This is a genomic window from Nonomuraea sp. NPDC050733, from assembly GCF_040654215.1.
Taxonomy (GTDB): Bacteria; Actinomycetota; Actinomycetes; order Streptosporangiales; family Streptosporangiaceae; genus Nonomuraea.
Window position 1 is genome coordinate 114,615 of record NZ_JBFAHO010000015.1, and the last position, 51,250, is coordinate 165,864.

The following is a 51,250-nucleotide window of genomic DNA, read 5'->3' on the forward strand; positions in this document are numbered from 1 at the left end:
CGGAGGCCAAGCTGTTCGCCTGGTCGGTGCGGGACAGGAAACTGCTGTGGGAGCTGGTCCCGGCTCCCGGGAAGCCCGCCGTCCCCGCGCTCGCCTTCGACGACCACGGCCGGCTGTGGGGGATCGCGGGCGGCGAGGTGTTCGCCGTGAACGTGGCGGCCCGCAAGGTGACCTCGCGGGTCACGCTGTCGGACAGCGTGTCGGCCTCCGGCCAGCTGGTCTTCAACGCCCGGGACCGCCGCCTGTACGGCGCGCACGCCGGCGCCGAGGTGTTCACGCTCGATCCGCGGACCGGCAGGCGGTCGGTGCTGAGGCAGGGACCTGTGCACCACCTCGCGGTGCACAGGTCCGGAGCCGTCTACTTCGCCGAGGGGCCGGAGTTGTTCAGGTATCAGCCGCAGAGGCGGTAGGTGGAGAAGTTCTCGAAGCGTGACAGGTACATGTGCTCGTCAGGCCCCTTGAGCAGGATCGAGATCGGCCGGGCGATGAGCGTGAGCGCCATCGTCGCCCGGTCGATCCGGTACGCCTTGCCCTGCACCTTGCCGTACAGCCGGCCGTCGCGGCCCGGCTCGATGTTGGTGTCGAGCCAGACCTGGGTGGCGGTGGACCACGGGTAGGTCTGGTGTTTCACGGTCCGCAGTGCCCGCCCGGTGGCGGGGTCGAGCTCGAACAGCGCGTCGGGGCTGAGTCCCCACAACCTGCCGTCGCCGTCGAAGGTGATCGAGCCGAGCGCCAGGTCGCCGGGCACAGGGGTGGTCGTCCACCTGAGCGTGTCGGTGGCGATGTCGTAGGCGAAGGCGTGCGCCGCGTCGCCCTGCGGGACCCCGGTGGCGCCGAACGCGGACGTGGTGCCGTAGAGGACGCCGTCGCGGTAGGCGAGGGCGATGATGCTCTGGCCGGGGATGAGATCGCGCCTGATCACGGTCCGGCCGGTGGCCGGGTCTAGCAGGCCCAGCGCGCCGCCGACCGAGCCGGCCTTGGGCACGGTGCCGAACGCCAGCCAGTCGCCCGCCGACACCAGGGCGAACGGCCGGTCCTGCTCCTGGCCGGCGAGCTCGAGCAGCTTCCTCGGCTCGGCGCCGTCGAACTCGTAGATGCGGGCGCCGGGGTAGACGCCCAGGTAGAGCTTGCCCTTGTGGGTGACGATGGCCTCGCTCTGGCCCACGTTCGGCCAGAACTGCGACGCGCCGGTGGCGGGGTCGTACGCGGCGAGGCCGCCGGTGAAGAAGCCGCCCGCGTAGATACGTCCGTCGGGGCCGACGCCCATGGACCTGATGGAGACGGGCTGCCCGGTCAGGGTGGAGTCGAACAGCCTGCCGCGGCGACGGTGGCGGTCGTAGTGCCAGACGCGGCCGGTGGAGGAGGTGCCGACGAGCGTGCCGCCGTTCCAGCCGAGGATCCTGGCCGCGCCGCCGCCGAGGTCGGTGAAGCCCAGCTTGGTGGTCTTCCTGGTCCTGAGGTCGTACGTGACGAGCTCGTCCCCCTGGACCAGGTACACCTGGTGGCCGTGCCGGCCGCCGCCCACGGTGAGACTGTCGATGTCGTCCACGACGTCGCGCCAGGCGCCGGCGGCCAGGTCGTAGACGCCCATCGGGTTGGTGCCGGTGGTGGTGCCGAAGCGGACCAGGAGGTGGCGGCCGACGACGTCGAGGTCGTAGGCGTAGCCGCTGCCCGTGATCGGCGGGTCGATCACCTTGACGAGGGTTCCGTCGGGCCGCAGCACGGCGACCTTCATGCTCTGCGCGCCGACACCGGCGTAGATGGTGCCGTCCTCGGCGATGGCGAGGTCGCGGATGTACTGCTCACCGGGGACGGGGCTGCCGAGGTCGTCGATACGGCCGGTCGCCGTGTCGTGGCGGAACAGCCGGCCGTTGGGCGAGGTGCCGCCGTAGACGGCGGTCCCGTCCGGGCTGGCGGCGACCGTCCAGACGAACGTCTCGCCCGGCACGGCGATGCCCAGCTCGCGCACCTCGTCGGTGGCGGGGTCGTAGCGGAACAGCCTGCCCATGGCCCCTGCGGTGGCGTTGTAGCTGCCCACGTAGACGGAGTGGTCGGGGGCGACGGTGACGGCCCAGGAGCCGAGCGCGAGGGGAAGGGGCCGCTCGGCGACGAGGCTCGCGTCGGCGGCGTTCCTGACGCCCAGGATCGCGGGACCGGAGGCGCTGGAGGTGACGGAGTAGAGACGGTCGCCGTCGAGTGCGGTGCCCGCCGTGGTGGCACCGGTGAGCGGCAGGGAGCCGAGGCTCTGGAAACCGCAGCCGGTCGGCGGCGTGGCGGTTTCGGCCTGGGCCGGAGCAGTGAGGGACAAGGCGGTCAAGAGGAGTACGACGAGTAAGCGCATGGGCCTACCTCCGCTAGAACGGGATTACGGGCTTGACCGTAATCCTGAGCACTGCCCATGACAAGACCGCCGCGGCGCCGATCCCGGCACGCGGTACGGGGGGAGGGGCTACCGGGGTGGAGACCGGAACAGGCGCGCGGCCTCCTCCGGGGTGTCGCGGACCGTCAGGGGCGCGGGGCTGAGCGCGTCCAGCCGCCGCCGGAAGTCCGGCCTGATGCCGGTGAGCACCAGGGTCCCGGCCTTGGCGCCGTCCACCTGCTGCTGCGCGGTGATCAGGGCGGCGACCCCCATCGCGTCCCAGAACGTCACCGCGCTCAGGTCCATCACCAGCCGCGGCTCGGGCTCACCGGAGACGACGTCGCGGACCACGGCGGCGAGCTCCAGCGCCGCCTGGTCGCCCAGCGACCCGGACAGCTCCAGCAGGACGTGCGACCCCTGATCGAGGCGGCTGAGGCCGAACGGCGTGTCGTGCCCGTCCGGGGGAAGGGCGAAGTCGGCGACCGCGACGGTGCCCTCCGGGCCGGAGCCGATCATGAACCGGTCGGGCAGGAAACGGGCGATCCACAGCCCGTGCCCGTGCTGGACCGGCCAGCGGGCGGCGTCGGGCACAGGGGTCCGCGCCTCACCCGCGGCTTCTTCCAGCTGTCCGGCGTCCGGCAAGGCCTCGGTGTCCGCGTCCGGCCGGGGGATACGGGGCTTCAGGGACGGTCCCGCGTCGCTGACCTCGCACCGCAGTGCGCCGGCCATCCGCCAGATCCGCACCCGGCCCGTGCCCGCGCCGTGGACCACCGCGTTGGTGGCCAGCTCGTGCACGGTGATCACCAGGTCCATGGCCCGCCCGTCGGGCAGGCCGGCGTGCGAGGCGTGCGCCTCCAGCGTGGCGCGCAGCGCGTACAGCAGGTCGGCGTCGAACGACTGGTCGAGGATGAGGTCCGGATCGCCTTTCGCGGCCGGGGGCAGGTTCACGGACTCGTCATCGACCATGACCGGTCACCAGATTGATCCCCGGAATGCCGCCGGCTCCCAGCAGCACGAACCTCGACGCGGTCGCACGGCTGCACCGCAGATCCACCTTCCGATCGGGGGCCACGCTCCTGGCCGCCTCCATGATCATGCGGGCGCTGGAGAGGTCGATGAACGCGAGCTCGGCCATGTTGACGGTGATGTCACCTTCGCCCCTGATCGCCTCGGTCAGCGCCATCCTCAGCGCGTCCTCCGCGGTCCGGTCCATCTGCCCGGCCAGCCGGATGCCGGGTGGCGCGTACTGGCGGCATATTCGTAGCAACGGGTCGTTGTGGTACGTGGCGGCGGCCACCGAGTGCGTGTGGAACGGCGACACCGACGCCAGCGTGACCGGGTCGAAGCGGTCGCGGTCGTACTGGCACAGCACCGAGACGCTGGTGCCGGACAGGGCGGTGGCGATCTCCTCCTCGAACGCCGGCAACTGCTCGATCCCGCTGACCGGCTGGAGCGCCCACCCCATGTCGAGCGCCACCCGCAGCCCGGAGTAGCCCTCGTCCGCGGTCTGCTCGATCTGGTCGCGCAACCAGCCCATGGCGTGCTCCACGGCGAACGCCTGGCCCGACAGCAGGCCCTCCTTGCAGGCCAGGACCTCCATCCGGCCGTTGGCGGTGGCGGACTGCACGGAGATCCCGCGGTGGCCGAGCTCGGCCAGCGCCTCCTGCGGCTCCACGCACAGCCACACCACCCGCAACCCGCCCTTCAGCCCGTCCCGCACGAACGCCGCGGTCAGGTCGTGGAGCTCCTCCGGCTCGCCGAAGGTGAGGCAGGCGTGATCGTTGACCGTGAGGTCCGTGATCTGCACTTCCGCGTCCGTCACCGGGCCACCCATCCCCTCGCGGCCGCCGCCGCCCACATCGCCAGACCACCCAGGGTAGTGACCGGCCGCAACCGGTACGCTCCTCGGGACTCATTCGTCACCACCGTCCCGGAGCGCGCGGCGCCCGTCCCCTCACAGCCGCCCTCGCCTTCCGCCCGTTCCGAGGCGTCCCGCCGGAGCCTCACGGCCACCCTGGCCGCTACACGTGTGCCCTCAACGAGGGGACGCACACGTACATCCTTGGCTCTTCCGCCGGATAACCGCTGGCCCAGCGCACGCGTCGTCCGCCACCATCACCGTGTGACCCAACGGATCCAGCGCCTCAACCCTGCTTCCCTGCACCCCACTCCCGGCTACAGCCACGTGACGCTCGCCGCGCCCGGCCGCACGGCCCACCTTGCCGGGCAGTGTCCTCTCGACCGGACGGGCGCCGTCGTGGGTGAGGGGGACGTCCTCGCCCAGACCGACCAGGTGATCGCCAACGCTCTGACCGCCCTGGACGCCGCGGGCGCGCGGCCGGAGGACGTGGTCCGGTCGGTGATCTACGTGGTGAGCGAGGAGAGGGACGCGCTGGCCGCCGTGTGGCGGCGGCTGAACGCCTCGGCCCTGGCTCCGGCGTTCACGACCGCCTCCACGCTCCTGGGAGTGGCGCGGCTCGGGTTCACGGGCCAGTTGGTCGAGCTGGACCTCACGGCCGCGCTCCCACCCGAGCCTGAGCCCGCGCCTGGGCCCGCGCATGAATCCGAGGCCGGTCGGCTGCCGGTGCTGGTCGCGGAGGCTCAGGCGCGGGCCGGGGCCGCCGGGTTCCCGTACGCGTGCGAGCACGCCGTCGGCCGGCTGCTGGCCGTGCTCGCAGCGCGGGTGCCCGAGCACGGGCGCGTCCTGGAGATCGGCACGGGGCTCGGGGTGGGGACCGCGTGGCTCCTGTCCGGGCTCGCCCCGAGGACGGACGTCACGCTCGTCACGGTCGAGCGCGACGCCGAGCGGATCGGCCTGGCCGCCGCCGGGGCGGGCTGGCCCGCGTTCGTCCGCCCGACGAGCGGTGACGTCCTGGAGCTCCTGGACGGGCTCGGCACGTTCGACCTGATCTTCGCCGACGCCGAGGGCGGCAAGCACGAGGGCCTCGACCGGGTGATCGCCGCCCTCGGCCCACGCGGGACGCTCGTGGTGGACGACATGACGCCGCAGCCGCACTGGCCCGCCGATCTCGCGGCCCGGCAGCACGACGTACGGCGCGCCGTCCTCGGCCATCCGGACCTGGTGGCGGTGGAGCTGTCCCACGGGTCCGGCGTCATCCTCGCCACGAGACGCGCCGCCTGACCATCCGGCCGGGTCACCACAGGTCGATGGAGCGCGTGAAGATGCCCGCCACGTCCTCCTCCGTCACCGGCGCGGGAGCGGTCGCGAGCAGGCGCTGCTGCCTCATCGTCCCCTCGACCAGGGCATCGATGTCGTCCGTGCCGTACCCGACGGCGCCGATCCCGTTGGGGACGCCGACGTCGCGCATGAGATCGACCAGGACGCCCGGCAGGAACTCGGCCGGCTCGGCCGGCTCCTCCCTGTCCGGGGCGAGCAGCCGGGCGGCGCGCAGGTGGCGTTCCGGCGCCGCCGGGAAGGTGAACCTGAACGCCTCCGGCGCCGTGAGCGCGACCGACATCCCGTGCGGGACCATCGGCTCGTCGCCGGGGTAGTCCTTCGGGTGGAAGTCGCGGACCCGCCCGGCGATGGGGTAGGCGTTGGCGTGCGGAAGGTGCACGCCGGCGTTGCCGAAGCCCATCCCGGCGAACGTCGCGGCCAGGGCCATCTCGCCACGGGCCGCCGTGTCGTCGCCGTGGCGCACGGCGCGCCGGAACGATCTCGCCAGCAGCCGCATGGCCTGCTCGGCCCACATGTCGGAGATCGGGTTCGCGCCGCAGTAGGGCACCCGCTGCTCGGGTCGTTTGCGCTCGCTGCCGGTGTACCAGCGGGCGGTGTAGCTCTCGACCGCGTGGCAGAGGATGTCCATGCCGGCCGAGGCGGTCACCCCCGCCGGCTGGGTCAGCGTGAGGTCGGGATCGACGACGGCGAGCGCGGGGCGCAGCGCGGCATGGCTGATACCGGTCTTGACCTTGAGCGACAGCACGTCAAGCACGCAGATGGTGGTGCTCTCCGCGCCGGTGCCGGTGGTCGTGGGTACGGCGACGAGCGGCTTGAGCGGGTGGTCCGGCGCCCGGCCGTGCCCGACCGGGGCGTTGACGTAGTCCATCAGCTCGCCGGGGTTGGTGAGCATCAGGTCGACCGCCTTCGCGGTGTCGATGCTCGACCCGCCGCCGACGGCGACGAACGCGTCCCAGGGCCCCGTGGCGCGGGCGTGCTCGACGGCGGCGGCGAGGCTGGCGTCGGTCGGTTCGACGTGGACCTGGTCGTAGACCCGGGCGTCGATGCCGTGGCGGCGGATCTGCTCGGCGATCCGTTGCGGGGCGCCGGTGGCGGCGACGCCCTGATCGGTGACGATCAGGACGCGGCGGACGTCGCCGTACTGACCGAGGTCGAAGCCGATCTCGGCGGAGGCGCCGTTGCCGAACTTCAGCCGGGGCGCGCCGTAGGTGAAGACGGTCTCGGGGGTGACCGGAGGCGTGGTCGTCATGCGGGTTCCCTACCCCGTGGCGGCCGTCCCCCGCGACCTGCGCAATCAGCCCGGAACGCCAAGAAGCCCCAGACTCCCGGCGGCTGCCGTGAGCTGGGGCGGATGGTGGACGATACTGGGATTGAACCAGTGACCTCTTCCGTGTCAGGGAAGCGCTCTCCCGCTGAGCTAATCGTCCGTGTTGAGTTGTCACTCAGAGCGGAAGACGGGATTCGAACCCGCGACCCTCACCTTGGCAAGGTGATGCTCTACCACTGAGCCACTTCCGCATGGCGCCGAACTTTACTTTAGCGGATCCCGTGAGGGATCGCCGCCTGACCGAGGTGGAGACGGGATTTGAACCCGTGTAGACGGCTTTGCAGGCCGCTGCCTCGCCTCTCGGCCACTCCACCAGGAGTTCGTACTCCGAGCGGAAGACGGGATTCGAACCCGCGACCCTCACCTTGGCAAGGTGATGCTCTACCACTGAGCCACTTCCGCGTGTCTCCGGCGAAGTGCCGGCCACGGGAAAACCATATCGCCTTCGGAGAGTGCCTGCGCGCGTCCGGCGGGCTCCGGGACGAAATCGGCGGGACGAAATCGGCCGCCGATCCGGAGAGCCGCTACCGGATCACGCGTACGTCCCGCGCCCGGACGAACGCCACCCGGTGGCCGAGCTGGATCTGGTAGAAGCGCCGGGTGCCCGTGACCGTGACGTGCGCGGCCGGGTCGAAGGAGCCCGCCTTGTGGTACGAGCCCGCCACGATCTGCCCCAGCGTGTACGTCTGGCCGGACCGGATCACGTACGCCAGCGGCGTGCGCTCCTGGTAGGCGACGCCCGTGCCCTCGTAGGCCGGGTGTCCGGGGTACGCGCGGCCGTACACCCTGACCGTGTCCTTCAGCGGCGTGACCAGCGCGCCCGCGGCGGGGACGGCGGTCGGAGCGGTGGCCGGGTTGTGGAACCACGCCTTCTGGCCGAGGTACCAGATCGCCGTCCAGTCGCCCTGCCGGCCGGCCACGGCGAACCGCTGGCCGGTGGAGGCGCGGGCGCTGTGGTCGTACACGCTGTACGTGCTCGGCTTGCCCACCCGCTTGCCGATGTCGTCGACCAGGGGCGCGTCCTCGCTCGGCTCGGTGCGCAGCCACACCGACGAGGCGCCGTGCGGCTCGCAGGGCCTGGCCGGCCTGGCCTCGGCGCAGCCGGTGAAGAGCGGCTGGTTCGTCGCGTAGTCGGGCAGGATGATCACCGATCTGGCGCGGGCGCCCGCCGCGGGCATGACCGCGGGGGCGGCCGTGACCACACCCTCGGCGGCCGCCGGGACCGGGGGACCGGCCACCGCCAGGGCCGGGGGGCGGACCGGCGCGCCGGTGATCGGACTGCCCGCCAGCTCCAGGTAGTGGGCCCAGTCCCAGTAGGGGCCCGGGTCGTCGTGCATGCCCGGATGGCTCTCGGCCGTGGTGCCCGGGACGTTGTCGTGGCCGAGGATGTGCGCCCGGTCGAGGGGCAGGTCGTACAGGTCCGCCAGGTAGCGCAGCAACTGGGCCGAGGACCGGTACATCGCCTCGGTGTACCAGGTCGCCCCCCTGGCCAGGTAGCCCTCGTGCTCGATGCCGATCGAGCGGGCGTTGAAGTCGTAGTTGCCGGCGTGCCAGGCGATGTCCCGGGTCCGCACGTGCTGGGCCACGTGCCCGTCGCCGGAGCGGATCGTGTAGTGCCAGCTCACGTAGTCGGGGTCGGAGACCATCGCCGGGATGTCGCGGTACTTCGTCTCGGTGTCGTGGATGACGATGTGGTCGATCTGCCGCGTCGCCGTGGCGGGCATCAGGTCGTGGTTGCCGTAGCCGCCGGCCGTGCGCTTGTACGCGGCGGGCATCCACTCGCAGTCGAGCGTCCGGGGGCACTCGGCCGCCGGCGCCGGGCGCACGGCCGGCCCGGCGGGAGGGCGCAGGCCCGGCACGGGCGCCAGGTGGACCAGGGAGCCGTCGTCGGTCCTGCGGGTCACGCCCTGGCGGATCACCTCGAACACCTGGTCCGCGAAGTCGGGTGATCCGGATGACGGGAGGGAGGAGAGGCTCCCGGCGTAGCGGGCGACGGCGTCGTACCAGTCGGCGGGGTCGGAGCCGGTGCGCGTCTGGAGGGAGTTCTTGAGCGAGGCCAGGACGGCGGCGCCGCCCCTGATGTTGGCGGCCGGGTCGGAGCGCAGCCGCGCGGCCGGCAGCCCGGTGAGCCGCGCGGCCCGCTCCAGCGTCGCCCCGCCGGCGGCCCCGGGCTCGGAAGCGGCACCGGCACCGGCCTCGGGCTCGGGCTCGGGAGCGGCACCGGGGTCACCCTGCGCCGCGGGCTCGGCGGCCGCCGTGTCCACCAGGTGCATCGGCCCGTACCCGCCCGCCGTGCTCGGCCTGCCGCCGTTCGTGTCCCACCGCGACTCCAGGTACGAGACCCCGAGCAGCAGGCTCACCGGCACCCCGAACTCCCCGGCCGCCCGCGCGAAGTCCGCCTGGCGGCCCGGCGCGGGGCCGGGCAGGGTGAGGAGCCCGGCGGCGAGACCGGTGACCAGCCCGGCGGCGGCCCAGTGCGGCATGACAACCTCCACGGATCGGTACGACTACACTACGCACAGTAATCACCGCATCGGAAAGTCTGCTGCCGCCGCGAGAGCGTGTTGAATCGGCTATCCCTGCCCGATTCCGGGCAGGATGTTGGCGTGTCGCGTTCTCTGTGCGTAGTGTCCTCGTCTGTGTCCACGACGCTGCACCCCTACGAGGAGCTGATCGCCCACCTCATCCGGACCAGCGGGCTCGGCCCCGGTGAGGCCGCGCGGGTGGTCGCCGACGTGCTGTCGTACTTCTCCGAGCCGGTGGAGGCGTTCGTGCGGCGGCGCCACGCCGAGCTGAAGGCCCGAGGCCTCACCAACGACGAGATCTTCCCCAGAGTGGCCGCCGAGCTTCGCGGTCGCCGCGTCGCGGCGCCCGAGCTGTCCCTGCGGCAGTTGCGCCGCATCGTCTACGGCTGAATCGGGACAGGGCGTCCCCAGAACCACCTGAGAAACAACTGCATCGCCGTCTTCGGGAGAAGACGGATGACACGGATAGGAGATGTCGGATGTGCGGAATCGTCGCGTATGTCGGCCCCAAGGACGCCGCCCCCATCCTGCTGGAGGGCCTGCAACGGCTGGAGTACCGCGGGTACGACTCGGCCGGTGTCGTGGTCTCCAACAAGGGCCTCAAGGTCCGCAAGGTCAAGGGCAGGGTCGCCGACCTGGCCAAAGTCGTGCCGGCCAGGTTCAAGGGCGGGCTCGGCATCGGCCACACCCGGTGGGCCACCCACGGCGTTCCCAGTGACGTCAACGCGCATCCGCACCTGTCGTCCGACGAGCGCGTCGCCGTCGTGCACAACGGCATCATCGAGAACGCCGACGAGTTGCGCGCCAAGCTGGTGGCCGACGGCGCGGAGTTCCTCTCCGAGACCGACACCGAGGTGCTGGCCCACCTGATCGCCCGCACCGTGAAGGAGACCGACTCGCTGGAGGAGGCCGTACGCAAGGCGCTGAAGAGCGTCGTCGGGACGTACGGCATCGCGGTCATGGACGCCGAGCGGCCGGGAGAGGTGGTCGTGGCCCGCAACGGCAGCCCGATCGTGCTCGGCATCGGCGAGAAGGAGATGTTCGCCGCCTCCGACGTGGCCGCGCTGGTCCGCTACACCCGTCAGGTCGTCCACCTGGAGGACGGCGAGCTGGCCGTGCTCAAGGCCGACGGCTTCCACACCTTCGCCAGCGACGCCCGCGAGACGGCCAAGGAGCCGCTGACCGTCGACTGGGACGCCGGCCACTACGACACCGGCGGCTACGAGCACTACCTGCTCAAGGAGATCTCCGAGCAGCCCGAGACCGTGGCCCGCACCATGAGCGGCCGGCTCGACGAGCGCTTCCACATCGCCCACCTGGGCGGCCTCAACATGGACGCCCGCGAGACCCGCTCCTTCCGCCGCGTCAAGATCATCGGATGCGGCTCCGCGTACTACTCCGGCCAGATCGGCGCCCAGCTCATCGAGGAGCTGGCCCGCATCCCGGCCGACGCCGAGCCGGCCAGCGAGTTCCGCTACCGCAACCCGGTCGTCGACCCCGACACCCTCTACGTCGCGATCAGCCAGTCGGGCGAGACGTACGACACGCTGGCCGCCGTGCAGGAGCTCAAGCGCAAGGGCGGCCGGGTCATCGGCATCGTCAACGCGGTCGGCAGCGCCATCGCCCGCGAGGTCGACGGCGGCGTCTACCTGCACGCCGGGCCTGAGGTGTCGGTCGCCTCGACGAAGGCGTTCACCTCGACCGCGCTGGCGTTCGCGCTGCTCGCCCTGCACTTCGGGCGCGTCCACGACCTGTCGCCCGCCGACGGCCGCCGCGTCGTCGAGGGCCTGCGCCGCCTGCCGGCCCAGATCCAGGAGATCCTCTCCCAGGGCGACAAGATCGCCGAGCTGGCGCGGAAGTACGCCCCGTACCCGAGCATGATGTTCGTCGGGCGCGTGCGCGGCTACCCGGTCGCCCGCGAGGGCGCCCAGAAGCTCAAGGAGATCTCCTACGTCCACGCCGAGGCGTACCCGGCCAGCGAGCTCAAGCACGGTCCGCTCGCGCTGATCGGCCCGGAGATGCCGACGGTGGCGATCGTGCCCGACGACGAGCTGCTGGACAAGAACCTCACCACGCTCGGCGAGATCCGCGCCCGCGGCGGCCAGGTGCTCATGGTGGGTCACCGCGAGCCCGACGCCAAGCTGGCCGACGACGTGATCGTGGTGCCGAAGAACGAGATCGAGCTCGACCCCATCCTGCTGACGATCCCGCTCCAGCTCCTCGCCTACCACGCCGCCGTGGCTCTGGACCGCGATGTGGACAAGCCTCGCAATCTCGCGAAGAGTGTCACAGTCGAATAAATTCGCGCGGCACTATGGCTACAATCGCACAAAGGTCGTGTTAACAGCGCATTCTCGACCTAAGATCCGAATGTGGCCGAGTTCGATCCTCACACGCCGAACGTCGCCCGCATGTACGACTACCTGCTCGGCGGCCACGACAACTACGCCGTCGACCGCGAGGCGACCGAGCGGCTGGTAGCGCTGGTCCCGCAGGCCGTGCCGCTGGCGCGGGCCAACCGCGGCTTCCTGCGGCGGGCCGTGCGCCACCTCGCGGGCGCCGGTGTGCGCCAGTTCCTCGACCTCGGCAGCGGGCTGCCCACCCAGGGCAGCGTCCACGAGATCGTGCCGGACGCCCGCGTGGTGTACGTCGACCATGACCCGGTCGTGGCCGCGCACGCCAGGGCCCTGCTGGGCGAGGACGACGGAGGCGGGGCGGCCCCGGACCGCCGGGCCGCCTTCCTCCAGGCGGACCTGCTCGACACGGACGAGGTGCTGGAGCGCGCCTCGGAGCTTCTGGACCTCGGCCGGCCGGTGGGGATCCTGCTGGTCGGCATCCTGCACTTCATCCCCGACGCGGACGGGCCGTACGAGATGGTGACACGGCTGCGCGAGGTGGTCGCGCCGGGCAGTCACCTGGTGATCACCCATGCCGCCGCCCCCGGCCGGCCGGCGGGCGGCGGAGGCGTCACCCCGATCTCCCAGGGGCGCGGCGCCGACCGGCCGCCGGCCGCCATCCGGCGCTTCTTCGGCGACTTCGCCCTGGTCGAGCCCGGCCTGGTGAACGCCGCGGACTGGCGCCCTGACCGGCCCCGCCTGGCCGGAGAGCCGGGTGGCGGTTCGTACCTCATGGCGGGTGTGGGGTGGAAGCATCCCATAGCCCCTGATGTGTGACGGCTTGTAGTGCTTCGTTAACCTGGTGTAGCGAGATGCTGGCTCGCGGACCGGGGAGGCATGCCATGCGCCGACGGCAGGTGCTCGCGCTCGGGCTCGGCCTGGCGCTCTCGGGGCTGGCCGGCGCCGCCGGGTGCGGCGCCGAGCGGGCACCCGGCCGGGGCGTGCGCGGCCGGTTCGCCATCGTGCCCGGCGGCGAGCGGTGGACGCGCGTGGCCCAGGCCCTGGGCACCGCCGCCTGGGACGCCGGGTTCGCCGTGTCACGCGAGGGCGAGGCCACGCGCATCACCGTCACCGGCCTGACGGCCCTGGCCGCCGCCGCGCTCAACGACGGGCCGACCCTCCTCGACACCGCCACCCCGCTGGCCCGGCTCGCCGGGGAGGTCGAGGTCGTGGTCGTGCCGGCCGCCTCGAAGTTCCGCGACTTCGACGACTTCGGCGCCCACCTGCTGGCCCGGCCGGGTGAGACCATGCTCGCCGGCGGGCCGCGGGGCGAGCCCGACCACCTGCTGTTCGGCCTGGTCGCGCGGGGCCTCGGCGCCGACACGCGGCAGGTCGTCTACACCGGTTACCCGAGCAGCGAGGACGTGGCCGAGGCCCTGCTCGGCGGCAAGGCGGCGGCCGCCGCCGGCACCCTGGCCGACTGGCGGCACGACCTCCGCACCGGCCGCGTCAAGGCGCTGGCGGTCTCGTGCGCGCACCGCGTCGACGGGATCGACGCCCCGAGCCTGCTGGAGAGCGGCGTGCGCGTCGACTTCGCCGCCTGGTGCGCGGCCGTCGGACCGCACGGCATGTCCGGCGACACGCGCGACGCGGCACTGGAGATGTGCGAGGCCGTCTCCCGCTCGGCCCCGTGGCGCGAGGTCTGCCGCAGACGCGGCTGGAGCGCCCTGCCCCTCCTCGGCGACGACTTCGCGCTCTGGCTGGGCACGGAGATCGGCCGCACCCGCGGAGTGCTCCGCGATCTCGGGCTCGTCAACACGAACGGCACAACATGCGGCGCTAGTTGCGCCAACGGCCACTAGATGTAGGATCCTGCTCGTCGCTGGTTCGCCCCTCGGGGCGGAGCAAAAGGGAACCCGGTGCGATTCCGGGGCTGCCCCGCAGCGGTGAGCGGGAACGACCGCCGTCACAGAGCACTGGAGCGATCCGGGAAGCGACGGCCAGTAGGACCGAGTGGGTGACCGTGCGCGTAGCAACGCGTGAACGGTCACGCGCGCCTGCCCGCGAGCCCGAAGACCTGCCAGCGAGTGCCGGGGGACCACCGGCTGGACCTGTCCAGGGCCTCGAGGGAGGGCCCGGGGGCCGTCGCGGCCGGGGACACCCCGCGCCGCCGTGCTCTCGTGCGCCCTCGCCGGGGCGAGCTCGCGAGGAGAGAGCACGTGACGACCATCGTTGAGGGTGACCGGCGGCTGGCCATCGAGGAGGCGGCCGCGCGGGTGATCGCCGACCCGGCCAACTCCCGGGTCGCCGCCCGGCTGCTGGCCGAGGAGATCGCCGCCGAGGCCGCGGCCTGCGGCGTGCGGTCGTTCTCCGACTCCGTCGCCGCCACCCACGCGGCCGGGCTGGTGCAGGACGAGCTGGCGGCGTTCGTCGCGGCCCACGCCGCCGAGCTGGACGCGCTGGTGCCGGCCGACGCCGACGACCGCTTCGAGTACTTCGGCCTGCGCACGGTCTACGACCGCTACCTGCTGCGCCACCCGGAGACCCGCGCCGTGCTGGAGCGCCCGCAGCACTTCCTGCTGCGCGTGGCCTGCGGTCTGTCCTCCACCGTGGCCGAGGCGGCCGAGCTGTACGCCCTCATGAGCACCCTGTCGTACCTGCCGAGCTCGCCGACGCTGTTCAACTCGGGCGCGCGCCGGCCGCAGCTCTCGTCGTGCTTCCTGCTCGACTCGCCGCGCGACGAGCTGGAGGCCATCTACGACAGGTACGGGCAGGTCGCCCGGCTGTCGAAGTACGCCGGGGGCATCGGCATCGCCTGGACCCGGGTCCGCTCCCGCGGCTCGCTCATCCGGGGCACCAACGGGCACTCCAACGGCATCGTCCCCTGGCTGCGCACGCTGGACTCGTCCGTCGCCGCGGTCAACCAGGGCGGCCGGCGCAAGGGCGCCGCCTGCGTCTACCTGGAGACCTGGCACGCCGACGTCGAGGAGTTCCTGGAGCTGCGCGACAACACCGGCGAGGACGCCCGCCGCACGCACAACCTCAACCTCGCCAACTGGGTGCCGGACGAGTTCATGCGCCGGGTCGAGGCCGACGAGCCGTGGTCGCTGTTCGACCCGAAGGACGTGCCGGACCTGACCGACCTGTACGGCGAGGCGTTCGACCGGGCCTACCGCGCCTACGAGGAGCAGGGCCTGCACGTCAGGCGAGTCCCGGCCCGCACCCTGTACGGGCGGATGATGCGCACGCTCGCGCAGACCGGCAACGGCTGGATGACCTTCAAGGACGCGGCCAACCGCACCTCCAACCAGACCGCCCGGCCGGAGAACGTCATCCACCTGTCCAACCTGTGCACCGAGATCCTGGAGGTCACCAGCGACGCCGAGACCGCCGTCTGCAACCTCGGGTCGGTCAACCTGGCCGCGCACCTGCGCGACGGCGGGAGGGACGGCGCGGCGGTGGACTGGGAGCGGCTGCGCGCCACCGTGCGGACCGCCGTGCGCTTCCTCGACCGCACCATCGACCTCGGCTTCTATCCGACGCCCGAGGCGGAGGCGGCCAACCGGCGCTGGCGGCCCATCGGGCTCGGCGTGATGGGGCTGGCCGACGTGTTCTTCACGCTGCGCCTGCCGTTCGACTCGCCCGAGGCGCTGGAGCTGTCCACCCGGATCGCCGAGGAGATCGCGCTGGCCGCCTACGACACCTCCGCCGACCTCGCCGCCGAGCGCGGCCGGCACCCCTCGTACGGCGACACCCGCGCGGCCGGGGGAGTGCTGCACCCCGACCACTACGCCGGCGCCGCCGCCTCGCCGCGCTGGGACGCGCTCCGCGAGAAGATCGCCCGGACGGGGCTGCGCAACTCCCTGATGATCGCCATCGCGCCGACGGCGACGATCGCGTCGATCGCCGGCTGCTACGAGTGCATCGAGCCGCAGGTGTCGAACGTCTTCAAGCGCGAGACGCTGTCCGGCGAGTTCCTCCAGGTCAACCGCTACCTGGTGGCCGACCTCCAGGCGCGCGGACTGTGGACGCAGGCGATGCGCGACGCCATCAAGCGGGCCGACGGCTCGGTCCAGGACGTCCCCGGCGTCCCGGACGACCTCCGGAGCCTCTACCGGACCGCCTGGGAGCTGCCGCAGAAGGCCCTCATCGACCTGGCCGCGGCCCGCCAGCCGTACATCGACCAGTCGCAGTCGCTCAACCTCTTCATGGCCAGCCCGACCATCGGCAAGCTCTCGTCGATGTACGCCTACGCCTGGAAGAAGGGCCTGAAGACCACGTACTACCTGCGCTCGCGGCCCGCCACCCGGATCGCGCAGACCACGGTGTCGGCCGTGCCCGTGCCCGGCCTTCCCACCCCATCGGAGGACACGAGCGCGGCGATCGCCTGCTCGCTGGAGAACCCCGACGTCTGCGAAGCCTGCCAGTAGGCCCCGCGCCCCACACCTCTCACACGGAGACACCACATGCTGCTTGACCCGGGAATGGACCTGACGCTGCGCCCCATGCGCTACCCCGACTTCTACGAGCGCTACCGGGCCGCCATCCGCAACACCTGGACCGTCGAGGAGGTCGACCTGCACAACGACCTCGCCGACCTGGCGAGGATGACGCCCCAGGAGCGCCACCTGATCAACCGGCTGGTCGCCTTCTTCGCCACCGGCGACTCGATCGTCGCCAACAACCTCGTGCTCAACCTCTACCAGCACGTCAACGCCCCCGAGGCGCGCCTGTACCTGAGCAGGCAGCTGTTCGAGGAGGCCGTGCACGTGCAGTTCTACCTGACGCTGCTCGACACCTACCTGCCCGACCTCGACGAGCGGGTCAAGGCGTTCGCGGCGATCGAGCACATCCCGTCGATCCGCGACAAGGCGGAGTTCTGCTTCCGGTGGATCGACTCGATCAACGGACTCCAGCGGCTGGAGACGGCCGCCGAGCGCCGGCAGTTCCTGCTCAACCTCATCTGCTTCGCCGCCTGCATCGAGGGGCTGTTCTTCTACGGCGCGTTCGCGTACGTGTACTGGTTCCGGTCCCGGGGGCTGCTCGGTGGCCTGGCCACGGGGACGAACTGGGTGTTCCGCGACGAGTCCATGCACATGGAGTTCGCGTTCAGCGTCGTCGACACCGTCCGGGCCGAGGAGCCCGAGCTGTTCGACGACGAGCTGGGCAAGCAGGTCACCGCGATGCTGGAGGAGGCGGTGGCCGCCGAGCTGGCCTTCGCCCGTGACCTGTGCGGCGACGGCATGCCGGGGATGACCGCGGACCAGATGCGCGAGTACCTTGAATACGTCGCGGACCAGCGACTGGCCCGCCTGGGCCTGCCCACGAGGTACGGCACCGCCAACCCGTTCGCGTTCATGGAGCTCCAGGACGTGCAGGAGCTGGCGAACTTCTTCGAACGCCGAGTCTCTGCTTATCAGGTGGCAGTTGAGGGCAATGTGAGTTTCGACGAGACCTTTTAAGACATTGGGGGCATGACACGTGCAGTCGCCGGCCGAGTGGCCCATCCTGGTCGTCTCCGTCGTGGGTGCGATCCTCCTGGTGGAGGTCACCCGCCGGCTCCTGAAACGGGCCGGACGCAAGTGGGCGCTCGCCGGGCACCTGGTGGAGCACTGCACCTGGGCGGGGTTCACGGTGGCCGCGGTGGTGGCGTGCAACCTCGTGTTCGGGCCGGGCATGTTCGGCGACAGCCCGCGCGAGCAGCAACTGGCCGCGACCGTGGAGCGGGGCCTGGGGCTGGTCACGATCGGGTCCGTCACCTGGCTGATCGTCCAGGCCAGCTACGCGCTGACGGACGTGGTGCTCGAACGGCTGGTGCGGGTCGAGGGCGAGCGCAACCGGCGGGCCCGGCGGATCATGACGCAGATCGCGCTGGTCCGCCGGATCGCCGCCGTGACCATCATCGTGGTCGCCGTCGGCGCGATGCTGTTCTCGTTCCCGCAGGTGCGGGCGCTGGGCGCCGGGCTGCTCGCCTCCGCGGGCATCGCCGGCGCCGTGGTCGGCATCGCCGCCCAGCCCACGATCGGCAACGCGCTGGCCGGTCTCCAGCTCGCCTTCAGCGACGCGCTGCGCCTCGACGACGTCGTGGTGGTGGGCGACGAGTGGGGCCGCATCGAGGAGCTGACGCTGACGTACGTGGTGGTCCGGCTCTGGGACGAGCGGCGGCTGGTGCTGCCCGTCTCGTACTTCACGCAGAACATGTTCGAGAACTGGACCCGGCACGGCAGCCGGGTCGTCGCCGTGGTGTTCCTGCGGGTGGACTGGTCGGTCCCGGTCCAGAAGCTGCGCGACGAGCTGTACGCGTTCATCCAGGGCAACCCGCTGTGGGACCAGAAGGACTGGACGCTCCAGGTCACCGACGTCCTGCCGAACGGCCTGGTCGAGCTGCGCGCCCTGATGAGCGCCGCCGACTCGCCCTCCGCCTGGGACCTCAAGTGCGACGTCCGCGAGCACATGGTCACCTACATCAGGGAGAACTTCCCGGAGGCGCTGCCGCGTTTCCGCGTCGAGACGCCCGAGACCCGCGCCGGCGTGCCGTGGACCGCCGAGCTCTCCGACTCCGGCGCCCCCGCCCCCAAGCCGGGCACCCAGCAGCGCTGACCTCAGCGGCACGCGGCCCGCGCCCGCCGCCACGGCTGACGCGGCCGGTTAATGGGTGGCACCCCCGGCGATCATCTGGCTACCGTGGACGACATCCGGATGCTCCACGGGCCACGGTCTGACCGGCGGGAATGGCGCCCCCCGGCCGGACGGCGGCCCCAGCCTCGGGCATGGCCCCACGCCAGCCCGGCCCGAGGCCACACTTCCTTCGCGATCCTGGCGCGGGTCAGCGCTCCACGATCTCGTTCTTGCCGATGACCACGACGCCGCCGCGGGTCAGCGCGAAGCGGGTGCGGTCGTAGTCCAGGTCGAAGCCGATGCGCGCCCCGTCGGGGATCACCACGTTCTTGTCGATGATCGCCCGCCGGACGATGGCGCCCCTGCCCACCTTGACGTTCTCCATGAGGACGGAGTCCTCCACCAGCGAGTGGGAGTGGAGCACGACCTTGGGCGACAGGATCGACCGGATGGCGGTGCCGCCCGAGACGATCACGCCCGGGGACACCAGCGAGTCGATCGCCCGGCCCACCCGGTCGCCGTCGTTGTGGACGAACTTCGCCGGCGGCAGCGGGTCGTGGCCGGTGTGGATCGGCCACTTGTCGTTGTACAGGTTGAAGATCGGGTGCGCCGAGATGAGGTCCATGTGGGCCTCGTAGTAGGCGTCGAGCGTTCCCACGTCGCGCCAGTAGCCCCTGTCGCGCTCGGTGGAGCCCGGCACCACGTTGTTGGCGAAGTCGTAGACGTCGGCCCCGCCCGACTTGACCATCATCGGGATGATGTTGCCGCCGAGGTCGTGCTTGCTCATCGGGTCGAGCGCGTCCTCGCGCAGCGCGTCGATCATGGCCTGGGTGCGGAAGACGTAGTTGCCCATCGAGGCGAACACCTCGTCGGGCGAGTCGGCGAGCCCCACCGCGTCCTTCGGCTTCTCCCGGAACGCCACGATGCGCCGGCCCTGCGGGTCGGTCTCGATGACGCCGAACTGGTCGGCCAGGGAGATCGGCTGCCTGATGGCCGCCACCGTGACGTCCGCGCCGGAGTCCTCGTGCTGCTCGACCATCTGCCGGGGATCCATCCGGTAGATGTGGTCGGCGCCGAACACGATGACGTGGTCGGGCATCTCGTCGTAGATGAGGTTCAGGTTCTGGAACAGCGCGTCGGCCGAGCCCGAGAACCAGCGCGGGCCGAGCCGCTGCTGCGCCGGCACCGGCGTGACGTAGTTGCCGAGCATGGCCGACAGCCGCCAGGTGCGCGACACGTGGCGGTCGAGACTGTGGTTCTTGTACTGGGTCAGTACGACGATCTTCAGGTAATCGCCGTTGGCCAGGTTCGACAGGACGAAGTCGATCAGACGGTACATTCCGCCGAACGGTACGGCCGGTTTCGCCCGATCCGCCGTCAGAGGCATGAGCCTCTTCCCCTCGCCACCTGCCAGCACGACCGCAAGCACCCTCCGGGACCTCATGACCAGGACGCTACCCCCTATGAGCCGATCTATCGACGTGACCTCGTCCTGGAGTGTTACTTTTCTCCAGATTTTGGTGATTTCTCCTTGCTGAGCTGCCCGAACGATCGCCGGGGTCGTCCTCCGGCAGGGCGGGAAGCGGCGAGTCGCGCACCGGTGTGTCCCGGATGGGCGGGATGCTCGTAAGGTCGTTCCATGCGCGTTGATCTGCTCAGCCGGGAGTATCCGCCAGAGGTGTACGGCGGTGCCGGAGTTCACATGGAGTACCTGGCGAGCCGGTTGCGCCGCCTGGCCGACGTCCGGGTGCGGTGCTTCGGCGCGCGGCGCGACGAACCGGGGGTCTCCGCCTACCGGGTGCCCGAAGGGCTGGGGTCGGCCAACGCGGCGCTCCAGGTGCTGGGCGTCGACCTGGAGATGGCCGCCGCCTGCGAGGGCGCCGACGTGGTCCACTCCCACACCTGGTACGCAAATTTCGCCGGACATGTCGCCAAGCTCCTGTACGGCGTGCCGCACGTCGTCACCACGCACAGCCTCGAACCGCTGCGCCCGTGGAAGGCCGAGCAGCTCGGCGGCGGCTACACGATCTCCTCGTGGGCCGAGCGCACCGCCCTGGCCGCCGCCGACGCGGTGGTCGCCGTCTCGGACGGCATGCGGCGCGACGTGCTGGCCGCCTACCCCGAGATCCCGCCGGAGCGGGTCAGCGTGATCCACAACGGCATCGACACGGCCGAGTACGCCCCCGATCGGGACGACGCGGTGCTGAAGAAGCACGGCGTCGACCCCGCCAAGCCGTACGTCGTCTTCGTCGGCCGCATCACCCGGCAGAAGGGCCTGGTCCACCTCCTGCACGCGGCGCGGTCCCTCGACCCCGGCGCGCAGCTCGTGCTCTGCGCCGGCGCGCCCGACACGCCGGAGATCGCCGCCGAGGTCACCGGCCTGGTCCGCGACCTCGAACGCGAGCGCGAGGGCGTGGTGTGGATCTCCGAGATGCTGCCCAAGCCCGAGGTGATCCAGCTCCTGACGCACGCCACGGTGTTCGTGTGCCCGTCGGTGTACGAGCCCATGGGCATCGTCAACCTGGAGGCCATGGCCTGCGAGACGGCCGTCGTCGCCACGGCGACGGGCGGCATCCCCGAGGTGGTCGCCGACGGCGAGACCGGGCTGCTCGTGCCGATCGACCAGGGCGCCGACGGGGTGCCGCGCGACCCGGAGCGCTTCGCCGCCGACTTCGCCGAGCGGGTCAACTCCCTGCTGGGCGACCCCGAGCGGGCGCGCCGGATGGGCGAGGCCGGGCGGGCGCGGGCGGTCGAGCACTTCTCGTGGGAGCGCATCGCCGAGCGCACCCTGGAGCTGTACGCGTCGGTCGCCGGTGGCGCTCCGAGGTGACGCTCCTGACGTGACGGCGCCCGGATCCCCGTGGGAAGCCGGGCGCCGGCGTCCGTCAGGTCTGGGAGATGTGGTGGAGGATCACGTCGTGGACGTGGTGCGCCTTGTTCTCGCCGCGGAAGTCGACCTCGTACGTGTGCGTCCCGACGTGGATGGCGATCGCCCCGGACGAGAAGAACCCGCCCGCGAACGACTTGTTGCTCACCACGCTCACCGCGGAGATCTTGCCGTAGGGGATGCTCGTGAGCGCCACCCGCTTGCCCACGAACGACTTGTCCTGCACGATCACCCGGCGGTCGGTGAGGCCGAGGAAGCCGGTGCCCGCCCCGATCGCGTCGTAGACGGCGACGATCCGCTCGCCGGGCAGGAGACCGCTTTCGATCTGCCTGAGCTGTTCTTTCCGATCATAGGGAATGTCAGCCATGCCCGGCCAACGAACGGGGACCGCCTCCTCGTTCCGGCCTCACGGAGGTCTTACCGGGCCGGGCGCCCGGCTCGAAGGCCCTGATGCGCGGGTCGGGGTCGTCGAGGAAGACGGGTCAGCGGAGCGGCTCCAGGACCACGACCGGGATCGGGCGGTCGGTCTTCGTCTGGTACTCGTCGTAGTCCGGCCAGGTCCGGGTCATGATGGCCCACAGCTCGGGCTTCTCCTCGTCGATGGCGGTGTGCGCCCGGGCCCTGAACTTGTCGCCCATGACCTGCACCTCCACCTCCGGGGTGGCGTCGAGGTTCTTGTACCAGTCGGGGTGGTCGGGGTCGCCGCCCTTGGAGGCCACCACGACGTAGGCGTCTCCGTGCTTCTGGTAGATGAGCGGCGTCGTGTAGGGGCGGCCGGTGCGGCGGCCCTTCGTGGTCAGGAGGAGGACGGTCGTGTTGTTCCAGTCGTGGCCTTCCGCGCCGTCGGTCTCCTGATAGCGCTGAACGTGTTCCTTACCGAAAAGCATGAATCCGGACTACCCGGGACACGCCTGGTGTCACCGTCGGCCGCCAGGTCTGTACGAGGACTTGACCGGCGGTCGCCCCCTCACGAGCCCGTCGTCCAGGCCCGCCTCACAGGCCTGTCACAGGTAGGAGCGGGTGGCCGTGACCAGCTCGGGGACGGCGTCGCGGGTGTCGACGTAGAGGGCGGTGTCGGGGGTGCGCTCGCGCACGTCGCGGTCGCGGATGGCGAACACGGCCGGAGGGACGCCCGCGTCGCCGTAGCGCCCGGTGACCGCCGCGGAGATCGCCCGGCGCACGTCGGCGACCACGCCGCGGGTCGTGTGACCGGGGCCGGAGGCGGCGAGGTAGCCCAGCAGGGCGGCGAAGCGCTGCTCGGCCCCGGCGGCGGCCTCCTGCCGGGCGGGGACGGGGCTGTCGAGCCAGAACACCTTGCCGGCGAGGAACGCCTCGTAGCTCACGCCGTCATGGTCGAGCGTGCGCGCCGTCTCGGCGAGCAGCGTGCCGAACTCGGCCAGGTCGGCGCTCGGCGGCAGGTCCGTCGTGACGAACAGGGGCACGATCAGCGAGTCGAGCATGTCTGTGATCCCTCCGTGAGGAGGCTCATCGTAGGGGGAGCCACCGACAATCCCCGGCGGCGACGCACCTTCACGTCAAGCCGCGCCGGGTCAGGGCCGCGTCAGAGCCGGGTCAGCGGTCGGTCCACTCGTCCTCCAGGGCGGAATGGACGATGGAGTCGCGCCAGCCGTCAGGCGTCGGCAGGTGGTGGCGGATGCGGCCCTCCTCGACCATGCCGGCCGTCAGCATCGCGAGCTGCGCGGGCAGGTTGTCGGGGGAGCGGGCGCCCCAGACGCGGTGCAGGCCGAGCTGCTTGAAGCCGAACGACAGCAGCAGCCGGATCAGGTCGGTGCCCATGCCCCGGCCCCACTGGTCGGGCCGCAGCCCGAGGCCGATCTCGGCGCTGTGCGGGAGGTCGGTCTCGACGTGCAGCCGGGCGACGCCGATCACCTCGTGGTGGTCGGCGTCCTCGACCGCGAACACGTACAGGCGGCGCGGCTCGGCCTCCGCCGCCTCCAGCGCTTCGTCGACGAGTGCCCTCACCTGCTCGAAGGTGAGGGCCCCGAACGGCATGAAGCGCGTGGCGGAGGGGTCGCCGTAGATGGCGTGCAGTGCCGCCACGTCGGCCTCCGTGACGTCACGCAGGCAAAGACGCGCACCATTGCACTGCACGTGGCGCATGGAGAGAAGTTAACGCGAGTTTTGTGATCTCCACAAGCCCTTGTCAAGTGGCGAGTTGACTCCCGTAAGCCCGCGCGACAAGCTCGGCGATGGCGCTGTGCGCGCCGAGCGGCTCGGCGTGGCCGGCCTCGATCTCGGCGGCGGCCCGCTCCACCGTTCCCGGGGCCACCTCGTGGCCGATCAGGCACGGGGCGAGGGCCAGGCGCCCGGCCCCGGCGGCGCGCAGCCGCTGGGCGGCCATGGTCACGCCGGGCTCGCTGTCGAGCGACGCCGCCACGACCGGCAGCGTGAGCCGGGAGGCGAGCAGCACGGCCGTGGCCTGGACGGCCTGCACGGCCCGCGCGCCGCCGGCGGTCCCGAGGATGACCGCGTCGACGGGGCTGGAGACGTTGAGCAGGCGCACCCGGTCGGCCCGGGCCAGGCCGCGCTCGGCCAGCCTGATGTGCAGCGCCTCGGCCAGCAGCGGGTGGGGGCCGAGCGCCTCGGTCACGACCGCGCCGGAGTCTCCGGCGGCCACGGCCTTGCCGATGTCGGCGAGGACGGCCGGGTCGTCCCAGGTCAGCAGCGGCACCACCACGGCGTCGCGGCCGGAGGGCAGGGAGTCTGCCAGGTCGGCGACCGTCGCCAGGCGCACCTCGATCTGCGGGTTGTCCACCCGCACGACCGCGGCGATCTCCGAGGCCACGCCGGAGGCGTCGCCCGGCGCGGCGAGCACGAGCACGGGGGCGTCCGATGGCAGGGACGTGGGCACGGGACGGCGGTGTCGACCGCCGCCGGGCCGGGGGGAACGTTCACGTACAGGCAGGCTCACAGGCGCGCAGTTTATGCCCAAAGGATGCCCGGTGTTTTGGGAATCGGCAGCGATTCTGTCACAACGTCCCGGTTCGTTCCCATGTCCGGTGTGGGCGGCTTTTCCGCCCGTCCCGGCCGTCGCGGCCCCCGTGGTCGCGGCGGCCGGGACGGGACGAGGGGAGCGGGCTCAGCGGGCCGGCACGACGACCGACTGCGGGTTGCCCGGGGCGTACACGGTGATGCCCTGCGGGAGGGACTTGAGCTTCTCGATCTCGGCGCACGCCGGGCAGGCGTCGTAGCCCTGCTGGCGGGCCCGGTTGGCCGCGGCCTCGGCCTTGGCCTGCTCCACCTTGGCCTGGGCCTCGGAGACGGCGGCGTCGGCCGCCAGCGACCGGTCGACGGCCTGCTGCACCTCCGGCGGGAGCGTCACCCTGGCCAGCGTGAAGCGCAGCCCGGTCAGGAAGTCGCCTCCCAGGGTGCCGGGCAGGTCGCGGGCCAGCGAGGCGTTGACCGCGTTCTGCACCTGGACCAGGGTGGTGTTGCTGCTTCGCGGCTTGAGCGCGGTGGTCTCCAGCAGCGAGCACGACGGCACCAGCTCGCCGCACCGCATGGCGCCGACCTCGGAGCGCAGCGCGTTGTCGATGACGGGCCGCACCGCCTGGCCGAAGAAGGCGCTCCAGCCCTCGTCGCCGTCCCAGGGGTAGAGCGACGCGCCGTCCTGCGCGCGGAAGGTGCGGGTGCCGTACCTGTCGTCGAAGGTCTTGAGCGTCCGATGGTCGAGGTTCAGCGTGAAGTACAGGGTGCCCTCGATGCCGAGGTTCACGCCGTCGCTGCTGGGCACCTTCACGACGTCCACGCCGAGGGTGGTGGCCCGCTTGGGGTCGGCGGTGATCGTGTAGAAGCGCTGCTGGGCGGGGTAGCCGTGGACGGACGACCACCAGCCGGCCCAGGTGAGGCCGGAGGCGGGGTCGATGACCTGGCGCACCTTGTTGTCGTCGAACGGGCCGCCGTCGCGGACCACGGCGACCTCGCCGCCGTCGGTCCGCTCCAGCCCGCCGACGAGGCCGATGAGCGTGGGGATCGCGATGATCGTGGCGATGACGAGCAGGACGGTTCTCACCGGGGACCTCCCGCGCGGGCGGCGGTGGCAGCCGCCGCCCGCGCTTTCGCGGCGGTTGGGGGAGTACGGGGCCTGTCAGAGGGGCGTCAGGATCGCTGGGCGAGGCCCTCGGGGCGGTGCAGGTCGAGGTCGCGGGTCTCCGGCGCGATGGCCAGGCCCACGGCCGTGACGGCCAGCGCGACGAGCACGTACACCGACACGGCGAGCGTCGTGCCGTACACGTCGAGCAGCTTGAGCGCGACGATCGGCGCGATCGCGCCGCCCACGATCCCGGCCACCTGGTAGCCCATGGAGGCGCCGCTGTAGCGCAGCCGGGTGCTGAACAGCTCCGCGATGAACGCCGCCTGCGGCCCGTACATGGCGGCGTGGGTGATCAGCGCGACGACCGCGGCGAGCGCGATGAGCGGGAACGAGCGGGTGTCGAGCAGCGGGAAGAAGACGAACACCCAGACCGCCGCGCCGATGACGCCCGCCAGGTAGACGGGACGCCGGCCGAGGCGGTCGGACAGGGCGCCGAAGAACGGGATCATCCCCAGTTGCAGGGCGGAGGCGATGAGGACGGCGTTCAGCCCGACCGAGCGCGGCAGGCCGAGCTGCCCGGTCACGTAGACGAGGATGTAGACGGTGAAGGTGTAGAAGGCCACGTCCACGCCGATGCGGGCGGTGAAGGCCGACAGCAGCGCCCGCGGATGCGTGCGCAGCACCTCGACGAGCGGCATCCGAGCCGTCTGACCCTGCTGCTCCAGCTCGGCGAACAGCGGCGACTCCGTCACCTTCAGCCGCACCCAGAGCCCGACGGCCACGAGCACGCCCGACAGCAGGAACGGGACGCGCCAGCCCCACGACAGGAACGCCGCGTCCGACATCGTGGCCGACAGCAGCGTCAGCAGCGCCGTGGCCAGCACGAACCCGGCGGGCACGCCCACCTGGGGCCAGCTCGCGTTGAAGCCGCGGCGACGGTCGTCGGCGTGCTCAAGCGACATGATGACCGCGCCGCCCCACTCGCCGCCCAGCCCGAACCCCTGGACGAACCGCAGAATGGCGAGCAGGATCGGGGCGGCGACGCCCACGGTGTCGTACCCGGGGAGCACACCGATGAGGAACGTCGAGACGCCCATCAGGAGCAGGGTGACGACGAGGACCGTCTTGCGCCCGGCCCGGTCGCCGAAGTGGCCGAACACGATGCCGCCGAGCGGCCTGGCGATGAACGCGACGGCGTTGGTGGTCAGGGCGAGCAGGGTGGCGTTGAGGGGATCGAAGTTCGGGAAGAACAGCTTGCCGAAGACCAGCGTCGCCGCGGTCGTGTAGAGGAAGAAGTCGTACCACTCCAGTGATGTGCCGACCAGGCTGGCGACGATCACCCGCCGGGCCTGTGAGGTGGAGCCTGCCATCGCTTCGCTCCCCACGGATTTGAAGGGCTTTGTATCAACGTAAGGATCGTTGAACAATTCGACAAGGGGTTTGTTCGATGATTAATTGTCGCTGTGGACAACGGGGTTGCTGATCTCGAACGGGACCGTTCGCGCCTCGGGCGCAGCAGCACGGCCGAGCGCGTGGCCGACATCCTGCGCGACCGCATCAGCGAGGGCTTCTTCGAGCCCGGTCAGCGCCTGTCGGAGGAGTCGATCTCCGAGGCGCTCGGCGTCTCGCGCAACACGCTGCGGGAGGCGTTCCGGCTGCTCAGCCACGAGCGGCTGCTGTACCACCGGCTCAACCGGGGGGTGTTCGTCCGGATCCTGTCGGCCGAGGACGTCGCCGACCTCTACCGCGTGCGCCGCGTCATCGAGGGGGCGGCGGTCCGGCGCACCCCCACCCCGAAGGCGCTGCGGCTGATCAAGGAGGCCGTCGCCGACGCCGAGCGGGCCGCCGCGAGCGATGACTGGCGCGCCGTCGGCACCGCCAACATCCGCTTCCACCAGGCGCTCGTCACGCTCAACCAGAGCCCGCGGCTCGACGAGGCCATGGGCCAGCTCCTGGCCGAGCTGCGGCTCGTCTTCCACGTCATGAAGAACCCGCGCGCCTTCCACGAGCCGTTCGTCGAGCGCAACCGCCGGCTGCTGGAGCTGCTGGAGGCCGGCCGGCCGGACGAGGCGGCGGCCTTCCTCGACGCCTATCTCGACCACGCCGAGCGGCTCCTCGTCGACGCCTACGAGCCGGCCTACGAGCTCAACTCGTCCACGCCCACGCCCACCGGCCCGGTCCACGGGCGCAACCGTTAGCGTGCCGTCATGGACAGGATCTTCACACCCGGCGAGGCACGCGAACTGCTCCCGGCGATCATCGAGGAGGCCGGCGCGCTCGTCGCCGCCCGCGCCGACATGACCGAGCTCGCCCATGACCGGCGCACCTCCGGGTCGTCGGCCCTCGGCGGGATTCCCGAGCTCAAGGCGCTGGAGGCGCGCATCGAGGAGATCCTGAGCGGCTGGGCCGGCCAGGGCCTGGAGATCAAGGGCATCGCGCCGGTGCTGCTCGACTTCCCGGCCGTGCTCGACGGCGTGTCGGTACGGCTGTGCTGGATCGAGGGGGAGACGGCGCTCGGCTGGTACCACCGCACGGACCTCGGCTTCGCCGGGCGGCGGCCGCTGGCGTAGCGGCGTCCGCGGTCGTGGCCGAGCTGTGACCAACCCCAGTCCCCGTGCCGGTATCTAACCCGGTGAACGGAAGGAACACCGACATGGGGCACATTTCAGCATCCGCCGCATTACTGGCCGCGGCGGTCATCGGAGGGGCGGCACTGGCGCCGCTCCCAGCGCAAGCCGCCACCGTGACCTCTGCCTCTCCGGCGGCGCGGGCGGCGTGGATCCCGTCCTGCGAGAACCCGAAGAGCGGCGACACCCGCGCCTGCGGCCACTGGCGGCTGCTCATGGGCGACGGCCGCACGCTCACCGTCCGCGACGCCGCCACCCACCGGACCACCGCCAACGGCCGGACGCTCTCCGACGAGGGCCGCTTCGCGGTCAGCGGGGACGGCCGCGTCATCGCCTACGAGCGCGCCCGCGACCACCGCCTCGTCGTACGGCGGGCGAGCGGCGGCCCTGTCACGGAGCTGCCCCGCTCGCTCGTCCCCCAGGGGACCGGCACCGACGACGTGTGGCTCGCCCTCTCACCGGCCGGCGACCGGCTCCTGGTGAGCCACACCGACGACCCGGCCCGCCGGCCCGGCAAGATCGTCACGGTCGCCACCGGGAAGGTCGCCGAGCTGCCCGCCTCCGACGACCTCCTCGGCTTCAGCGGCGACGGCGACGAGGTGCTGGCCCGCCGCGACGCCGGCGACAACACCACCACGCTCGTCGCCCACCGGCTCGACGGCACCTCCGTCAAGCGGACGCCGCCGCAGGTGGTGGCCAACGCCAGTGTCCTCGCCCTGGCCGCCGACGGCAGGACCGTCGCGGTGCTGATCGACGGCGACGAGGCCCGGAAGCGGCCGCCGCGGCTGCGGATCTACGACCTGGAGAGCGGCGAGCTGCACGAGACGGTGAAGCTGGCGCTCAAGCCGTCCGCCTCGCCGTACCTGGCCCGATGGACGGCCGACGGGCGGCTCGTCCTGACGGTTACGGCCGGCGACGACGGCAGGCCGGCGGTGGTACGGGTGCTCACCGCCGACCCCGAGACGGGCACGGTCCGGCAGAACGACACGTACACCATCGGCAAGAGCCGATACGCCTACTACGCGGCGGGAGAGTGACGGAGATGAGCGACAGGAACGCCACGGGGCGCACGACGCCCGAGGGCGGCAGGGGAACGCGCGCCACGGCGGGGGCCGCGGCGCTCGCCCTGGGACTGGCCGCTGTCCTGGCCGCGCCCGCTCAGGCCGCGCCCGCTCAGGCCGCGCCCGCTACCGCGCAGGCCGGGCTCGCGGCCGCATGGGAGTCGCGGCAGGAGCCCCCGCACGCCCACCTGGCCCACGGGGAGGACAGCGTCCGGTACGTCTCGATCAAGGGCTGCCGGAAGAAGGACGACGGCCCGCGGCCGTGCGGCGGGTGGCGCGTCGTGATGCACAGCGGCGCGCGGGGTGCGCTGCCCGACGCCCAGACGATCGCGCGTGACGCCAAGGGCAGGCCGGTGGAGGGCGTCGCCGCGCCGGTCGCCGTCAGCGGCAACGGCCGGCGGATCGCGTACTACACCAAGAGCGGCCGCCTCGCCGTGCGGACCCTCGGGGGTGGCGTCAGGCTGCTGGCGGAGAACGCGCTGCCGAAGGTCGGCCAGGCGGAGACGGCGCTCCAGCTCTCGGACGACGGCTCCAGGCTCGCCGTGTCCATCACCACCGACAAGCCGCGGGACACCCGGATCTTCGACACCGAGACCGGTGATCGGATCGGCACGATCCCGGCGGCGGACGAGCTGAAGGGCTTCAGCGCCGACGGCGGCGAGGTGCTCGCCGGGACGGAGGACGACGAGGGGACGCAGGTCCTGGTCGCCTACAGCGACGCGGGGCAGGAGCTGGCCCGCGTCACGCCGCCGCAGCTCGTCGCGTCGAACGGCCCGCAGGCGCTGTCCGGCGACGGGCGCACGGTGGCGGCCGTCGTGCGCGGCTCCAAGCAGCTGCTGGCGCTGTACGACATGGTGAACGACCAGGTGACGGCACGGCTGAAGGTGAAGCTGCCCGCCGGAGATCCCGAGATGGTCGACTGGACGGGGCCGTCGCAGGTCACGGTGCACCTGATGCGGTACCACGACACCAAGCCGACGTCGGTGACGATCGCGCAGATCGACTCCGGCACGGGCAAGGTGACGATCAGGGACACGTACACGATGCTGAAGGACACGTTCGTCTTCGCCGCCTGCGGCGGGTGACGAAGGAGGGCGGCGCGGTGGGGGCTGGGGCGTACGCTGCGGGCGTGAAGGTTCACTCCACCAAGGCGATGGCGGCGCGGGCGGTCGACCTGTGCGCGGTCCTGCTGTACGCGGGCCCGCCCGGGGGGCCGTCCGCAGGGCCCTCCGTCGGGCCGTCCGTCAGGGCGGGTGCCGGGCCGTCCGTCGAGTCGGTGGCGGCGGTCCTGCGGGCCCACGGCGAGACGGTCGTCCCCGTCCACGGCGCCCGTCCCGGACCGGCGGGCGAAGACCTGCGCGCGGGCGGTGACGGGCCGGCGGGCGGTGAGCTGCCGGTGGGCGGGGACGTGCCCGCCCAGCCGGCGAGCCCGGGGGCGGCGATGAGCCCGTACCTCGGCGAGGACGACGTCGCCGCGATGCGGGAGGCGGCCGAGCGGCTGGTGGAGGTGCTCGCCGCGCCCGGCCCGGACGAGGCCGCCGGGCTGCTCAACCGGCTGCTGGCCGGCACCGCCCGGCCGCCCCGGCTCACCAGCCACGGCGGCACGAGCCCGTGGCACGTCCACGTGGACAGCCGCGACGACGCGCCGTGGGCGGAGTGGTTCCTGGCGTCGTCGGCGATGGCTCTGGCGGTCCTGCTGGCCGAGCACCAGAGGGTGCCCGGCGGGCTGTGCGCCTCACCCGGCTGCCGCCGGCCGTACCTGGACCTGGGGGGCGGCAGTCCTCGCCGCTACTGCAGCGCCCGCTGCGCCACCCGCGAACGCGTCGCCGCCCACCGCTCCCGCGCCTGACCATCCCGGTCCGCTGTTCCGGTCGGGCGGTGACGGGCCGGGGGCCGCCTGTCACGGTCGAGGGCCGGAGAGGCGGGACGCGCGTGACAGCAGCGCGTACCCGCCCACGGCCGCCACCTGGAGCCCCGCCCCTACCAGCAGGGCCGTGCCCACGTCGTGCCCCACCAGCGGGCCCGCCACCGTGGACCCCGCCGCGAAAGATGTGATCTTGAGGCTGGCGCCCGTGGTGAAGATCTGGCCCCGCTGCTCCGCCGGCGCCTCGCGGTGCCGTACCGACAGCAAGGCCGTGAGCTGCGGCCCCTCCGCCACGCCCGCGAGCGCCGCGGCGAGCACCGCCACCCCGAACGCCCCCGTGAACGGCCCGGGCCGCGCCGCCGCCAGGTGCGGCGCGACGGCGGCGAGCGCGAGCGCCGCGCCGAGGAGCAGTGTCGCGCAGACCAGGATCATGTCGGGGGAGGGCGACGTGCTCCGCCGCCGGGCCAGCACGGCGTTGGTGGCCAGCGCGCCCCCGGCGGTCACGGCCAGCAGCAGCGCCCCGTACGCCGCCCCGCCCGCCAGCGCGCCCCCGAGCAGCGGCGCCCCGACCACGAACATCGGCACGCCGGCGTAGGAGACCATCGAGGTCACGGTCGCCCGGCGGAGAGGCGCGTTCCGGCCGATCGCCGTGAAACCGGCGGCCAGCTCCCGCCAGATGCCCTTCCCGTCCCCACGCCCCACGGAGTCCGCACCGGCCGCCAGGTCCCCACCGCGGTCCGAACGGCCGGGCAGCCGGTACGCGATCGGGGCCGCCGCCATCATGAGCGTCAGGGACACCACCACCGCGCTCTGCCCGCCCCACGCCGCCGCGATCCCCGCCACCGCCGCCGGGCCGGCCAGCCCCGCGGCGTTGTAGCTGATCGCGTCGAGCGCGCTGGCCCGCTCCAGGCGTCCCGCCGGGACCAGGAGGGGGAGCTGGGCGGTCCAGCCGCCGGTCAGGGCGGGCCCGAGCACGCCCGCGAGCACGGCCACCGCGATCAGCGCGGCGTCGGGCACACGGCCCAGGCCGAGCAGCACGGCCAGCAGGCCCCCGGTGTAGCCGAGCAGGCAGCCGGCGAGCATCCTGCCCGGGCGTAAGGCTCGGTCGAGCAGCACCCCGAGCAGCGGTCCGCCGATCGCGGCCGACGCGGTGAGCCCGGCCAGCAGCCACGACGCGACCACCGGCGACCCGGTCAGGGCGAGCCCGGCGACGAGCAGGGCGGGACCGGACATCTCGTCTCCGGTTCGGGCCGTAATCGCGCCGAACATGTAACGGGCTATCACCAAAGAGACGTTACAGGGTGGGCCTGCGATGCCGGGAAGGGGGGCGGTCAGCCGTCCGTGTCGTGGACCCAGCGTTCGGTGAAGAGGCGGGGAGTGGGCGCGTGGCCGGGGAGCGGCCGGGTGTGGGTGGCGCGCAGGCCGTCGACGGCGATGGCGACGAGGCGCGCCCGCGCGTTCACGGCCGCTTCGACCAGGTCGTCGCGGCCCCGCACGCGGAGCTGGTCGAGTACGGGGGAGCGGCCGAGCTGCTCGATCAGCAGGGAGACGTCCACGGCGGTGACGTCCGGTCTGAGGACTCCGGCCTCGTGGGCGCGGGCCACGAGCGCGGTCATGAGCTCGTCGGAGCGGCCCACCTTGGCCTGCATCTCCTCCGTCACCTCGATGGTGCCGGCGATCGGCCCGAGCGATCCCTGGCCGAACTCGGCGCAGGCGGTGACGAACCCCGCCAGCCCCTCCCACGGGTCCGGCGCGTCGAGGCCGCGCTCGCCGGCCTCGATCGTGCTGTCGAGGGACAGCGCGGCCAGCCGCTGGAACAGCTCCTCCTTCGTCCGGTAGCGGCGGTAGAGGCTCCCGATGCCGACGCCCGCACGCGCGGCGATCGCCGCCACCGAGGCGTGCGCGCCGTCGGCCGCCAGCACCTCCCGGGCGGCCCGGAGCAGCGCCCGGTCGTTGCGTTCAGCCTCGGCCTGGCGGGGGGCGCGGCGCGTGGGTCCCGTCATGGGCCCCGATCATACGCGCTTGCGGAGCATACCGCTCCGTTATACAGCAAACGGAGCGTTATGCTCCGGCTTGGGAGATATCTGTGCGTGCTGTCGTGATGGATCGGTTCGGCGGGCCGGAGGTGCTCCGCGTCCAGGAGGTGCCGGATCCCGTGCCGGGGCCCGGGCAGGTGCTCGTGGCCGTCGAGTACGCCGGTGTCACGTTCGTCGAGACGCAGGTGCGCGCCGGTGGCGGCCCGGCGGCGGGTGCGCTGCCGTCCCTTCCGGTGGATGCCCGGTTGGAGGCACGGTGGATGTCCGGTGGATGTCCGGTGGGTCTGCGCGGGCTGCGTGCCGTGCGGACCCACCGGACCCGGGGTGAGTCGAATGGGTGTTTGAAGATGGGCATACACTCGGCGGTATGAGGGGTGTTTTCCAGGCGTCCCTGCTGGGGCTGGACGAGGACGTCGCCGTCGGCCCGCTCGGCTCCACGGTGCGCCGGACGCGGCTCGACCACGGCGCGTGGATCGATGTGCGGCCGGGCTGGCTGTCGGGCGCGGACACGCTGTTCGAGCGGCTGGCGGAGCGCGTGCCGTGGCGGGGAGAGCGGCGGCGGATGTACGACAAGGTGGTCGACGTCCCGCGGCTGCTGAAGTTCTACGACGAGGGCGAGCGGCTGCCCGACCCGGTGCTCGACGACGCGCTGCGGGAGCTCAACGCCCACTACGGGGAGGAGCTCGGCGAGCCGTTCCGCACGGCGGGGCTCTGCTACTACCGTGACGGCCGCGACAGCGTGGCCTGGCACGGCGACACCATCGGCCGGGGCGGCACCGAGGACACCATGGTCGCCATCATCTCGGTCGGCACGCCACGGCCCCTGCTGCTGCGCCCGCGCGGCGGCGGGCAGTCCATCCGCCACGACCTGGGCCACGGCGACCTCATCGTGATGGGCGGAAGCTGCCAGCGCACCTGGGAGCACGCCGTGCCGAAGACCACCCGGCCCACGGGACCGCGCATCAGCGTCCAGTTCAGGCCGCGCGGGGTCCGCTGACCGGGCGTCTGCGGCGTTCGTCGGCTCAGATGGAGACCTTGGCGGTGGTCACCCTGCTGACGAGCCCCGACCCGGCGAACGTCAGGGTGCAGGACACCTTCGTCGCGTCGTCCGAGCGGACCGGGATCGACGCGTCGAACCACGGCGACACCTTGGCGAATCGGCACCGGGGCGCCCCCGTTCAACCGCCCGCCGGGTGCGGGACCTGCCGGCTCAGCCGGTACGCGCGGGGCGGCAGACCGTACTCCTGCCGGAACGCCCGGCTGAAGTGGAACGGGCTGACGAAGCCGGAGGCCGCCGCGACCTGGCCGACGTCCATGTCGGTGGCCTCCAGCAGCCGGGCCGCGTGCCGTACCCGGGCCTGCCGGACGGCCCGCATCGGCGGCGTGCCCGTCTCGGAGGTGAAGAGGTGGGCGAAGCGCGAGGGCGACAGTGCGACGGCGCGGGCCAGCGAGGCGACCGAGTGCGGGGCGCCCGGCTCGGCGGCGATCAGTGCGAGCGCGCGGCCCACCCTGGGGTCGCCGCCCCTCCCGTCGCCGCTCTCCTCGCCGGGGTGGCGGGTGGAGGCGGTGGCCAGGACCAGCACCTCCTCGACCGCGCCGAGCACCAGCTCCCGCGCCGCCGCCGACCCCGCCACAGCCGCCTCTGCCCCGGCCGTCCCCGCCCCAGCCGTCCCCGCCACAGCCACCCCGGCCACCGCGACCCCGGCCGCCGTATCGAGGGGCTCCAGCGCCGTGGAAGCGGTCGCCGAGGCGGTACCGGCCGGGGGGAGCCAGCGGGAGTCTCGCAGCGCCCGCCGGAACGCCTGGTCGAGCCGCTCGTGCAGCGCCCCGGGCACCCCCGCCACCAGATGGCACCCCGCCGCCCGCGCGTACGGCCCCAGCCACCCCCGCCACGACGGGCGCGGCTGGAAGTGCGCCCACCAGAACCGCCACCGCTCCGCCCCCGGCGCCACCCGGTAGTGCTGCGCCGCGCCCGCCGCCAGCACCACCAGATCGCCCGGCCCGGCCGTGAACGACGCGCCGCCCTGCTCCACCAGCCCCGCCCCCGCCTGCGTCCACATCACCAGCCAGCTCGGCGACCCGGCCGGCCGGCGAGTCGCGTACCCGGGCGCCCGGTCGAAGTGGCCCACGATGACCATCTCCGCGGCAGGAACGGACATGTCGTCAGCGGTCACGGGCATACCTTTCGAGGAGCCGGCTTCCTAGCGTGAGAAGCATGACGCTCACCGCCTTCCACGACCAGGGGTACGCCGTCGTGCCCGGACTCCTCACCCCCGCCGAGGCCGCCGAGCTGCGCGACACGTTCATGGAGCTGCACGCCGGTGGCCCCATACCGGGACATTTCCAGCCACAGCCGCAGGAGCCCGGCCGACCGTACGACATCCTGCGCGACTACCCGCGCGTCATGCACCCCCACCAGGTGAACGGCCTGGCCCTGCGCCGGCTCCTCGACCCGCGGATCGCGGCGATCCTGCGCGAGCTGCTGGGGGAGGAGCCGATAGCAGCCCAGAGCATGTTCTACTTCAAGCCGCCCGGGGCGCGCGGGCAGGCGCTGCACCAGGACAACTTCTACCTCCAGGTGGAGCCCGGCACCTGCGTGGCCGCCTGGATCGCCCTCGACCGCATCGACCGGGCGAACGGCGGCCTGGAGGTGGTGCCCGGCACGCACAGGATGGACCTGTTCTGCCCCGAGGAGGCCGATCTGGACGTGTCCTTCACCCGGGAGTACGTCCCGCCGCCGCCCGGCCTGGAACCCGTGCCGGTCGACATGGAGGCCGGGGACGTGCTCTTCTTCAACGGCAGCCTGGTCCACGGGTCCGGGCCGAACACCACGGCCGACCGGTTCAGGCGCAGCCTCATCTGCCACTACGCCGGCCGCTCCGCCGAGCGGATCTCCGTCCACTACCCGACGCTGACCATGTCCGGCGAGCCCGTCACGCTGGAGCCGGCGGCCGGCGGCGGCCCCTGCGGCACGGACGTCACCGGCCCCCACTGACCGTCGGCGGAGATCGGCAGCGTCGTCAGCCGCCGGAGATGTCCGACTCGGCGTCGTCGGGCACGACGCAGTCCCACGGGTCGTCCAGCCAGCCGTCCGGCAGCTGCACCTTGGTCCGCTCGCCCGACTTGCCGCGCGGGGTGTCGGTGTTGGGCGGCCACGGCTGATCCTGCTCCAGCCTGGCCAGCCCGTCCCTGAGCTGGTCGAGCGACTCGGCCGTGGCCAGCTCCCGCCGCAGCTCGGCGCCGACCGTGAAGCCCTTGAGGTACCAGCCGACGTGCTTGCGGAAGTCGGCCACGGCGTACCGCTCGAGGTCGAAGCACTCCACCAGGCCCTCGGCGTGGCGGGCCATCATGGCCGCCACCTCGCCGAGGTTCGGCCGCACTCGCGCCGGATCGCCGTCGAACGCGTTCGCCAGGTCCCGGAACAGCCAAGGCCGCCCCAGGCAGCCGCGCCCCACGACCACGCCGTCACATCCCGTCTCGGCCACCATGCGCAGCGCGTCGTCGGCGCACCAGATGTCGCCGTTGCCCAGCACCGGGATCTCGGGGACCGCCTCCTTCAGCCGGGCGATCGCCTCCCAGTCGGCCACGCCGCCGTAGTGCTGCCTGGCCGTGCGCGCGTGCAGAGCGATCGCCGCGACCCCCTCCTCGACCGCGATGCGGCCGGCGTCGAGGTACGTCAGGTGGTCGTCGTCGATGCCCTTGCGCATCTTCATCGTCACGGGCAGGGACCCCGCGTTCGCGACGGCCGCGCGCAGGATGCGCCGCAGCAGGTTGCGCTTGTACGGCAGGGCCGACCCGCCGCCGCGCCGGGTCACCTTGGGCACGGGGCAGCCGAAGTTCAGGTCGACGTGGTCGGCCAGGTCCTCCTCTGCGATCATCTTGACCGCCCGGCCCACCGTCTCGGGGTCGACGCCGTACAGCTGGATGCTGCGCGGAGACTCCGACTCCGCGAACCTGATCATCCGGAGTGTCTTGGGGTTGCGCTCGACGAGCGCCCGCGTGGTGATCATCTCGCACACGAACAGCCCGGCGCCCTGCTCGCGGCAGAGCACCCGGAACGGCGCGTTCGTGATGCCCGCCATCGGCGCCAGCACGACGGGCGGCCACACTCCTATCGCCCCAATCTTCACCTGGACATTTGTAGCGCAGGTCGGACCATGACCGGTATTCGCCGATAGGCTGGGAACCGGCATCTTCGCAGGGGAGGGGACGAATGCTCCTTCGCGTCCGCATCGCGCTTCCTGACCGTCCGGGGGCGCTCGCCGAGGTCACCCGGGTGCTCGGCGCGGCCGGGGCCGACATCACCCAGGTCACCGTCCTCGACAGGGGCGCGGGCCAGGCCGTCGACGACATCACCGTGTTCTGCCCCGAGGACACGCCGAAGGACGCCCTGCGCAAGAGCCTGGAGAGCATCGACGGCGTGACGGTCGAGGGCCTGTGGACCACCCGCGAGGCGCCCGGCACCTACCCCGAGCTGGAGATCCTCAAGTACATCACCACGGCCGGCGACCGGGCCCTGACCACCCTCGTCGACTCGCTGCCCGTGCTGTTCAGCGCCGACTGGGCGGCCACGGCCGCCGAGCACGGCGTCCTGTACGCGAGCTGGCGGGCGCCGCAGAAGGTGCCGCTGCCGGAGATCGTGCCGCCCCGGCCGGCGGCCGCCACGCTGGAGGGCGGCCTGCACGTCATCCACGCCCCGCTGCCGCCGCTCGCGCTCACCCTCCTGCTCGCCCGCTCCGACGGGCCGGCGTTCCACCGCATCGAGGTCCACCGGCTCACCCGCATCCTGGAGATCTTCCTCAGCCTCCCCGCCACGGAGCGCAGCGTGGCGCGGCAGCTCCGCAAGTAGCCGCCCCGCCGCTCGCCGGAGCGCGTGGAGTGAGCATCCACTCGAAAAACCCGCTAGAGTAGTCGGGCAACGCGGAAGTGGCTCAGTGGTAGAGCATCACCTTGCCAAGGTGAGGGTCGCGGGTTCGAATCCCGTCTTCCGCTCGGAGTTCGCCTCGGTGGAGTGGCCGAGAGGCGAGGCAGCGGCCTGCAAAGCCGTCCACACGGGTTCAAATCCCGTCTCCACCTCCAAGGACGATTAGCTCAGCGGGAGAGCGCTTCCCTGACACGGAAGAGGTCACTGGTTCAATCCCAGTATCGTCCACCACGCTGACCAGCATGACGAAGCCCCAGCTCACGGCACCCGCCGAGACTGGGGCTTTCTGTCGTCCCGATGCCGGCGGGATAGCGGCCCGAGCGCCCGGCCAGATGGCCTCAAGGGGCTTCGCCTCGATGGATATCGAAATACATATCGATCGGCCGGACATATCGCTATTGGACATCACGGTGCGGCCTCTGGTCTGCTCTTCCCCGCACGAACAACGGCACGAAGAGCGGAACGAGAACGGGGAGAGTTCGCATGCGGCATGTCCACCACACCACCAGGAGATTCCGGACGAAGCTGGGGGCGTCCGTACTGGCGATCTCCACGGCGTTCGCCGGAGCCGCCTGGAGCGCGGCGCCGGCGACGGCCGACGTCCGGGTGGCGTTCACCGGGACCACCGCGCAGGCCGGCGTCACGGGGGTGCGGGACGGCTTCCGTAAGGAACTGCGCGCGCTGGAGACCTCCTACCAGGGGCGCATCGGCGCGTTCGCGATCGACACGGGCACCGGCAAGACTCTCGCCTACCGGGCGCACGAGCGATTCCCCAGCCGGTCCACCTTCAAGGCGTTCGTGTGCGGCGCGATCCTGAACAAGGCGCGCACCGCCGACCCGGGCCTGCTGGACCGGACCCTCCACTGGACGCGGGACGACGTGGTCGTCGACTCCCCGATCACCGGTCTGGAGAAGAACGTCAAGAACGGCATGACGGTGGAGCGGCTGTGCCACGCGGCCATCACCGAGAGCGACAACACGGCCGGGAACCTGCTGCTCAAGCAGATCGGCGGCCCCTCGGGTCTGACGCGGTACTACCGGTCCCTGGGCGACCCGATCGGGCGGCTGGACCGCTGGGAGCCGGAGCTCAACAACTGGAAGCCGGGCGAGAAGCGGGACACCATCCTGCCCGCCCTGATGGCGCGCAACCTCCAGAAGATCACCCTGGGCGGCGCCCTGGCCCCCCAGGACAAGGAACGGCTGAACGGCTGGCTGCGCGCCAGCGTCACCGGACCGGAGCGCATCCGCGCCGGGCTGCCCAAGGACTGGACCGTCGGCGACAAGACCGGAGGCGGCGCCGGAGCGTACGCGCCCGGCAGCGACATCGCCGTCGTCTGGCCGACCTCGGGCGCGCCGCTGATCATCGCCGTCTACACCAACCGCACCGACCCGGCCGCCGTGATGGACAACAGCGTGATCGCCAAGACCGCGACCGTGCTGGCGCGCGCGCTGGGCAGGATGCCGTGACCGCGGACAGGCTCTCCGGGTCCGGGGGTCAGCAGGCCCGGGCGTCGTCGTCGAAGCTGGCGTAGTAGGAGGCGGCCATGTCCTCGCCGCCATGGCCCTGGGCGTCGGCCCGGCGGAAGCGTTCGGCGCCCGCCGCGGCCACGTCCAGCCGGACCCCGGCCCGCTCGCCCGCCTGGACGATCAGGCCGGCGTCCTTCACCGCCGTGGCGACCGCGAAGCTGGGCGAGCTCAGGTCGCCGCCCAGGATGAGCGCGGCCTTGGCCCGCAGATAGCCCATGTCCAGCGGGCCGCCCTCGACCGCGTCCAGCAGGCCCCGCGGGTTCACGCCGAGGCCCTTGGCCAGGGCCAGCGCCTCGGCCGTGCCGTGCGTGACAGTGAGCACCCAGCTGTTGATCACCAGCTTGAGGCGGGTGGCGCTCGCCTCCGCGCCATCCTCGCCGGTCCAGATCGTACGGCTGCCGACGGCGTCGAAGACGGGCGCCACCGCGTCACGCGACTCGGTGGGACCCGCCGCCAGGACCACGAGTTGTCCCGCCTCGGCGGGCTGCCTGGTGCCGAGCAAGGGGGCGTCGTAGAAGACCAGCCCGTGCTCGCGGGCGAAGGCGGCCAGCTCGCCGAGCGCCTCGATCCCCGCGGTCGTCGACTGCGCCCAGGCCGCCCCGGGACGCAGGGACGGGGCGGCCTGGCGCATCGTGTCCAGCGTGGCCGCGCCGTCGTACAGCACGGTCACGACGACGTCGGCGCCCTCCACCGCCTCGGCCGGCGTGCCCGCGACGTACGCCCCGCCGGCGGCAAGGGGCTCGGCCTTGGCTCGCGTCCGGTTCCACACGCGGACGCGGTGACCCGCCCGGGCGAGGTTGCGGGCCATGGCGGCTCCCATGATCCCGGTGCCGAGAACGCTCACGGTGATGGCGTCGGCCATGACGGGGACCTCCTGCTGCCGGTGTGGGGGTCATTCGACCGTATCCGATGGCGCGGACGATCACCGCGAGGGGCCGCCACCGGCCTGCCCTTGGTGCCGGTGTCGCGTTGTTCCCGCGATGCGACGGTGATCTCCGGCTGTCATCGTCTCACCCCATGATCCGTACGTTCCTGGCGGCCGTCTGCCTGGTCGCCACGCTCGCCGCCTGCTCCGGCGTCCCCGGCGCGGGCGAGTCCGTCCCCACTCCCGGGGCCGGCCCCGTCTCGTCCTCCTCGCCGGGCGTTCCGGGGGCGGAGCTGTGGCGCGCCACCGACATGCGGCCCGGCGACTGCCTGGAGCCGATGCCGGTGGACACCATGGTCACGGTCGTCCCCTGCGGCGTCCCGCACTCCGCGGAGTTCGTCGCGACGTACGTGCTGACCGCCGGGGAGTGGCCGGGGGAGGACATGGCCCGGCAGATGGAGAACGGGTGCGCGCCGCGCATGCGGCGGGTGTTGGCCGAGCACAAGGAGATGGGCCTGGCCGGGCTCGCCCCGGCCGAGCTCGACTGGCCCCGGGACAGGACCGTCTACTGCCTGGCCGCGCCCACGGACGGGGGCAGGACCGTGGGCCGCCTGGCCAACTGAAAGCGGGGGTCCGGTCCGTCGTTTCGGGGCGCGGGGCAGGGGCACCGGGGGAGCGGCCGAGGAGGTACGGCAGGTGTGCCCCCGGTGCCTGGCCGCCTCAGACCGTGTGGAGCCCGGCCGGGCGGGACCTGCCGGACTTCCGCGAGCGGCTGGCGGCGCACCTGCCCAGGCTGGACGCTATCGGCGTGGAGTACCGGCGCGAGGGCGGACCCCTGCCCTGGCAGACCCTGCCCGGGGTGCCCGGCCGGTCGGAGGACGACGCCGCCTGGAAGGCGGAGATCGACGCCTGGACCCGCAACATCCGCGAGTCCTAGCCGTACTGGCTCGCGGGCGCGTCCGCCAGGGCGCGGAGCCCCCGGATGTACACGTCCAGGTGGCGGCGGGCGAGCTCGTGCTCCGCTTCCGGGGTGAGCGTTCCCGGCAGGGGCCGGGCGATCCGGGCCAGCATCGTGACCACGTCCATGAAGGTGACGTCCCCGGGCAGCGAGCCGGCCGCCCGGGCGGCATCGACCAGCTCCCGTACGAGACGGGCGGACTCCTCGCGCGCCGGTGACAGCACGGGGTCGCCGCGCAGGTCCACCACGTCCTGCAGCGCGGGGAGCACCGCCGAGACCCGCAGGTCGAGGGCCTCGCGGAGGTAGTGGGCCAGCGCCTCGAACGGGTCGCGCTCCTGCTCGGCCGCGGTGCGGGCCGCGGTCGCGGTCGCGGTCAGCGCGTCCAGGGCGACCGCGCGCAGCAGCGCGTCACGGTCGGGGAAGCGGCGGTACAGCGTCGCGCTGCCCACTCCCGCGCGGCGGGCGATCTCGTCGAGCGGCGCGTCGGGGCCCTGCTCGGCGACCATGTCGCGGGCGGCGGTCATGATCCGCCGCAGATTGCGCCGCGCGTCGGCCCGCATCCCGTCCATGCCCGAGAGCATAGCCGTAAATGGGGGAGAATTCCCCACTTGTACTGGGCGCCATCTTGTGCGACGGTAAATGGGGAAATTTCCCCCGTTTCTCTCTCTCATGAACGGACGGATGCGCCGATGACCGAGCAGCAGATCCGCCACCTCGTCGACCGCTGGGCCGAGGCCGAGCTCCACGGCGACAGCGCGGCCCTTGAGCGGCTCCTGGGCCCCGACTTCGCCGGCATCGGCCCGGTCGGGTTCACGCTCACGAGGCAGCAATGGACAGGCCGCCACCGGGGCGGCGGCCTGACGAACCATCACCTCGCCGTCCTGGAGCCGCAGGTGCGCCTCTACGGCGACACCGCGATCGTGGTCGGCGTCCAGGAGCAGCGCACCACCGCCAGGGGCCGCGACAGCAGCGGCTCGTTCCGGCTCACGCTGGTCGCCGTGAACCGGCAGGACGGCTGGGAGATCGTCCACCTCCAGCTCAGCGGCCCGCTCCAGGCGCCGGACCAGCCGCCGCCCTTCGCCCGCGACCCCCGCCGGCCGGGGGAGCGGCGGACGATCTCACGGGACGACCTGCGGGCCGCGATCGGCGCCGGAGCCGTCACCGTGGTCGACGCGCTCCCGGAGCCCGCCTACCTGCGCCGGCACCTGCCCGGAGCCCTGAACCTCACCGCGGAGACCGTCGAGCGGGAGGCGGCCAAGGTGCTGCCGGACCGCACCGCCGCGATCGTCGTCTACTCGACCGACACCGCCTGCACGCGAGGTCCCGGCCTCGTGGGCGACCTGGAGAAGCTCGGGTACGGCGACGTGCGCCTCTACGCGGAGGGCATCGAGGACTGGGCCGGTGCGGGCCTGCCGATCGAGCCGTAACCGCCGTCCTAGACCTCCACGGGGCCGCCGCTGCGCCAGTAGACGTTGCCCTCCCGCGACAGCAGGGCCTCGTCCACCAGGTAGCGGCGCAGCGCCGCGTAGTCGTCGTGGAAGGCGCGCAGCGTCACGTTCACGTCCTTCTCCTCGTAACGCACGCCCGGCTCGAACAGCCGCGCGATGTAGCGCAGCACCACCAGCCGCTTCTCCCGCTTCATCGGCATCGTGCGCAGCCGGCCGTCCACCAGGAACGTGCGCAGCAGGCGCTCCTCCTCGCTGAGCGCGGCGGCCGGCTCCGCGAGCTCCCGCAGCAGCTCGCGGAACCGCTCGGGGACCGCCCGCCACGTCCCGTCCTCGCCGAGCGCGGCCAGGCCGCCGCCGGCCAGCCGGTCGAGCGCCTTCGGCGGCTGCTCGCCGCCCACACCGAGCACCAGCGAGGCGAACGCGCGCAGCGTGTCCTCCTGCGACAGCAGGCCCAGAACTCTTCTGATGTCCTCGTCACTCATCCGTACTATTTTGAACCATGCTGATCAGTCTCGTGTTAGCCGCCGCCGTGTCCGTCCCGAACGGGTTCCTGCTGTACGACAAGGCCGCCTCGGTCAAGGACGACGACCCGGAGACGAGCTGGAGCGTGAGCGGCAGGAGGACCGCCCCGCTGGTGGTGGCCCCGTGCGAACGCCCCAAGCTGGGCCAGGCCGGGCGGGTGGCCGCCAGGACCGTGGTCTACACGGCCGTCCCCGACTACTCCAAGTCCGAGCAGGTCGTCCTCTACGCCTCCGAGACCGCGGCCCGCAAGGCCATGAAGGACCTGCGCGCCGCCGCCGCGGGCTGCCGCACCGCCGGCTACCGGTACGCCGTCGCGCCGCTGGCACTCGGCGACGAGGCCGCGACCGTCTCCGGCCAGAGCTACCAGGGCGGCAAGCCGGCCATCGGCGGCGAGCGCGCCGTGGTGGCCCGCCGCGCCAACGCCCTCCTGCTCTACACGCGGGCGGGGGAGTGGGGCAAGCCCGCCAAGGCGGACTACCGGGAGCAGACCAGGGACGCCCAGCGGATGCTCATCAAGATCTGCCGCATCGCGAGGTGCGAAATGTCCCGATCTTGAGACATTGCCATGACCCCATCAAGAACCTTTCCCCGCGAAGATTGGGGAACAGGCGTGTGCCGGAACGCCGTTGCCAGTCCGTTCCGGCACACGACTCTCTCCCCCGTCGTCCTGCCACGACGGGGGACGTCGAGCCCGGCGTCGGCCCGGGGGCCGCCGGGCTCCAAGCGCTTCCAGCACGGGATCAGAGCCGGTTGAGGCCGATGACGTGCAGTACCGCCCGGCCCTCCTCGTCGGAGGCCGCCAGGTCGACCTGGGCGTCGATGCCCCAGTCGCCGTCGCCCGCCGGGTCCTTGACCGTCTGGCGGACCTTCCACAGCCCGCTCTCCTCCTCGATGCGCAGCAGCGCCGGCCCGCGCGCGTCGGCGTCGGTGAGGATCTCCTCGTGCTCGTCGTAGTAGGCGTCCAGCGCCGCGCCCCAGTCGACGTCCGGAGCCAGCTCCTCCAGCTCCGCGTCCTTCTCCAGCGCGCACAGCTCCACCAGCCGGAACATCGCGTTGCGCACCAGCACCCGGAACGCCCGCGTGTTGGCCGTGACCGGCCGGACCCTGGTCTCCAGCTGCTGGTGCGCCTCCAGCGCCTCGGCGGGGTTGGCCAGCTTCTCCCACTCGTCGATCAGTGACGAGTCGACCTGCCTGACCAGCTCGCCCAGCCACTCGATGAGGTCCACCAGGTCCTCGGTCTTCAGATGCTCGGGAACGGTGCGCGACAGCGTCCGGTAGGCGTCGGCCAGGTAGCGCAGCACCGTGCCCTCCGAGCGGGCCAGCTCGTAGAACTGGATGTACTCGCCGAACGTCATCGCCCGCTCGTACATGTCGCGCACCACCGACTTGGGGCTGACCGTGTAGTCGCCCACCCACGGGTGGCCCCGCCGGTACGTCTCGTACGCCCCGAGCAGCAGGTCCTCCAGCGGCATCGGGTACATGACCTCGGCCAGCGCCTCCATGCGCTCCTCGTACTCCATGCCGTCGGCCTTCATCTGCGCGACCGCCTCGCCCCTGGCCTTCTTGAGCTGGGCGGACAGGATCTGGCGCGGATCGTCCAGGATGGACTCGACGATGGAGACCATGTCGAGGGCGTAGCCCGGCGACTCCTGGTCGAGCAGGTCGAAGGCGGCCAGCGCGAAGGTGGACAGCGCCTGGTTGAGCGCGAAGTCCTCCTGCAGGTCGATCGTCAGCCGGGCCCGGCGGCCCTGGTCGTCGGGCTCACCGAGCTGCTCGACGATGCCGCCCGCGAGCAGCGACCGGTAGATGGCGATGGTCTGGCTGATGTGCCGCCGCTGCCACTTGCGGTCCTCGTGATTGTCGGTCAGCAGGTGCTTCATCGCCTGGAAGCAGTCGCCGGGCCGGTTGATGACGGCCAGCAGCATCGCGTTGCTCACCTTGAAGCGTGAGGCCAGCGGCTCCGGCTCGGCCGTCTGCAGCTTCTCGAACGTCTCCTCGCTCCAGCCGACGAACCCCTCCGGCGGCTTCTTGCGGGCGTAGCCGCGCCGCCGCTTCGGGTCGTCGCCGATCTTGGCCAGGGCCTTGGCGTTCTCGATGTCGTGCTCGGGCGCCTGGCAGGCCACGTAGCCGATGGTGTCGAACCCGGCCCGGCCGGCCCGGCCGGCGATCTGGTGGAACTCGCGGGCCCGCAGGCGACGCACCTTGTTGCCGTCGTACTTGGACAGCGCGGTGAACAGCACGGTGCGGATCGGCACGTTGACGCCCACACCGAGCGTGTCGGTGCCGCAGATGACCTTCAGCAGGCCCGCCTGGGCCAGCCGCTCGACCAGGCGGCGGTACTTGGGCAGCATCCCGGCGTGGTGGACGCCGATGCCGTGGCGCACGAGCCGCGACAGCGCCCGGCCGAAGCGCGTGGTGAACCGGAAACCGCCGATCATGGCGGCGATGGCCTCCTTCTCGGCCTTCGTCGCCATGTTGATCGACATCAGCGCCTGCGCCCGCTCCATCGCGGCGGCCTGCGTGAAGTGCACGACGTACACGGGGGCCTGCCCGGTCGAGAGCATCTCCTCCAGCGTCTCGTGCAGCGGCGTCATCCGGTACGAGTAGACCAGCGGGACCGGCCGCTCGGCGTGCTTGACCACGGAGGTCGGCCGGCCGGTGCGCCGGGTCAGGTCGCGCTCGAACATCGAGACGTCGCCCAGCGTGGCCGACATCAGCACGAACTGCACGTGCGGCAGCTCCAGCAGCGGCACCTGCCAGGCCCAGCCGCGGTCGGGCTCGGCGTAGAAGTGGAACTCATCCATGACGACCTGGCCGATGTCGGCCGCCGCCCCGTCACGCAGCGCGACGTTGGCGAGGATCTCGGCGGTGCAGCAGATGATGGGGGCGCCCGGGTTGACGCTGGCGTCGCCGGTCATCATGCCGACGTTCTCGGTGCCGAAGACGGCGCACAGGTCGAAGAACTTCTCCGACACCAGCGCCTTGATCGGCGCGGTGTAGAACGTGCGGATGTCCCGCGTCAGCGCCGCGAAGTGCGCGCCGGCCGCGACCAGGCTCTTGCCGGAGCCCGTGGGGGTGGCCAGGATCAGGTTGCTGCCGGAGACGACCTCGATGAGCGCCTCCTCCTGGGCGGGATAGAGCGTGAGCCCCCGTTCGGAGTTCCAGGAGACGAAGGCGTCGAAGATCGCGTCGGGGTCGGCGTCGATCTCTTCGGGAAGGCGGTCGATGAGAAGGCTCACGGTCCCTATCCTGCCGAAGAAACCCCGGTGCTCCGAACCGCCCGCCCGATGCGTGCGGTCGGTTGTGGTGTGGGCGGGGGAGGAGGTGGAATCCCTGGTGTTCCGAACCGCCCGCCCGATGCGTGCGGTCGGTTGTGGTGTGGGCGGGGGAGGAGGCGGAATCCCCGGTGCTCCGAACCGCCCGTCCGGAAACCCTGGTGTTCCGGGGCGGTTCTGTTCACAGGGTGCGTTGGAGGAGGATCGTGTCGATCCAGCGGTCGTGCTTGAAGCCGACGCCCCGCAGCCGCCCCGCCTGCTCGAAGCCGAACGCCGTGTGCAGCCGCAGCGAGGCCGGGTCGCCGCTGTCGGCGATCACCGCCACCATCTGCCGCGCCTGCGCGCGGGCGGCCCGCTCGATCAGCTCGCCCAGCAGCAGCCGCCCCAGCCCGCGTCCCGTCGCCCCGGGCGCCAGGTAGATGGTGTCCTCGACCGTGTGCCGGTAGGCCGGCTTGGGACGGAACGGACCGGCGTAGGCGAACCCGGTCACCTCGCCGTCCTCCTCCGTCACCAGGAACGGCAGCCCTGCCCCCGTGATGGCGGCCGCCTTGCCCCGCCAGTCCTCGACGCCGGGGGGCGTCTCGTCGAAGGTGGCCACGGTTCTGTCGACGTAGTGGGCGTAGATGTCAGCGACGGCCGGCAGGTCGGCCTCGGACAGCGGTCGTGGTGTCGTCATGTCATGCCATTGTGGCGACCCGCGTATGACAGGCGTGTTTCCGGCAGCTCACTGCCCGCGCCGGCAGGTCTCGTCCGCCTCCGGCCCCGTGCTGCGCGGCGCGTCGAGGTCCTCGGCCGCCGCGACGTCGTCAGCAGCAGCCCGCCGATGACCGACGCCACCGCCGGCACCGGCGCGGCCCCCGGGGCGAACCCCGCCACCGTGAGCGTCAGCAGACCGGCGCCGACCAGCGCCGCCGCGACCAGCACCCCCGGCCATCCGCTCGGCCGGTACGGCAGCGCGGGCGGCTCCTCGAACCGGGCGAACACCTTCAGCAGCGGCCACATCACCAGGCACAGCGCGCCGAACCACAGCGGCCACCCGGCGAACCATCCCGCGCTGCCCGGCGCCGGCGTGTCCAGCCCCAGCCCCACCACGGCGACGCCGGTGACCGTGAACAGCGCCGGCATGTGCCACAGGTACACCGTCATGACCCGCGGCCCCGCCCACGTGAGCAGCCCGCGCAGCGGCAGCCGCAGGATCCGCCCGCGCAGCAGCAGGGCCAGCCCCACCTGGCCGAACGCCACGGCCAGCATCGCCAGCGTCGGGGGCGCCATGTTCGACATCTCGGCGCCGGGCAGGCCGATCATGCTGCCCGGGTACGGCCCGGCCCACACCAGCAGCGCCGCGGCGCCGAACCCGCCCGCCGCCATGACGCCCGGCCGGGTGATCCGCCCCTCCGCGTACAGGAGGCCGAGCTGGTGGACCGCCAGCCAGACGCACACGATGTTGAGGTAGCCCAGCGCGTCCACGCCCGTGGAGAAGCGGGCCACGTCCGTCAGGACCGCACCGGCGGCCAGCGCCACGGGGACCCGGCCGCCGTACCGGTCGTGCAGGCGGGCCATCAGCGGCGTGGCCGTCACCGCGATCAGATACACCGCGAGGAACCACAGGAGCTGGCCGGTCAGCCGCGTGCCCGTCTCCAGCGGCTGGGTCGGCACGCCGAGCGCCGCCAGCGCGTGGGGGAGCGGGATCCACACGGCGGCCAGCGGCAGCAGCGGCCAGGCGAGCCGCCGCAGCCGCGTGGCCAGCCAGCGCGGCGCGTCGTGCCGGGCGCGGCGGAAGCTGATCGCGTTGGCGGCTCCGCCGGCGAAGAACACCAGCGGCATCACCTGGCTGAGCCACGTGACCACCCACACCCCGGGCGTCTCCAGCGCGTTGCCGGTCGTCAGAGTCGTCCCGTCGAAGGCGAGCACCGGGATCGTCCAGTGCTGGAACACCACCAGCGCGATGCCCGCGACGCGCAGCACGTCGATGAACGGGTCCCTGGCGACGCGCGGCGGGCCGGCCGCGACGTCGCCTCCGGGCGGCGCCGGGCGGTCGAGGAGCACGGTCATGGGGGCCTCGATTCATCGGGGGGAGATCGGGAAGGAGATGAACCCAGGCTCCCGGCCGGGCCGCGCCGGCACATTGCCGTGGGCCACCGACTCCGGGTCGAGACCGCACCACCCGCCGGGGTAGGGCCTGCCCTACCCCGGCATGCCTGCGCACCGGGTCGAAACCGCGACGACTCCGGCATAGCGTTGCGCCATGCGCTCCCTCATCAGGCGTGTCCTGCTCGACACGCGCTACACGCTCGTGGGCTTCCCCACGACGGTCATCGGCTTCGCGCTCCTGGTCGCCGGGTTCGCCGCCGGGGTCGGCACCGCGGTCGTGTGGGTCGGGGTGCCGCTCCTGGCCGGCACGCTCATGGTCGCGAGGGGCTTCGCCGACGCCGAGCGCGGCTGGCTGTCCGATGTCCTGGGCCGTCCGCCCGTACGCCCCCGCTACCGGCCCGCCCCCGAGGGCGCCGGCCGGTTCCGCCGGCTGATCAACCCCCTGACCAGCGGCCAGTCGTGGCTCGACCTGCTCCACGGCGTCCTGAACCTGCCGATGGCGATCATCGCGTTCGTGCTCACCGTGGTGTTCTGGGCGGTGCCGCTCACCGGCCTGCTCTACCCCGTCTACGGCATCGCGACCTCCCGCATCCCGGGCAACGTGGAGCTGCCCGAGCTGCTCGGTCTCGGCGACGGCTACGGCGTCAACTCGATCTTCTACGTGTCGCTCGGCCTGCTGGGGCTGGTGCTCATGCCGTTCACGGTGCGCGCCGCCGCGCTGCTGCGCTCCGCGCTCGGCCGAGGGCTGCTGACGGGCGTCGCCCAGCTCCAGGAGCGCATCGACGACCTCGCCGAGGGCCGCGCCGCCGCCGTCTCCGCCGAGGCGAACGCCCTGCGCAAGCTGGAGCGCGACATCCACGACGGCCCCCAGCAGCGCCTCGTCTCGCTGGCCATGGAGCTGTCCCGGGCGCAGCGGCAGTTGGCCAAGGACCCGGAGGCGGCGCAGGCCACGATCACCTCCGCGATCTCCGCCACCCGCGAGACGCTCGACGAGCTGCGCGCCCTGTCGCGTGGCATCGCGCCGCCCATCCTGTCGGACCGCGGACTCGCGCCCGCGCTCGCCGCCCTGGCCGGCCGCTGCACGGTGCCCGTCGAGCTGGACGTGCAGATCGTCGGGCGCTTCCAGGCGGCCGTGGAGAACGCGATCTACTTCGTCGTCGCCGAGTCCCTGACGAACATCGCCAAGCACAGCCGCGCGACCCTCTGCACCATCCAGCTTTCCCGGACCGGGAACTTCCTCATGCTGACGATCGGGGATGATGGTGTCGGCGGCGCACACGTCGCCAAGGGACACGGTCTCGCCGGGCTCGCCGACCGGCTCCGCGCGGTCGACGGGGAGCTGACGGTCGACTCGCCCGACGGCGGGCCGACAGTGATCGTGGCGGAGGTGCCGTGCGCGTAGTCGTGGCCGATGACGCGGTTCTGATCAGGGAGGGCCTGGTCAGGCTGCTGGAGGAGTTCGGCTGCGAGGTGGTGGCGGCCGTCGGAGACGGCGACGCCCTCGTCTCGGCCGTGGACGAGCACCGGCCGGACGTGTCGGTCGTGGACGTGCGGATGCCGCCGTCGTTCACCGACGAGGGCCTGCGCGCCGCCGTCGAGGCCCGCAGGCGGGTGCCGGGGGCGCCGGTGCTCATCCTGTCGCAGTACGTGGAGGTCTCGTACGCCGACGACCTGCTGGCCGACGCCCGGGGCGCGGTCGGCTACCTGCTGAAGGACCGGGTCGTGGACGTGGACGAGTTCCTGGAGGGCCTGCGGCGCGTGGCCGGGGGCGGGACCGTGTTCGATCCGCAGGTGGTGTCGCAGCTGATGGTGCGAAGGCGCAAGAACGATCCGCTGGCGCAGCTCACGCCGCGCGAGCGCGAGGTGCTGGGGCTCATGGCCGAGGGTAGGTCCAACCCCGCCATCGGCAGGCAGCTCGTGATCAGTGACGGGGCGGTGGAGAAGCACATCCGGAGCATCTTCAGCAAGCTCGGCCTCTACGCCGACGACAGCGACCAGCATCGCCGCGTCCTCGCCGTCCTGACCTACCTGCGCTCCTGACCCCGCCGCGGGCCGGCTCCCGCGTCAGGGGGCTGTCCGTCTTGTCTTTTCGGGGTTGGTCTTCCGGGTCGTTCCAAGGCTGGTCTTCGGGGTCGTTCCGGCTCTGGCCGGGGGTTCCGGGGCCGGGCGGCCGGCCGGTCCGCGCGGCACACCCGCGCGGACCCGGCCACCCGGTCTCCAGGACCCGGACACCCGGGTTCTAGCCGAGCGCCTCGACCAGCTTCTTGCGCTGCTGGGCGCCCAGGCCGCCGAGGCGGCGCTTCTCGTCGACGCCCGCCTCCTCCATCAGCGCGGTCGCCTTCGCCGGGCCGACGCCCTTGACCGCGCGGAGCGCCTGCGACACCTTGATCTTCTTGGCGATGTCGTCGTCGCGCTCCAGCAGCTGCGAGAACGACATCTCGCCGGCCTTGACCTTGGCCAGCAGGGCGGTACGCGCCGCGCGGGCCTCGGCCGCCTTCTCCAGAGCCGCCTTGCGCTGCTCGGGGGTAAGAGTGGGAAGTGCCATCTCTGTCTCCTCGGGGAGTTAAACGTTCGGGGTTCTGTTACCCGTAGTGCAGTGGCTAATCATGGCGGATACCAGCGGTTCTTGGTGCGGAAAGCGTCCGCTCAGGGGGTGCGCCACGCCGGCGCGGCCGCCCTGGGGCGGGCCTCGCCCTCCCCGGGGACGCCGCCGCGACCCGGCTCGCGTCGCCGCCGCCGGCGGGCGG

The 51,250-nt window shown here is 72.4% G+C and carries 50 protein-coding genes, 7 tRNA genes, 1 pseudogene and 1 riboswitch (1 of these 59 running past the window's edge); of the genes and pseudogenes, 29 read left to right on the top strand and 29 right to left on the bottom strand.

Features of this window, described 5'->3' with window-relative positions:
- Positions 1 to 410, top strand: partial view of a hypothetical protein gene (locus AB0H64_RS23815; protein WP_357628209.1) — the 3' portion only. The gene continues 1,630 nt to the left of window position 1, outside the view; only the last 410 of its 2,040 coding nucleotides appear in the window; its start codon lies beyond the left edge, outside the window; its stop codon occupies positions 408 to 410.
- On the opposite strand, the gene AB0H64_RS23820 is transcribed toward AB0H64_RS23815, so the two are convergent.
- The 3 genes from AB0H64_RS23820 to AB0H64_RS23830 all read right to left on the bottom strand — a co-directional run bounded on the left by AB0H64_RS23820 (position 392) and on the right by AB0H64_RS23830 (position 4,181).
- Positions 392 to 2,341: a hypothetical protein gene (locus AB0H64_RS23820; protein WP_357628212.1), complete on the bottom strand. Its 1,950-nt coding sequence runs from the start codon at positions 2,339 to 2,341 to the stop codon at positions 392 to 394. The genes AB0H64_RS23815 and AB0H64_RS23820 overlap by 19 nt on opposite strands.
- A 108-nt stretch (positions 2,342 to 2,449) precedes the next feature.
- Positions 2,450 to 3,325, bottom strand: a complete 876-nt coding sequence (locus tag AB0H64_RS23825) for an ATP-binding protein (protein ID WP_357628215.1) — start codon at positions 3,323 to 3,325, stop codon at positions 2,450 to 2,452.
- Entirely contained in the window at positions 3,315 to 4,181 is an 867-nt protein-coding gene (locus AB0H64_RS23830; RefSeq protein ID WP_357628218.1) for an MEDS domain-containing protein, read from the bottom strand. The genes AB0H64_RS23825 and AB0H64_RS23830 overlap by 11 nt, the downstream gene beginning before the upstream one ends.
- A 300-nt stretch (positions 4,182 to 4,481) precedes the next feature.
- Between AB0H64_RS23830 and AB0H64_RS23835 the strand changes: the two genes are divergently transcribed.
- Entirely contained in the window at positions 4,482 to 5,501 is a 1,020-nt protein-coding gene (locus AB0H64_RS23835; protein WP_357628220.1) for a Rid family hydrolase, read from the top strand.
- 13 nt (positions 5,502 to 5,514) lie between these two features.
- On the opposite strand, the gene AB0H64_RS23840 is transcribed toward AB0H64_RS23835, so the two are convergent.
- The 6 genes from AB0H64_RS23840 to AB0H64_RS23865 all read right to left on the bottom strand — a co-directional run bounded on the left by AB0H64_RS23840 (position 5,515) and on the right by AB0H64_RS23865 (position 9,368).
- Positions 5,515 to 6,807 carry a hydroxyacid-oxoacid transhydrogenase gene (locus tag AB0H64_RS23840; RefSeq protein WP_357628223.1) on the bottom strand — a complete coding sequence of 431 codons (1,293 nt, stop codon included), beginning with the start codon at positions 6,805 to 6,807 and terminating at the stop codon, positions 5,515 to 5,517.
- Between the two features lie 103 nt (positions 6,808 to 6,910).
- Positions 6,911 to 6,985 (bottom strand) — tRNA-Val (locus AB0H64_RS23845).
- A gap of 19 nt (positions 6,986 to 7,004) precedes the next feature.
- Positions 7,005 to 7,076 (bottom strand) — tRNA-Gly (locus tag AB0H64_RS23850).
- Positions 7,077 to 7,128: 52 nt separating this feature from the next.
- Positions 7,129 to 7,199 (bottom strand) — tRNA-Cys (locus tag AB0H64_RS23855).
- Positions 7,200 to 7,215: 16 nt separating this feature from the next.
- Positions 7,216 to 7,287 (bottom strand) — tRNA-Gly (locus tag AB0H64_RS23860).
- Between the two features lie 122 nt (positions 7,288 to 7,409).
- Positions 7,410 to 9,368 carry an N-acetylmuramoyl-L-alanine amidase gene (locus tag AB0H64_RS23865; protein WP_357628226.1) on the bottom strand — a complete coding sequence of 653 codons (1,959 nt, stop codon included), beginning with the start codon at positions 9,366 to 9,368 and terminating at the stop codon, positions 7,410 to 7,412.
- Positions 9,369 to 9,524: 156 nt separating this feature from the next.
- Between AB0H64_RS23865 and AB0H64_RS23870 the strand changes: the two genes are divergently transcribed.
- The 7 genes from AB0H64_RS23870 to AB0H64_RS23900 all read left to right on the top strand — a co-directional run bounded on the left by AB0H64_RS23870 (position 9,525) and on the right by AB0H64_RS23900 (position 18,346).
- Entirely contained in the window at positions 9,525 to 9,800 is a 276-nt protein-coding gene (locus AB0H64_RS23870; protein ID WP_310711076.1) for a hypothetical protein, read from the top strand.
- 89 nt (positions 9,801 to 9,889) lie between these two features.
- Positions 9,890 to 11,710, top strand: coding sequence for a glutamine--fructose-6-phosphate transaminase (isomerizing) (glmS, locus tag AB0H64_RS23875; protein ID WP_357628229.1), 1,821 nt, complete (start codon positions 9,890 to 9,892; stop codon positions 11,708 to 11,710).
- Positions 11,711 to 11,782: 72 nt separating this feature from the next.
- On the top strand, positions 11,783 to 12,583 hold the full coding sequence (locus AB0H64_RS23880; RefSeq protein ID WP_357628232.1) for an SAM-dependent methyltransferase: 801 nt from the start codon (positions 11,783 to 11,785) through the stop codon (positions 12,581 to 12,583).
- Positions 12,584 to 12,648: 65 nt separating this feature from the next.
- Positions 12,649 to 13,608, top strand: coding sequence for a tripartite tricarboxylate transporter substrate-binding protein (locus tag AB0H64_RS23885; protein WP_357628235.1), 960 nt, complete (start codon positions 12,649 to 12,651; stop codon positions 13,606 to 13,608).
- Positions 13,609 to 13,612: 4 nt separating this feature from the next.
- A riboswitch (cobalamin riboswitch) is annotated at positions 13,613 to 13,846 on the top strand.
- Between the two features lie 119 nt (positions 13,847 to 13,965).
- Positions 13,966 to 16,176 (top strand): ribonucleoside-diphosphate reductase subunit alpha, encoded by a 2,211-nt coding sequence (locus AB0H64_RS23890; protein ID WP_357628238.1) that lies wholly within the window; start codon positions 13,966 to 13,968, stop codon positions 16,174 to 16,176.
- A gap of 36 nt (positions 16,177 to 16,212) precedes the next feature.
- On the top strand, positions 16,213 to 17,208 hold the full coding sequence (locus AB0H64_RS23895) for a ribonucleotide-diphosphate reductase subunit beta (RefSeq protein WP_357628240.1): 996 nt from the start codon (positions 16,213 to 16,215) through the stop codon (positions 17,206 to 17,208).
- Between the two features lie 19 nt (positions 17,209 to 17,227).
- Positions 17,228 to 18,346, top strand: coding sequence for a mechanosensitive ion channel domain-containing protein (locus AB0H64_RS23900; RefSeq protein ID WP_357628243.1), 1,119 nt, complete (start codon positions 17,228 to 17,230; stop codon positions 18,344 to 18,346).
- Between the two features lie 226 nt (positions 18,347 to 18,572).
- Here AB0H64_RS23900 and glgC read toward each other — a convergent pair whose 3' ends face one another.
- A complete protein-coding gene (gene glgC, locus AB0H64_RS23905) occupies positions 18,573 to 19,808 on the bottom strand; it encodes a glucose-1-phosphate adenylyltransferase (RefSeq protein WP_357628245.1) in 1,236 nt (411 codons plus the stop codon).
- Positions 19,809 to 20,003: 195 nt separating this feature from the next.
- On the opposite strand from glgC, the gene glgA reads away from it, so the two are divergent.
- On the top strand, positions 20,004 to 21,194 hold the full coding sequence (gene glgA, locus AB0H64_RS23910; protein ID WP_357628247.1) for a glycogen synthase: 1,191 nt from the start codon (positions 20,004 to 20,006) through the stop codon (positions 21,192 to 21,194).
- Positions 21,195 to 21,249: 55 nt separating this feature from the next.
- On the opposite strand, the gene AB0H64_RS23915 is transcribed toward glgA, so the two are convergent.
- The 7 genes from AB0H64_RS23915 to AB0H64_RS23945 all read right to left on the bottom strand — a co-directional run bounded on the left by AB0H64_RS23915 (position 21,250) and on the right by AB0H64_RS23945 (position 26,675).
- Complete coding sequence (locus AB0H64_RS23915) at positions 21,250 to 21,618, bottom strand: PH domain-containing protein (protein WP_357628250.1); 369 nt, start codon at positions 21,616 to 21,618, stop codon at positions 21,250 to 21,252.
- A 115-nt stretch (positions 21,619 to 21,733) separates the two neighbouring features.
- The gene (locus AB0H64_RS23920; protein WP_357628251.1) at positions 21,734 to 22,138 is read right to left on the bottom strand and encodes a nitroreductase family deazaflavin-dependent oxidoreductase; all 405 of its coding nucleotides are present in this window, start codon (positions 22,136 to 22,138) and stop codon (positions 21,734 to 21,736) included.
- A gap of 117 nt (positions 22,139 to 22,255) precedes the next feature.
- Complete coding sequence (locus tag AB0H64_RS23925) at positions 22,256 to 22,711, bottom strand: hypothetical protein (RefSeq protein WP_357628253.1); 456 nt, start codon at positions 22,709 to 22,711, stop codon at positions 22,256 to 22,258.
- Positions 22,712 to 22,823: 112 nt separating this feature from the next.
- Positions 22,824 to 23,372: a GNAT family protein gene (locus AB0H64_RS23930; protein WP_357628256.1), complete on the bottom strand. Its 549-nt coding sequence runs from the start codon at positions 23,370 to 23,372 to the stop codon at positions 22,824 to 22,826.
- 43 nt (positions 23,373 to 23,415) lie between these two features.
- Positions 23,416 to 24,123 (bottom strand): hypothetical protein, encoded by a 708-nt coding sequence (locus AB0H64_RS23935; RefSeq protein WP_357628259.1) that lies wholly within the window; start codon positions 24,121 to 24,123, stop codon positions 23,416 to 23,418.
- Between the two features lie 228 nt (positions 24,124 to 24,351).
- Complete coding sequence (locus AB0H64_RS23940; RefSeq protein WP_357628261.1) at positions 24,352 to 25,284, bottom strand: SPFH domain-containing protein; 933 nt, start codon at positions 25,282 to 25,284, stop codon at positions 24,352 to 24,354.
- Positions 25,285 to 25,370: 86 nt separating this feature from the next.
- Complete coding sequence (locus tag AB0H64_RS23945; protein ID WP_357628263.1) at positions 25,371 to 26,675, bottom strand: MFS transporter; 1,305 nt, start codon at positions 26,673 to 26,675, stop codon at positions 25,371 to 25,373.
- A 93-nt stretch (positions 26,676 to 26,768) separates the two neighbouring features.
- Between AB0H64_RS23945 and AB0H64_RS23950 the strand changes: the two genes are divergently transcribed.
- The 5 genes from AB0H64_RS23950 to AB0H64_RS23970 all read left to right on the top strand — a co-directional run bounded on the left by AB0H64_RS23950 (position 26,769) and on the right by AB0H64_RS23970 (position 30,842).
- On the top strand, positions 26,769 to 27,503 hold the full coding sequence (locus AB0H64_RS23950) for a GntR family transcriptional regulator (protein WP_357628266.1): 735 nt from the start codon (positions 26,769 to 26,771) through the stop codon (positions 27,501 to 27,503).
- Positions 27,504 to 27,512: 9 nt separating this feature from the next.
- Positions 27,513 to 27,875: a DUF2203 domain-containing protein gene (locus tag AB0H64_RS23955; RefSeq protein ID WP_357628269.1), complete on the top strand. Its 363-nt coding sequence runs from the start codon at positions 27,513 to 27,515 to the stop codon at positions 27,873 to 27,875.
- Between the two features lie 173 nt (positions 27,876 to 28,048).
- Positions 28,049 to 28,969, top strand: coding sequence for a hypothetical protein (locus tag AB0H64_RS23960; protein ID WP_357628272.1), 921 nt, complete (start codon positions 28,049 to 28,051; stop codon positions 28,967 to 28,969).
- A gap of 5 nt (positions 28,970 to 28,974) precedes the next feature.
- Positions 28,975 to 30,078, top strand: a complete 1,104-nt coding sequence (locus AB0H64_RS23965; RefSeq protein WP_357628274.1) for a hypothetical protein — start codon at positions 28,975 to 28,977, stop codon at positions 30,076 to 30,078.
- Between the two features lie 44 nt (positions 30,079 to 30,122).
- Positions 30,123 to 30,842 carry a CGNR zinc finger domain-containing protein gene (locus tag AB0H64_RS23970; protein WP_357628276.1) on the top strand — a complete coding sequence of 240 codons (720 nt, stop codon included), beginning with the start codon at positions 30,123 to 30,125 and terminating at the stop codon, positions 30,840 to 30,842.
- A gap of 51 nt (positions 30,843 to 30,893) precedes the next feature.
- Here AB0H64_RS23970 and AB0H64_RS23975 read toward each other — a convergent pair whose 3' ends face one another.
- Together AB0H64_RS23975 and AB0H64_RS23980 are read right to left on the bottom strand one after the other, a co-directional pair.
- Positions 30,894 to 32,126, bottom strand: a complete 1,233-nt coding sequence (locus tag AB0H64_RS23975; RefSeq protein ID WP_357628320.1) for an MFS transporter — start codon at positions 32,124 to 32,126, stop codon at positions 30,894 to 30,896.
- A gap of 62 nt (positions 32,127 to 32,188) precedes the next feature.
- Positions 32,189 to 32,860: a TetR/AcrR family transcriptional regulator gene (locus AB0H64_RS23980; protein ID WP_357628278.1), complete on the bottom strand. Its 672-nt coding sequence runs from the start codon at positions 32,858 to 32,860 to the stop codon at positions 32,189 to 32,191.
- Positions 32,861 to 32,943: 83 nt separating this feature from the next.
- Between AB0H64_RS23980 and AB0H64_RS23985 the strand changes: the two are divergent.
- Together AB0H64_RS23985 and AB0H64_RS23990 are read left to right on the top strand one after the other, a co-directional pair.
- Positions 32,944 to 33,099, top strand: a pseudogene (locus tag AB0H64_RS23985) (NADPH:quinone reductase); the annotation flags it as partial.
- Between the two features lie 161 nt (positions 33,100 to 33,260).
- Positions 33,261 to 33,890, top strand: a complete 630-nt coding sequence (locus AB0H64_RS23990) for an alpha-ketoglutarate-dependent dioxygenase AlkB (protein WP_357628280.1) — start codon at positions 33,261 to 33,263, stop codon at positions 33,888 to 33,890.
- Positions 33,891 to 33,915: 25 nt separating this feature from the next.
- On the opposite strand, the gene AB0H64_RS23995 is transcribed toward AB0H64_RS23990, so the two are convergent.
- Positions 33,916 to 34,041 (bottom strand): hypothetical protein, encoded by a 126-nt coding sequence (locus AB0H64_RS23995; RefSeq protein WP_357628282.1) that lies wholly within the window; start codon positions 34,039 to 34,041, stop codon positions 33,916 to 33,918.
- A gap of 30 nt (positions 34,042 to 34,071) precedes the next feature.
- Positions 34,072 to 35,067, bottom strand: a complete 996-nt coding sequence (locus AB0H64_RS24000; RefSeq protein ID WP_357628284.1) for an AraC family transcriptional regulator — start codon at positions 35,065 to 35,067, stop codon at positions 34,072 to 34,074.
- Positions 35,068 to 35,108: 41 nt separating this feature from the next.
- Here AB0H64_RS24000 and AB0H64_RS24005 point away from each other — a divergent pair, with 41 nt between their 5' ends.
- Positions 35,109 to 35,888 carry a phytanoyl-CoA dioxygenase family protein gene (locus AB0H64_RS24005; RefSeq protein ID WP_357628286.1) on the top strand — a complete coding sequence of 260 codons (780 nt, stop codon included), beginning with the start codon at positions 35,109 to 35,111 and terminating at the stop codon, positions 35,886 to 35,888.
- A gap of 25 nt (positions 35,889 to 35,913) precedes the next feature.
- Here AB0H64_RS24005 and dusB read toward each other — a convergent pair whose 3' ends face one another.
- Positions 35,914 to 37,023 (bottom strand): tRNA dihydrouridine synthase DusB, encoded by a 1,110-nt coding sequence (gene dusB / locus AB0H64_RS24010; RefSeq protein WP_357628288.1) that lies wholly within the window; start codon positions 37,021 to 37,023, stop codon positions 35,914 to 35,916.
- A gap of 83 nt (positions 37,024 to 37,106) precedes the next feature.
- Here dusB and AB0H64_RS24015 point away from each other — a divergent pair, with 83 nt between their 5' ends.
- From AB0H64_RS24015 to bla, 5 genes are all read left to right on the top strand, one after another.
- Positions 37,107 to 37,742, top strand: a complete 636-nt coding sequence (locus AB0H64_RS24015; protein ID WP_357628291.1) for an ACT domain-containing protein — start codon at positions 37,107 to 37,109, stop codon at positions 37,740 to 37,742.
- Between the two features lie 71 nt (positions 37,743 to 37,813).
- Positions 37,814 to 37,885: transfer RNA gene (locus AB0H64_RS24020), tRNA-Gly, on the top strand.
- A 13-nt stretch (positions 37,886 to 37,898) separates the two neighbouring features.
- Positions 37,899 to 37,972, top strand: a tRNA-Cys gene (locus tag AB0H64_RS24025).
- Position 37,973: 1 nt separating this feature from the next.
- A tRNA-Val gene (locus AB0H64_RS24030) sits at positions 37,974 to 38,048 on the top strand.
- A 252-nt stretch (positions 38,049 to 38,300) separates the two neighbouring features.
- Positions 38,301 to 39,284, top strand: coding sequence for a class A beta-lactamase (gene bla / locus AB0H64_RS24035; RefSeq protein ID WP_357628293.1), 984 nt, complete (start codon positions 38,301 to 38,303; stop codon positions 39,282 to 39,284).
- A gap of 28 nt (positions 39,285 to 39,312) precedes the next feature.
- Here the strand turns inward: bla and AB0H64_RS24040 are convergent, their stop codons facing one another.
- Positions 39,313 to 40,206, bottom strand: a complete 894-nt coding sequence (locus tag AB0H64_RS24040) for an NAD(P)-dependent oxidoreductase (RefSeq protein WP_357628295.1) — start codon at positions 40,204 to 40,206, stop codon at positions 39,313 to 39,315.
- A gap of 155 nt (positions 40,207 to 40,361) precedes the next feature.
- Between AB0H64_RS24040 and AB0H64_RS24045 the strand changes: the two genes are divergently transcribed.
- Positions 40,362 to 40,832, top strand: coding sequence for a hypothetical protein (locus tag AB0H64_RS24045; RefSeq protein ID WP_357628297.1), 471 nt, complete (start codon positions 40,362 to 40,364; stop codon positions 40,830 to 40,832).
- A 104-nt stretch (positions 40,833 to 40,936) separates the two neighbouring features.
- Positions 40,937 to 41,146 (top strand): hypothetical protein, encoded by a 210-nt coding sequence (locus AB0H64_RS24050; protein ID WP_357628299.1) that lies wholly within the window; start codon positions 40,937 to 40,939, stop codon positions 41,144 to 41,146.
- On the opposite strand, the gene AB0H64_RS24055 is transcribed toward AB0H64_RS24050, so the two are convergent.
- Entirely contained in the window at positions 41,143 to 41,736 is a 594-nt protein-coding gene (locus AB0H64_RS24055) for a helix-turn-helix domain-containing protein (protein ID WP_357628301.1), read from the bottom strand. The two genes, AB0H64_RS24050 and AB0H64_RS24055, sit on opposite strands and share 4 nt — an antisense overlap.
- A 120-nt stretch (positions 41,737 to 41,856) precedes the next feature.
- On the opposite strand from AB0H64_RS24055, the gene AB0H64_RS24060 reads away from it, so the two are divergent.
- On the top strand, positions 41,857 to 42,594 hold the full coding sequence (locus AB0H64_RS24060) for a DUF4440 domain-containing protein (protein ID WP_357628303.1): 738 nt from the start codon (positions 41,857 to 41,859) through the stop codon (positions 42,592 to 42,594).
- 8 nt (positions 42,595 to 42,602) lie between these two features.
- Here AB0H64_RS24060 and AB0H64_RS24065 read toward each other — a convergent pair whose 3' ends face one another.
- On the bottom strand, positions 42,603 to 43,097 hold the full coding sequence (locus AB0H64_RS24065; RefSeq protein ID WP_357628305.1) for a DUF2087 domain-containing protein: 495 nt from the start codon (positions 43,095 to 43,097) through the stop codon (positions 42,603 to 42,605).
- A 17-nt stretch (positions 43,098 to 43,114) separates the two neighbouring features.
- Between AB0H64_RS24065 and AB0H64_RS24070 the strand changes: the two genes are divergently transcribed.
- Positions 43,115 to 43,693, top strand: coding sequence for a hypothetical protein (locus tag AB0H64_RS24070; RefSeq protein ID WP_357628307.1), 579 nt, complete (start codon positions 43,115 to 43,117; stop codon positions 43,691 to 43,693).
- 184 nt (positions 43,694 to 43,877) lie between these two features.
- Here AB0H64_RS24070 and AB0H64_RS24075 read toward each other — a convergent pair whose 3' ends face one another.
- The 3 genes from AB0H64_RS24075 to AB0H64_RS24085 form a co-directional block, all read right to left on the bottom strand.
- Positions 43,878 to 46,385: a DUF3516 domain-containing protein gene (locus AB0H64_RS24075; protein ID WP_357628322.1), complete on the bottom strand. Its 2,508-nt coding sequence runs from the start codon at positions 46,383 to 46,385 to the stop codon at positions 43,878 to 43,880.
- 208 nt (positions 46,386 to 46,593) lie between these two features.
- On the bottom strand, positions 46,594 to 47,088 hold the full coding sequence (locus AB0H64_RS24080) for an N-acetyltransferase family protein (RefSeq protein WP_357628310.1): 495 nt from the start codon (positions 47,086 to 47,088) through the stop codon (positions 46,594 to 46,596).
- Entirely contained in the window at positions 47,085 to 48,464 is a 1,380-nt protein-coding gene (locus AB0H64_RS24085; RefSeq protein ID WP_357628311.1) for an acyltransferase, read from the bottom strand. Before AB0H64_RS24085 ends, AB0H64_RS24080 begins: the two co-directional genes overlap by 4 nt.
- Before the next feature lie 193 nt (positions 48,465 to 48,657).
- On the opposite strand from AB0H64_RS24085, the gene AB0H64_RS24090 reads away from it, so the two are divergent.
- Positions 48,658 to 49,905 (top strand): sensor domain-containing protein, encoded by a 1,248-nt coding sequence (locus tag AB0H64_RS24090; RefSeq protein WP_357628314.1) that lies wholly within the window; start codon positions 48,658 to 48,660, stop codon positions 49,903 to 49,905.
- Positions 49,896 to 50,543 carry a response regulator transcription factor gene (locus AB0H64_RS24095; protein ID WP_355452038.1) on the top strand — a complete coding sequence of 216 codons (648 nt, stop codon included), beginning with the start codon at positions 49,896 to 49,898 and terminating at the stop codon, positions 50,541 to 50,543. The genes AB0H64_RS24090 and AB0H64_RS24095 overlap by 10 nt, the downstream gene beginning before the upstream one ends.
- 199 nt (positions 50,544 to 50,742) lie before the next feature.
- Here the strand turns inward: AB0H64_RS24095 and mihF are convergent, their stop codons facing one another.
- Positions 50,743 to 51,048, bottom strand: a complete 306-nt coding sequence (gene mihF / locus AB0H64_RS24100; RefSeq protein ID WP_310711026.1) for an integration host factor, actinobacterial type — start codon at positions 51,046 to 51,048, stop codon at positions 50,743 to 50,745.
- Positions 51,049 to 51,250: the final 202 nt, after the last annotated feature.

Coding starts and splice junctions, on each gene's coding strand:
- AB0H64_RS24060 (WP_357628303.1), top strand. CDS start 41,857: ATGACCGAGCAGCAGATCCGCCACCTCGTCGACCGCTGGGCCGAGGCC.
- AB0H64_RS23820 (WP_357628212.1), bottom strand. CDS start 2,341: ATGCGCTTACTCGTCGTACTCCTCTTGACCGCCTTGTCCCTCACTGCT.
- AB0H64_RS23980 (WP_357628278.1), bottom strand. CDS start 32,860: ATGACGGGACCCACGCGCCGCGCCCCCCGCCAGGCCGAGGCTGAACGC.
- bla (WP_357628293.1), top strand. CDS start 38,301: ATGCGGCATGTCCACCACACCACCAGGAGATTCCGGACGAAGCTGGGG.
- AB0H64_RS23895 (WP_357628240.1), top strand. CDS start 16,213: ATGCTGCTTGACCCGGGAATGGACCTGACGCTGCGCCCCATGCGCTAC.
- glgC (WP_357628245.1), bottom strand. CDS start 19,808: ATGAGGTCCCGGAGGGTGCTTGCGGTCGTGCTGGCAGGTGGCGAGGGG.
- AB0H64_RS24070 (WP_357628307.1), top strand. CDS start 43,115: ATGCTGATCAGTCTCGTGTTAGCCGCCGCCGTGTCCGTCCCGAACGGG.
- AB0H64_RS23945 (WP_357628263.1), bottom strand. CDS start 26,675: ATGGCAGGCTCCACCTCACAGGCCCGGCGGGTGATCGTCGCCAGCCTG.
- AB0H64_RS23865 (WP_357628226.1), bottom strand. CDS start 9,368: ATGCCGCACTGGGCCGCCGCCGGGCTGGTCACCGGTCTCGCCGCCGGG.
- AB0H64_RS23915 (WP_357628250.1), bottom strand. CDS start 21,618: ATGGCTGACATTCCCTATGATCGGAAAGAACAGCTCAGGCAGATCGAA.
- AB0H64_RS24045 (WP_357628297.1), top strand. CDS start 40,362: ATGATCCGTACGTTCCTGGCGGCCGTCTGCCTGGTCGCCACGCTCGCC.
- mihF (WP_310711026.1), bottom strand. CDS start 51,048: ATGGCACTTCCCACTCTTACCCCCGAGCAGCGCAAGGCGGCTCTGGAG.
- AB0H64_RS23930 (WP_357628256.1), bottom strand. CDS start 23,372: ATGCGCCACGTGCAGTGCAATGGTGCGCGTCTTTGCCTGCGTGACGTC.
- AB0H64_RS23920 (WP_357628251.1), bottom strand. CDS start 22,138: ATGCTTTTCGGTAAGGAACACGTTCAGCGCTATCAGGAGACCGACGGC.
- AB0H64_RS24065 (WP_357628305.1), bottom strand. CDS start 43,097: ATGAGTGACGAGGACATCAGAAGAGTTCTGGGCCTGCTGTCGCAGGAG.
- AB0H64_RS23925 (WP_357628253.1), bottom strand. CDS start 22,711: ATGCTCGACTCGCTGATCGTGCCCCTGTTCGTCACGACGGACCTGCCG.
- AB0H64_RS23955 (WP_357628269.1), top strand. CDS start 27,513: ATGGACAGGATCTTCACACCCGGCGAGGCACGCGAACTGCTCCCGGCG.
- AB0H64_RS24085 (WP_357628311.1), bottom strand. CDS start 48,464: ATGACCGTGCTCCTCGACCGCCCGGCGCCGCCCGGAGGCGACGTCGCG.
- AB0H64_RS24040 (WP_357628295.1), bottom strand. CDS start 40,206: ATGGCCGACGCCATCACCGTGAGCGTTCTCGGCACCGGGATCATGGGA.
- AB0H64_RS24005 (WP_357628286.1), top strand. CDS start 35,109: ATGACGCTCACCGCCTTCCACGACCAGGGGTACGCCGTCGTGCCCGGA.
- AB0H64_RS24015 (WP_357628291.1), top strand. CDS start 37,107: ATGCTCCTTCGCGTCCGCATCGCGCTTCCTGACCGTCCGGGGGCGCTC.
- AB0H64_RS24055 (WP_357628301.1), bottom strand. CDS start 41,736: ATGGACGGGATGCGGGCCGACGCGCGGCGCAATCTGCGGCGGATCATG.
- AB0H64_RS24080 (WP_357628310.1), bottom strand. CDS start 47,088: ATGACGACACCACGACCGCTGTCCGAGGCCGACCTGCCGGCCGTCGCT.
- AB0H64_RS23990 (WP_357628280.1), top strand. CDS start 33,261: ATGAGGGGTGTTTTCCAGGCGTCCCTGCTGGGGCTGGACGAGGACGTC.
- glgA (WP_357628247.1), top strand. CDS start 20,004: ATGCGCGTTGATCTGCTCAGCCGGGAGTATCCGCCAGAGGTGTACGGC.
- AB0H64_RS23975 (WP_357628320.1), bottom strand. CDS start 32,126: ATGTTCGGCGCGATTACGGCCCGAACCGGAGACGAGATGTCCGGTCCC.
- glmS (WP_357628229.1), top strand. CDS start 9,890: ATGTGCGGAATCGTCGCGTATGTCGGCCCCAAGGACGCCGCCCCCATC.
- AB0H64_RS23885 (WP_357628235.1), top strand. CDS start 12,649: ATGCGCCGACGGCAGGTGCTCGCGCTCGGGCTCGGCCTGGCGCTCTCG.
- AB0H64_RS24090 (WP_357628314.1), top strand. CDS start 48,658: ATGCGCTCCCTCATCAGGCGTGTCCTGCTCGACACGCGCTACACGCTC.
- AB0H64_RS23840 (WP_357628223.1), bottom strand. CDS start 6,807: ATGACGACCACGCCTCCGGTCACCCCCGAGACCGTCTTCACCTACGGC.
- AB0H64_RS23825 (WP_357628215.1), bottom strand. CDS start 3,325: ATGGTCGATGACGAGTCCGTGAACCTGCCCCCGGCCGCGAAAGGCGAT.
- AB0H64_RS23965 (WP_357628274.1), top strand. CDS start 28,975: ATGAGCGACAGGAACGCCACGGGGCGCACGACGCCCGAGGGCGGCAGG.